49 protein-coding genes (1 of these 49 running past the window's edge) are annotated in these 56,701 nt (G+C 72.0%); 27 read left to right on the plus strand and 22 right to left on the minus strand.

The annotated features are described in order from the left end of the window. The first annotated feature begins 255 nt into the window (after positions 1 to 255). Positions 256 to 2,028, plus strand: coding sequence for an acetyl/propionyl/methylcrotonyl-CoA carboxylase subunit alpha (locus tag ACF1A1_RS15375; RefSeq protein ID WP_392000111.1), 1,773 nt, complete (start codon positions 256 to 258; stop codon positions 2,026 to 2,028). A 1,082-nt stretch (positions 2,029 to 3,110) separates the two neighbouring features. On the opposite strand, the gene ACF1A1_RS15380 is transcribed toward ACF1A1_RS15375, so the two are convergent. Then, complete coding sequence (locus tag ACF1A1_RS15380) at positions 3,111 to 4,076, minus strand: DeoR/GlpR family DNA-binding transcription regulator (RefSeq protein ID WP_392000112.1); 966 nt, start codon at positions 4,074 to 4,076, stop codon at positions 3,111 to 3,113. 167 nt (positions 4,077 to 4,243) lie between these two features. Then, positions 4,244 to 5,692: an NAD(P)H-quinone dehydrogenase gene (locus ACF1A1_RS15385; protein WP_392000113.1), complete on the minus strand. Its 1,449-nt coding sequence runs from the start codon at positions 5,690 to 5,692 to the stop codon at positions 4,244 to 4,246. 116 nt (positions 5,693 to 5,808) lie between these two features. Here ACF1A1_RS15385 and ACF1A1_RS15390 point away from each other — a divergent pair, with 116 nt between their 5' ends. From ACF1A1_RS15390 to ACF1A1_RS15405, 4 genes are all read left to right on the plus strand, one after another. Continuing rightward, a complete protein-coding gene (locus ACF1A1_RS15390; RefSeq protein ID WP_392000114.1) occupies positions 5,809 to 6,246 on the plus strand; it encodes a gamma-glutamylcyclotransferase in 438 nt (145 codons plus the stop codon). A 239-nt stretch (positions 6,247 to 6,485) separates the two neighbouring features. Next, a complete protein-coding gene (locus ACF1A1_RS15395) occupies positions 6,486 to 7,310 on the plus strand; it encodes a purine-nucleoside phosphorylase (RefSeq protein ID WP_392000115.1) in 825 nt (274 codons plus the stop codon). A gap of 259 nt (positions 7,311 to 7,569) precedes the next feature. Further along, positions 7,570 to 9,201: a phospho-sugar mutase gene (locus ACF1A1_RS15400; RefSeq protein ID WP_392000116.1), complete on the plus strand. Its 1,632-nt coding sequence runs from the start codon at positions 7,570 to 7,572 to the stop codon at positions 9,199 to 9,201. A 142-nt stretch (positions 9,202 to 9,343) separates the two neighbouring features. Continuing rightward, positions 9,344 to 10,522 (plus strand): hypothetical protein, encoded by a 1,179-nt coding sequence (locus ACF1A1_RS15405; RefSeq protein ID WP_392000118.1) that lies wholly within the window; start codon positions 9,344 to 9,346, stop codon positions 10,520 to 10,522. A 576-nt stretch (positions 10,523 to 11,098) separates the two neighbouring features. Here ACF1A1_RS15405 and ACF1A1_RS15410 read toward each other — a convergent pair. Continuing rightward, the gene (locus ACF1A1_RS15410; protein WP_392000120.1) at positions 11,099 to 11,839 is read right to left on the minus strand and encodes a PH domain-containing protein; all 741 of its coding nucleotides are present in this window, start codon (positions 11,837 to 11,839) and stop codon (positions 11,099 to 11,101) included. 203 nt (positions 11,840 to 12,042) lie between these two features. Between ACF1A1_RS15410 and deoC the strand changes: the two genes are divergently transcribed. The 4 genes from deoC to ACF1A1_RS15430 all read left to right on the plus strand — a co-directional run bounded on the left by deoC (position 12,043) and on the right by ACF1A1_RS15430 (position 16,159). Further along, on the plus strand, positions 12,043 to 13,005 hold the full coding sequence (gene deoC, locus ACF1A1_RS15415) for a deoxyribose-phosphate aldolase (RefSeq protein WP_392000122.1): 963 nt from the start codon (positions 12,043 to 12,045) through the stop codon (positions 13,003 to 13,005). A gap of 3 nt (positions 13,006 to 13,008) precedes the next feature. Then, positions 13,009 to 14,439, plus strand: coding sequence for an aldehyde dehydrogenase family protein (locus ACF1A1_RS15420; RefSeq protein WP_392000124.1), 1,431 nt, complete (start codon positions 13,009 to 13,011; stop codon positions 14,437 to 14,439). Next, positions 14,432 to 15,319, plus strand: a complete 888-nt coding sequence (locus ACF1A1_RS15425; protein ID WP_392000125.1) for an aldehyde dehydrogenase family protein — start codon at positions 14,432 to 14,434, stop codon at positions 15,317 to 15,319. Before ACF1A1_RS15420 ends, ACF1A1_RS15425 begins: the two co-directional genes overlap by 8 nt. A 126-nt stretch (positions 15,320 to 15,445) precedes the next feature. After that, positions 15,446 to 16,159, plus strand: a complete 714-nt coding sequence (locus ACF1A1_RS15430) for a uridine kinase (RefSeq protein WP_392000127.1) — start codon at positions 15,446 to 15,448, stop codon at positions 16,157 to 16,159. 269 nt (positions 16,160 to 16,428) lie between these two features. On the opposite strand, the gene ACF1A1_RS15435 is transcribed toward ACF1A1_RS15430, so the two are convergent. Then, the gene (locus ACF1A1_RS15435; RefSeq protein WP_392000128.1) at positions 16,429 to 17,202 is read right to left on the minus strand and encodes a SigE family RNA polymerase sigma factor; all 774 of its coding nucleotides are present in this window, start codon (positions 17,200 to 17,202) and stop codon (positions 16,429 to 16,431) included. A 325-nt stretch (positions 17,203 to 17,527) separates the two neighbouring features. Between ACF1A1_RS15435 and afsQ1 the strand changes: the two genes are divergently transcribed. The 5 genes from afsQ1 (at position 17,528) to ACF1A1_RS15460 (ending at position 21,479) form a co-directional block, all read left to right on the plus strand. Further along, positions 17,528 to 18,205, plus strand: coding sequence for a two-component system response regulator AfsQ1 (gene afsQ1 / locus ACF1A1_RS15440; RefSeq protein ID WP_390658337.1), 678 nt, complete (start codon positions 17,528 to 17,530; stop codon positions 18,203 to 18,205). Next, positions 18,202 to 19,749: an ATP-binding protein gene (locus tag ACF1A1_RS15445; RefSeq protein ID WP_392000130.1), complete on the plus strand. Its 1,548-nt coding sequence runs from the start codon at positions 18,202 to 18,204 to the stop codon at positions 19,747 to 19,749. The genes afsQ1 and ACF1A1_RS15445 overlap by 4 nt, the downstream gene beginning before the upstream one ends. Beyond that, positions 19,746 to 20,360 (plus strand): hypothetical protein, encoded by a 615-nt coding sequence (locus tag ACF1A1_RS15450; RefSeq protein ID WP_392000131.1) that lies wholly within the window; start codon positions 19,746 to 19,748, stop codon positions 20,358 to 20,360. Before ACF1A1_RS15445 ends, ACF1A1_RS15450 begins: the two co-directional genes overlap by 4 nt. A gap of 268 nt (positions 20,361 to 20,628) precedes the next feature. After that, the gene (locus tag ACF1A1_RS15455) at positions 20,629 to 21,180 is read left to right on the plus strand and encodes a VanZ family protein (RefSeq protein ID WP_392000132.1); all 552 of its coding nucleotides are present in this window, start codon (positions 20,629 to 20,631) and stop codon (positions 21,178 to 21,180) included. A 95-nt stretch (positions 21,181 to 21,275) separates the two neighbouring features. Further along, positions 21,276 to 21,479, plus strand: coding sequence for a PspC domain-containing protein (locus ACF1A1_RS15460; RefSeq protein WP_392000134.1), 204 nt, complete (start codon positions 21,276 to 21,278; stop codon positions 21,477 to 21,479). Positions 21,480 to 21,599: 120 nt separating this feature from the next. On the opposite strand, the gene ACF1A1_RS15465 is transcribed toward ACF1A1_RS15460, so the two are convergent. Then, on the minus strand, positions 21,600 to 21,983 hold the full coding sequence (locus tag ACF1A1_RS15465; RefSeq protein ID WP_392000136.1) for an ATP-binding protein: 384 nt from the start codon (positions 21,981 to 21,983) through the stop codon (positions 21,600 to 21,602). Positions 21,984 to 22,156: 173 nt separating this feature from the next. Continuing rightward, positions 22,157 to 23,281, minus strand: a complete 1,125-nt coding sequence (locus ACF1A1_RS15470) for an adenosine deaminase (protein ID WP_392000138.1) — start codon at positions 23,279 to 23,281, stop codon at positions 22,157 to 22,159. Between the two features lie 112 nt (positions 23,282 to 23,393). Between ACF1A1_RS15470 and ACF1A1_RS15475 the strand changes: the two genes are divergently transcribed. Then, positions 23,394 to 24,155, plus strand: a complete 762-nt coding sequence (locus ACF1A1_RS15475; protein ID WP_392000140.1) for an alpha/beta hydrolase — start codon at positions 23,394 to 23,396, stop codon at positions 24,153 to 24,155. 15 nt (positions 24,156 to 24,170) lie between these two features. Here ACF1A1_RS15475 and ACF1A1_RS15480 read toward each other — a convergent pair whose 3' ends face one another. After that, the gene (locus ACF1A1_RS15480) at positions 24,171 to 25,121 is read right to left on the minus strand and encodes a LysR family transcriptional regulator (RefSeq protein WP_392000142.1); all 951 of its coding nucleotides are present in this window, start codon (positions 25,119 to 25,121) and stop codon (positions 24,171 to 24,173) included. A 63-nt stretch (positions 25,122 to 25,184) separates the two neighbouring features. Between ACF1A1_RS15480 and ACF1A1_RS15485 the strand changes: the two genes are divergently transcribed. From ACF1A1_RS15485 to ACF1A1_RS15495, 3 genes are all read left to right on the plus strand, one after another. After that, positions 25,185 to 26,480, plus strand: coding sequence for an MFS transporter (locus ACF1A1_RS15485; protein WP_392000144.1), 1,296 nt, complete (start codon positions 25,185 to 25,187; stop codon positions 26,478 to 26,480). Positions 26,481 to 26,579: 99 nt separating this feature from the next. Beyond that, the gene (gene dnaN, locus ACF1A1_RS15490; protein ID WP_392000145.1) at positions 26,580 to 27,716 is read left to right on the plus strand and encodes a DNA polymerase III subunit beta; all 1,137 of its coding nucleotides are present in this window, start codon (positions 26,580 to 26,582) and stop codon (positions 27,714 to 27,716) included. A gap of 109 nt (positions 27,717 to 27,825) precedes the next feature. After that, positions 27,826 to 28,842, plus strand: a complete 1,017-nt coding sequence (locus ACF1A1_RS15495) for a sigma-70 family RNA polymerase sigma factor (protein WP_392000147.1) — start codon at positions 27,826 to 27,828, stop codon at positions 28,840 to 28,842. Here ACF1A1_RS15495 and ACF1A1_RS15500 read toward each other — a convergent pair. Next, on the minus strand, positions 28,726 to 29,112 hold the full coding sequence (locus ACF1A1_RS15500) for an STAS domain-containing protein (RefSeq protein WP_392000204.1): 387 nt from the start codon (positions 29,110 to 29,112) through the stop codon (positions 28,726 to 28,728). The two genes, ACF1A1_RS15495 and ACF1A1_RS15500, sit on opposite strands and share 117 nt — an antisense overlap. 98 nt (positions 29,113 to 29,210) lie before the next feature. On the opposite strand from ACF1A1_RS15500, the gene ACF1A1_RS15505 reads away from it, so the two are divergent. Further along, positions 29,211 to 29,792, plus strand: coding sequence for a TetR/AcrR family transcriptional regulator (locus ACF1A1_RS15505; RefSeq protein WP_392000149.1), 582 nt, complete (start codon positions 29,211 to 29,213; stop codon positions 29,790 to 29,792). Between the two features lie 44 nt (positions 29,793 to 29,836). Further along, positions 29,837 to 31,012 (plus strand): GDSL-type esterase/lipase family protein, encoded by a 1,176-nt coding sequence (locus ACF1A1_RS15510; RefSeq protein WP_392000151.1) that lies wholly within the window; start codon positions 29,837 to 29,839, stop codon positions 31,010 to 31,012. 203 nt (positions 31,013 to 31,215) lie between these two features. Here ACF1A1_RS15510 and ACF1A1_RS15515 read toward each other — a convergent pair whose 3' ends face one another. The 8 genes from ACF1A1_RS15515 to ACF1A1_RS15550 form a co-directional block, all read right to left on the minus strand. Then, positions 31,216 to 32,499 carry a thymidine phosphorylase gene (locus ACF1A1_RS15515; protein WP_392000152.1) on the minus strand — a complete coding sequence of 428 codons (1,284 nt, stop codon included), beginning with the start codon at positions 32,497 to 32,499 and terminating at the stop codon, positions 31,216 to 31,218. A gap of 85 nt (positions 32,500 to 32,584) precedes the next feature. Then, entirely contained in the window at positions 32,585 to 32,974 is a 390-nt protein-coding gene (locus tag ACF1A1_RS15520) for a cytidine deaminase (protein WP_392000154.1), read from the minus strand. Then, positions 32,971 to 34,233 (minus strand): ABC transporter permease, encoded by a 1,263-nt coding sequence (locus ACF1A1_RS15525; protein ID WP_392000156.1) that lies wholly within the window; start codon positions 34,231 to 34,233, stop codon positions 32,971 to 32,973. The genes ACF1A1_RS15520 and ACF1A1_RS15525 overlap by 4 nt, the downstream gene beginning before the upstream one ends. Further along, a complete protein-coding gene (locus ACF1A1_RS15530) occupies positions 34,233 to 35,357 on the minus strand; it encodes an ABC transporter permease (RefSeq protein WP_392000158.1) in 1,125 nt (374 codons plus the stop codon). Before ACF1A1_RS15530 ends, ACF1A1_RS15525 begins: the two co-directional genes overlap by 1 nt. Next, the gene (locus ACF1A1_RS15535) at positions 35,354 to 37,015 is read right to left on the minus strand and encodes an ABC transporter ATP-binding protein (RefSeq protein ID WP_392000206.1); all 1,662 of its coding nucleotides are present in this window, start codon (positions 37,013 to 37,015) and stop codon (positions 35,354 to 35,356) included. Before ACF1A1_RS15535 ends, ACF1A1_RS15530 begins: the two co-directional genes overlap by 4 nt. Before the next feature lie 223 nt (positions 37,016 to 37,238). Next, the gene (locus ACF1A1_RS15540; protein ID WP_392000159.1) at positions 37,239 to 38,285 is read right to left on the minus strand and encodes a BMP family protein; all 1,047 of its coding nucleotides are present in this window, start codon (positions 38,283 to 38,285) and stop codon (positions 37,239 to 37,241) included. Positions 38,286 to 38,526: 241 nt separating this feature from the next. After that, the gene (locus tag ACF1A1_RS15545; RefSeq protein WP_392000161.1) at positions 38,527 to 39,597 is read right to left on the minus strand and encodes a BMP family protein; all 1,071 of its coding nucleotides are present in this window, start codon (positions 39,595 to 39,597) and stop codon (positions 38,527 to 38,529) included. A 410-nt stretch (positions 39,598 to 40,007) separates the two neighbouring features. After that, on the minus strand, positions 40,008 to 41,237 hold the full coding sequence (locus ACF1A1_RS15550) for an amidohydrolase (protein WP_392000208.1): 1,230 nt from the start codon (positions 41,235 to 41,237) through the stop codon (positions 40,008 to 40,010). A 333-nt stretch (positions 41,238 to 41,570) separates the two neighbouring features. Here ACF1A1_RS15550 and ACF1A1_RS15555 point away from each other — a divergent pair, with 333 nt between their 5' ends. Both ACF1A1_RS15555 and ACF1A1_RS15560 read left to right on the plus strand, forming a co-directional pair. Next, positions 41,571 to 41,939, plus strand: coding sequence for a hypothetical protein (locus ACF1A1_RS15555; RefSeq protein WP_392000162.1), 369 nt, complete (start codon positions 41,571 to 41,573; stop codon positions 41,937 to 41,939). Between the two features lie 196 nt (positions 41,940 to 42,135). Next, a complete protein-coding gene (locus ACF1A1_RS15560; protein ID WP_392000209.1) occupies positions 42,136 to 42,753 on the plus strand; it encodes a class I SAM-dependent DNA methyltransferase in 618 nt (205 codons plus the stop codon). Between the two features lie 39 nt (positions 42,754 to 42,792). Here ACF1A1_RS15560 and ACF1A1_RS15565 read toward each other — a convergent pair whose 3' ends face one another. From ACF1A1_RS15565 to ACF1A1_RS15580, 4 genes are read right to left on the minus strand one after another with little or no spacing between them, the layout of a single operon-like run. Further along, positions 42,793 to 43,881 (minus strand): hypothetical protein, encoded by a 1,089-nt coding sequence (locus tag ACF1A1_RS15565; protein ID WP_392000163.1) that lies wholly within the window; start codon positions 43,879 to 43,881, stop codon positions 42,793 to 42,795. A 52-nt stretch (positions 43,882 to 43,933) separates the two neighbouring features. Further along, a complete protein-coding gene (locus tag ACF1A1_RS15570) occupies positions 43,934 to 44,872 on the minus strand; it encodes an N-acetylneuraminate synthase family protein (protein WP_392000165.1) in 939 nt (312 codons plus the stop codon). 13 nt (positions 44,873 to 44,885) lie between these two features. Beyond that, entirely contained in the window at positions 44,886 to 46,166 is a 1,281-nt protein-coding gene (locus ACF1A1_RS15575) for a cytidylyltransferase domain-containing protein (protein ID WP_392000167.1), read from the minus strand. Between the two features lie 32 nt (positions 46,167 to 46,198). After that, positions 46,199 to 47,563 (minus strand): DUF6716 putative glycosyltransferase, encoded by a 1,365-nt coding sequence (locus tag ACF1A1_RS15580; protein WP_392000169.1) that lies wholly within the window; start codon positions 47,561 to 47,563, stop codon positions 46,199 to 46,201. Positions 47,564 to 47,761: 198 nt separating this feature from the next. Here ACF1A1_RS15580 and ACF1A1_RS15585 point away from each other — a divergent pair, with 198 nt between their 5' ends. The 5 genes from ACF1A1_RS15585 (at position 47,762) to ACF1A1_RS15605 (ending at position 53,268) form a co-directional block, all read left to right on the plus strand. Then, positions 47,762 to 48,778 (plus strand): glycosyltransferase family 2 protein, encoded by a 1,017-nt coding sequence (locus tag ACF1A1_RS15585; protein WP_392000171.1) that lies wholly within the window; start codon positions 47,762 to 47,764, stop codon positions 48,776 to 48,778. Further along, positions 48,778 to 50,121, plus strand: a complete 1,344-nt coding sequence (locus tag ACF1A1_RS15590; protein WP_392000172.1) for an alpha-2,8-polysialyltransferase family protein — start codon at positions 48,778 to 48,780, stop codon at positions 50,119 to 50,121. The genes ACF1A1_RS15585 and ACF1A1_RS15590 overlap by 1 nt, the downstream gene beginning before the upstream one ends. A gap of 336 nt (positions 50,122 to 50,457) precedes the next feature. Then, positions 50,458 to 51,507, plus strand: coding sequence for a glycosyltransferase family 2 protein (locus tag ACF1A1_RS15595; RefSeq protein ID WP_392000174.1), 1,050 nt, complete (start codon positions 50,458 to 50,460; stop codon positions 51,505 to 51,507). Positions 51,508 to 51,652: 145 nt separating this feature from the next. Further along, on the plus strand, positions 51,653 to 52,006 hold the full coding sequence (locus ACF1A1_RS15600; RefSeq protein ID WP_392000176.1) for a GtrA family protein: 354 nt from the start codon (positions 51,653 to 51,655) through the stop codon (positions 52,004 to 52,006). Beyond that, the gene (locus ACF1A1_RS15605) at positions 52,003 to 53,268 is read left to right on the plus strand and encodes an NAD(P)/FAD-dependent oxidoreductase (protein ID WP_392000178.1); all 1,266 of its coding nucleotides are present in this window, start codon (positions 52,003 to 52,005) and stop codon (positions 53,266 to 53,268) included. Before ACF1A1_RS15600 ends, ACF1A1_RS15605 begins: the two co-directional genes overlap by 4 nt. Here the strand turns inward: ACF1A1_RS15605 and ACF1A1_RS15610 are convergent. Beyond that, on the minus strand, positions 53,217 to 55,106 hold the full coding sequence (locus ACF1A1_RS15610) for a hypothetical protein (protein ID WP_392000179.1): 1,890 nt from the start codon (positions 55,104 to 55,106) through the stop codon (positions 53,217 to 53,219). The genes ACF1A1_RS15605 and ACF1A1_RS15610 overlap by 52 nt on opposite strands. A gap of 3 nt (positions 55,107 to 55,109) precedes the next feature. Next, positions 55,110 to 56,701, minus strand: partial view of a glycosyltransferase gene (locus ACF1A1_RS15615; RefSeq protein ID WP_392000180.1) — the 3' portion only. It continues 739 nt past the right edge of the window; 1,592 of the gene's 2,331 nt are visible here — the last part of the coding sequence; its start codon lies beyond the right edge, outside the window — the gene reads right to left on this strand; the stop codon is at positions 55,110 to 55,112.

The raw sequence follows: 56,701 nt of genomic DNA on the forward strand, positions 1-56,701 counted from the left end.
AGAATCGTTGGGCCATTCGTAGGGACTCGACAAAGAAACGAAGTGGGCCGCAGCACGCCCTCACAGAGACCTTGGCCACAGTAGGGGGCTAGGGTTTCCGGGAGGAGTGCTGCGTACGGCGGTACTACAAGGGATTTCGCGGTCGAGTGAGCCTCGCATCACGCTCCGTGTGGGCAAGCTCACCTCTGGGGACGGGTCGAAGAGCCGTGTCGGCAGTCCCTAAACTCGGCTTGTTTCAAGGAGGGAGCCTCAATCGTGCGCAAGGTGCTCATCGCCAACCGTGGCGAAATCGCAGTCCGCGTGGCCCGGGCCTGCCGGGATGCCGGTATCGCGAGCGTTGCCGTCTACGCGGACCCGGACCGGGACGCTCTGCATGTCCGCGCCGCGGATGAGGCGTTCGCCCTGGGCGGTGACACTCCGGCGACCAGCTATCTGGACATCGAGAAGGTCCTGACCGCCGCGCGTGAGTCCGGCGCGGACGCCATCCACCCCGGGTACGGCTTCCTCTCGGAGAACGCCGAATTCGCCCAGGCGGTCCTGGACGCCGGCCTGATCTGGATCGGCCCGCCCCCGCAGGCCATCCGCGACCTCGGCGACAAGGTGGCGGCCCGTCACATCGCGCAGCGCGCCGGCGCGCCCCTGGTCGCCGGTACGCCCGACCCGGTGTCCGGCGCCGAGGAGGTCGTGGCCTTCGCGAAGGAGCACGGGCTCCCCATCGCGATCAAGGCCGCCTTCGGCGGTGGCGGGCGCGGCCTGAAGGTGGCCCGCACCCTCGAAGAGGTGCCCGAGCTGTACGACTCCGCCGTCCGTGAGGCCGTCGCCGCCTTCGGCCGGGGCGAGTGCTTCGTCGAGCGCTACCTCGACAAGCCGCGCCACGTCGAGACCCAGTGCCTCGCCGACCAGCACGGCAACGTGGTGGTCGTCTCCACCCGTGACTGTTCCCTCCAGCGCCGGCACCAGAAGCTGGTCGAGGAGGCCCCGGCGCCGTTCCTCTCCGAGGCACAGGTCGCCGAGCTGTACTCCGCCTCGAAGGCCATCCTGAAGGAGGCCGGCTACGTCGGCGCCGGCACGGTGGAGTTCCTGGTCGGCCTCGACGGCACGATCTCCTTCCTGGAGGTCAACACCCGTCTCCAGGTGGAGCACCCGGTCACCGAGGAGGTCGCCGGAATCGACCTCGTCCGCGAGATGTTCCGCATCGCCGACGGCGAGGAGCTCGGCTACGGCGACCCGGTGCTGCGCGGCCACTCCTTCGAGTTCCGCATCAACGGCGAGGACCCGGGCCGCAACTTCCTCCCGGCTCCCGGCACGGTCACCGCGTTCGACCCGCCGTCCGGTCCGGGCGTGCGCCTGGACGCGGGCGTGGAGTCCGGCGCGGTCATCGGCCCGGCCTGGGACTCCCTGCTGGCCAAGCTGATCGTCACCGGCCGCACCCGCAAGGAGGCCCTGGAGCGGGCGGCCCGCGCCCTGGAGGAGTTCCAGGTCGAGGGCATGGCCACGGCGATCCCGTTCCACCGCGCGGTGGTGAGGGACCCGGCGTTCGCGCCCGAGCTGACCGGTTCCACCGACCCGTTCACGGTCCACACCCGCTGGATCGAGACCGAGTTCGTCAACGAGATCAAGCCCTTCGCCTCCCCCACCGACGCCGAGGCGGACGAGGAGATCGGCCGTGAGACGGTCGTCGTGGAGGTCGGCGGCAAGCGCCTGGAGGTCTCCCTCCCGGCCTCGCTCGGCATGACCCTGGCCCGTACGGGTCTGGCGGCGGGCGCCAAGCCGAAGCGCCGGGCGGCGAAGAAGTCCGGCCCGGTGGCCTCCGGCGACACCCTCACCTCGCCGATGCAGGGCACGATCGTCAAGGTCGCCGTCGAGGAGGGCCAGGAGGTCAACGAGGGCGACCTGGTCGTCGTCCTGGAGGCGATGAAGATGGAGCAGCCGCTGAACGCGCACCGCTCCGGCACCATCAAGGGCCTCTCCGCGGAGGTCGGCGCGTCGATCACCTCCGGCGCCGCGATCTGCGAGATCAAGGACTGAGCCCGAACCCGCGTCGAGGCGCCCGGTGGACCTGAACGTCGGTCCACCGGGCGCCTCGTTCTTTCCCGTCCCCGGCACGGTGCGGGGCCGCCGGGCAGAGGGAGCGAGTCAGCACCGTTTCCGGCGCGCGTCGCGGCACATGCCGGCACGGTGGCCAGCCGCACGGTGACGGCGGTCCGGGACTCCGGACGCAGCCGGTGCCGTGCCGTGTGGTCACCGGCCCGCGCGGCGCCGGAGCCGACGCCCGTCAGGTGAAGGTGCCGCCGCCGGGGAGGTGGCACACGACGCGGTGTTCCCGCTCCGGGGTGGCGCCCGAGAGGCAGGCGGCAGCACGGGTGGTGCCTGGGCGGCCCCGATCGGCGGACGTACCGCGCCTCGGTGTCCCGCGCGGTGAACGACGCACGACCGCCGAGCCGGGGATCGTCCCGTACGGCGGTGAGGAAGCCGGCGGCGGTGGCGTCGGGGGGCTGTGCCCGGCCGTCACCGACGGGCCGGGCGACGGGTGACGCCCGTCCGGGGCCGCCGACCGGTTCCAGGGCGGCCGAGCGGTTCCACGGCGGCCGCGGCGGCGAGCATCCGCAGCCGCTCACGCTGATCCAGTTCGTGGCGCACGAGGGCGATGTGCCGCTGGTGAAGCCGCGGAGGTCTTGGTCGTGCCCGGTGAGGTGCTGCCCGTCGCGGACGAGGGCGTGCCCGGCGACCGTGGTCGGGTAGGTCCGACCCGGCCGACGCCTCCGGGTGCCGGCGCAGCGCCTGGTGCGCTTGGCGTCCCCGTCCTCCGGGAAGGGCTCGCTGTTCGCCGTGCGGGTCGGCAGACCCGGCGAGGAGACGGTGAAGCCGACCCCGTTCGACCAGTACCCGCGCCAGGGCCGCGCCCCGGGCGGCGTGCGCTGCCAGCGCTTCCGCAGGGGCGGAGGTCGAGGTTCCTCACCCGGCGGAGCCGCATGGCGGACGCGGCCCCGCGCCGCCGAGCGTCCGACGGGCGGCGCTCGGGCGGAGACGGCACCGCCTGCTCGACGGGCGTCGGACCGGGCGTGGCGCGGTGACCGGCGACCCTCACGTGCCCGGCAGGGTCTCCCGACTCACCGCCGGCGCAGGTCGGCCACGCGTGCGCGCTCCTGGCCCGGGGACTGTTCGCCCAGGACCGCGGCCGGGCGGAGGCCCGACGAGGTGCCGGGGACCTGACCCCGGCGGGGGGCCGGGAGAGGGACGTCCCGGCGCTGCTGCTGACGGCGTGCCGGGACCGTGTCACCCCCCGGGCTTCCCGACGCCCCGGCCACGGCGATCTGCACCCCCTGGTCCGCCAGGGCCTGCAACTCGGTCTGGGCGCGGTCCTCGTGGGCGGGCGGTTCGTCGGTGACCAGGCGGGTGATGACGTCGGTGGGGACCGTCTGGAACATCGTGTCGGTGCCCAGCTTGGTGTGGTCGGCGAGGACCACGACCTCGGCGGCGGCCTGGACGAGGGCCCGGTCGACCGACGCCGACAGCATGTTGGACGTGGAGAGCCCGCGCTCGGCGGTGAGGCCGCTCCCGGAGAGGAAGGCCCGGGAGACCCTGAGCCCCTGGAGGGACTGTTCGGCCCCGCTGCCGACGAGGGCGTAGTTGGACCCTCTGAGGGTGCCGCCGGTCATCACGACCTCCACCCGGTTGGCATGGGCCAACGCCTGGGCGACCAGCAGCGAGTTGGTGACGACGGTGAGTCCGGGCACCCGGGCGAGCCGGCGGGCCAGCTCCTGGGTGGTGGTTCCCGCCCCGACCACGATGGCCTCACCCTCTTCGACGAAGTTGGCGGCGAGGTCGGCGATGGCGGTCTTCTCGGCGGTCGCGAGATGGGACTTCTGCGGAAAGCCGGACTCCCGCGTGAAACCGCCCGGCAGTACCGCACCGCCGTGCCGGCGGTCGAGGAGTCCTTCTGCCTCCAGTGCGCGCACGTCCCGCCGTACGGTCACTTCGGAGGTCTGGACGACGCGGGCGAGCTCACGGAGCGACACGGCCCCGTTCGCTCGCACCATTTCGAGGATCAATTGGCGACGTTCTGCAGCGAACACGAAACTGACAGTAACGCGGGCGACCGTCTGCTTTCAGCTCTTTGCGCCGAATAATAGAAGTTGTTCGCACAGCAGGGTGCGGAGTGGTATAGGGGCCTAGTTCTGTTGCCTATGCCACCCGCACGGGCCGCAACTCCCCGTGACCAGCGGGGAGTCGATTCCGGCCGTCAGATCTCGCCGCCCGTCTTCCTCGTGTGCAACTGCCGTGCCACCTCGGCGATCGACCCCGAAAGGGACGGGTACACGGTGAACGCGTTCGCGATCTGTTCGACCGTCAGATTGTTGTCGACGGCGATCGAGATGGGGTGGATGAGTTCCGAGGCGCGCGGCGCCACGACGACACCGCCGACGACGATCCCCGTGCCCGGCCGGCAGAAGATCTTGACGAAGCCGTCGCGGATGCCCTGCATCTTGGCGCGCGGGTTGCGCAGGAGCGGCAGCTTGACGACCTTCGCGTCGATCTTGCCCGAGTCCACGTCGGCCTGGGTGTAGCCGACGGTGGCGATCTCGGGGTCGGTGAAGACGTTGGAGGAGACGGTCTTGAGGTTGAGCGGGGCCACCGCGTCGCCGAGGAAGTGATACATGGCGATACGGCCCTGCATGGCGGCGACGGAGGCGAGGGCGAAGACACCGGTCACGTCACCGGCGGCGTACACGCCCGGAGCCGTCGTCCTGGACACCCTGTCGGTCCAGATGTGCCCGGAGTCGCGGACCCTGACGCCCGCCTCCTCCAGGCCGAGGCCCTCGCTGTTGGGGATGGCGCCGACGGCCATCAGGCAGTGCGAGCCGGTGATGACCCGCCCGTCGGCGAGGGTCACCTCGACCCGGTCCCCGACCCGCTTGGCGGACTGGGCGCGGGAGCGGGCCATGACGTTCATGCCGCGGCGCCGGAAGACGTCCTCGAGCACGACGGCGGCGTCGGGGTCCTCACCGGGCAGCACGCGGTCCCGGGAGGAGACGAGGGTGACCTTGGAACCGAGGGCCTGGTAGGCGCCGGCGAACTCGGCACCCGTGACGCCCGAGCCGACCACGATGAGTTCCTCGGGCAGCTCCCGCAGGTCGTAGACCTGGGTCCAGTTGAGGATGCGCTCGCCGTCGGGCTGGGCGTCGGGCAGCTCGCGGGGGTGACCGCCGGTGGCGATGAGCACCGCGTCGGCGACGAGCGTCTCCTCGGTCCCGTCGACCGCCCGGACCACGACCTTCCGTGAACCGTCGAGGGCCTGCATGCCCTCCAGGCGGCCACGGCCGCGCAGGACGCGGGCGCCCGCGCGGGTGACGGAGGCGGTGATGTCGTGCGACTGCGCGAGCGCGAGGCGCTTGACACGCCGGTTGACCTTGTCGAGGTCCACCCCGACGACCCGGGCCGACTGCTCCAGCGGCGGGGTGTCGTCGGCGACGATGATCCCCAGCTCCTCGTAGGAGGAGTCGAAGGTGGTCATCACCTCGGCCGTGGCGATGAGGGTCTTCGACGGCACGCAGTCGGTCAGCACCGACGCCCCGCCCAGACCGTCGGCGTCGACGACGGTCACCTCCGCGCCGAGCTGAGCGGCCACCAGGGCCGCTTCGTATCCGCCGGGTCCGCCACCGATGATCACGATCCGAGTCACGTACCCCATTCTCCCGCACGGCACGAGGTGGCACGCCTCCGGGGGGCCGGGCGGTGCTACGGCTGTGACCCGAGGGGCGGTGGACGACGCAGTGACGTCCGTTCGAGCTGCCGTACTCTCGTCGCATGTCGCTCTACGCCGCGTACGCCGGCAACCTCGACGCGCGGCTGATGACCCGCCGCGCCCCGCACTCGCCGCTGCGCGCGACGGGCTGGCTGAACGGCTGGCGGCTGACCTTCGGCGGGGAGCAGCTGGGCTGGGAGGGTGCCCTGGCGACGATCGTGGAGGACCCGATCGCACAGGTCTTCGTCGCGCTGTACGACCTGGCCCCCATGGACGAGGACCCCCTGGACCGCTGGGAGGGCGTGGGCCTCGGCATCTACCGCCGGCTCCGGGTCCGCGTCCACACGCTGGACGGCGAGGAGCAGGGCTGGGCGTACGTCCTGAACGGCTACGAGGGCGGGCTGCCGTCGGCGCGCTACCTGGGCGAGATCGCCGACGCGGCGGAATCGGCGGGTGCGCCGCACGACTACGTGATGGAGCTGCGGAAGCGGCCCTGCTGAGGGAGCCACCCGGAGTACCGGACCGCCGGACACCTCCGGAGGATCAGGGATCCGGATCGCCCAGGTCCTCCGTGCCGACGACGCCCGGCCGGCGGCCCCGAGGCACCCGGCCGGCGGCCCCTGGACGCCCGCTCGGCGGCCCCGAGGCACCCTCTCGTTGGAAACGACAAGACAACGATCGCCATCACGTGGGCTCTGTCATCTACGCGCGTAGGCCGAGACCGGCTACCCTCATCCGCGTGAACGCATCTCTTCTCCCGGACGACATCCAGGGCGACCCCCACGCCGCCGCCGACGCCGCCGCCGCGCGCCTGCGCGAACTGACGGGCGCCGAGACCCACGACGTCGCCCTCGTGATGGGCTCCGGCTGGGCACCGGCCGTGGACGCCCTGGGCGTGCCCGACGCCGAGTTCCAGGTCACCGAGCTGCCCGGCTTCCCGCCGCCGGCAGTCGAGGGACACGGTGGCAAGATCCGCTCGTACAAGATCGGCGAGAAGCGCGCGCTGGTCTTCCTGGGCCGTACGCACTACTACGAGGGCCGTGGTGTGGCCGCCGTGGCGCACGGAGTCCGTACGGCGGTGGCGGCCGGCAGCAAGACGATCGTGCTGACCAACGGCTGCGGCGGTCTGCGCGAGGGCATGCGTCCCGGACAGCCGGTGCTGATCAGCGACCACATCAACCTCACCGCGACGTCACCGATCGTCGGCGCCAACTTCGTCGACCTCACCGACCTGTACTCGCCGCGGCTGCGGGCCCTGTGCAAGGAGATCGACGCCACGCTGGAGGAGGGCGTCTACGCCCAGTTCCCCGGTCCGCACTACGAGACGCCGGCCGAGATCCGCATGGCGCGCGTCATCGGCGCCGACCTGGTGGGCATGTCCACGGTGCTGGAGGCCATCGCGGCCCGTGAGGCCGGCGCCGAGGTGCTGGGCATCTCCCTGGTCACCAACCTCGCCGCCGGCATGACGGGGGAGCCCCTCAACCACGAGGAGGTCCTCCAGGCCGGCCGCGACTCGGCGACACGGATGGGCTCCCTGCTGGCGCAGGTGCTGGACCGGCTGTAAGGGGCTTCCGCCCCCGCGCCCCCGCCAGGGGGTTTCGCCCCCTGGTCCCCGGGCCCGTGCCCGCCCACCGGCCGGCTCGGCCGGATGAGAAGCCGCCCTCGTGTGCCGGCGCCGATCGGTACCGCTCCGCCCCTCCGGCGTCCGCGGACGGGGCCCGTCCAGGGCCGGAGCGGGGGTCCGGGGCACAGCCCCGGGGACGGGAAGGCCAGGGGCGGCGGGGGCGAGGAAACCCACGACCACACACGAGAGGCTGCCCCACGTGCACGACGATCTCATCGCCCGCGCCCGGACCTGGCTCGCCGAGGACCCCGACCCGGACACCCGCGAGGAACTCGCCGCGCTGCTCGACGCCGGCGACCACACCGCACTCGCCGCCCGCTTCAGCGGCACCCTCCAGTTCGGCACCGCCGGCCTGCGCGGCGAACTCGGCGCCGGCCCGATGCGCATGAACCGTGCCGTCGTCATCCGCGCCGCCGCCGGCCTCGCCGCGTACCTCAAGGCGCAGGGCAACGGCGACGGCCTCGTCGTCATCGGCTACGACGCCCGGCACAAGTCCGCCGACTTCGCCCGCGACACGGCCGCGGTCATGACCGGCGCCGGCCTCAGGGCCGCCGTCCTCCCCCGCCCCCTCCCCACCCCCGTCCTCGCCTACGCCGTCAGGCACCTGGGCGCGGTCGCCGGCGTCGAGGTCACCGCCAGCCACAACCCGCCCCGCGACAACGGCTACAAGGTCTACCTGGGCGACGGTTCGCAGATCGTCCCGCCCGCCGACGCGGAGATCGCCGCCGAGATCGCCGCCGTGCGGTCCCTGCGCGACGTATCCCGCCCGGAGGCCGGCTGGGAGACCCTGGACGACGCCGTCCTCGACGCCTACCTGGCCCGCACGGACGCCGTCCTCGCCCCGGACTCCCCCCGCACCGCCCGCACCGTCCACACGGCGATGCACGGCGTCGGCACCGACGTCCTGCTCGCCGCCTTCGCCCGCGCCGGGTTCCCGGCGCCCGCCCTCGTCGCCGAACAGGCCGAGCCCGACCCGGACTTCCCGACCGTCGCCTTCCCCAACCCGGAAGAGCCCGGCGCCATGGACCTCGCCTTCGCGAAGGCCCGCGAGACCGACCCCGACCTCGTCATCGCCAACGACCCCGACGCGGACCGCTGCGCCGTGGCCGTGAAGGACGACGGCGAGTGGCGCATGCTGCGCGGCGACGAGGTCGGCGCCCTCCTCGCCGCCCACCTGGTCCGCCGCGGCGCCCGGGGCACCTTCGCCGAGTCGATCGTCTCCTCCTCCCTCCTCGGCCGTATCGCCGACAAGGCGGGGCTGCCGTACGAGGAGACCCTCACCGGCTTCAAGTGGATCGCCCGCGTCGACGGCCTGCGCTACGGCTACGAGGAGGCCCTCGGCTACTGCGTCGACCCCGAGGGCGTGCGCGACAAGGACGGCATCACCGCGGCCCTGCTGATCACGGAGCTGGCCTCCGTCCTCAAGGCCGAGAACCGGACCCTCCTCGACCTCCTCGACGACCTCGCCGTCGAGCACGGTCTGCACGCCACCGACCAGCTCTCGGTCCGGGTGGAGGACGTGTCGGTCATCGCCGACGCGATGCGACGACTGCGCGAGCAGCCCCCGACCACCCTCGCGGGCCTGTCCATCACCCGCACCGAGGACCTCACCCGGGGCACCGACAAGCTCCCTCCCACGGACGGCCTGCGCTACACCCTCGACGGCGCCCGCGTCATCGTCCGCCCCAGCGGCACGGAACCGAAGCTCAAGTGCTACCTGGAGGTCGTCGTGCCCGTCGCCTCCCGCGAGGACCTCCCGGCGGCCCGCGCGACGGCGGACGAGCTGCTCGCGGCCGTCAAGCGGGACCTGTCGGCGGCCGCCGGCATCTGACGCGTACACGACGGGGTGCCTCCGGGTGGTGGCACCCCATCGGGTGATGGGGCCGGACAGCGGGCATCCGCTCCACGGCGCACCTCGCCGCCCCGGCGACGGTGGTCCGGTAGCGCACCACCGAAGCCCTGGAGCCGCCGCCGTGTCCTCCACCGCCACCCGCCTCCCGGATCCCCGGCGACACCCGGTCCCGGCGCCCGCCGCCGCGCCCACCCCGGTGGCCCGCCCGCACCCCCTGCGCCACGCGGCCCCGGCGCTCCTCGCCTTCCTCGCCGTACGCACCACCGGCCTGCTGCTCCTCTCCGTCTGGGCGCACCGGCAGCACCACGGCGTGTGGCCGATCCTGGCGACCCAGTGGGACGCCAACTGGTACCTCGGCATCGCCGACCACGGCTACGCCCCCGCCCTCGGCACCGCGTACAACTCCAACAACCTGGCGTTCTTCCCGCTCTATCCGCTGCTGACCAGGGCGGTGGCCGCCCTCACCCCCGGCTCCGCCGCCTCCGCCGGTCTCGCCATCGCCGTCGTCGCCTCCCTGGTCGCCGCCTGGGGCGTCTTCGCCGTCGGCGACCACCTCCACGGCCGCCGTACCGGCATCCTCCTCACCACGCTGTGGGCGGCGTTCCCGGTCGGCCTGGTGCAGTGGATGGGCTACACCGAGTCCCTGTTCACGGCGTGCGCGGCCTGGTCGTTGTACGCCGTGCTCACGGGCCGCTGGCTGTGGGCGGCCAGCCTGGCCGCGCTCGCGGGTCTGACCCGCCCGACCGGCATCGCGGTGGCGGCCGCGGTCACCGTCACCGCCCTGCTCACCCGCCCCTCCTCGCCGCGCGCCCTCGCCGCCGCCGTCCTCGCCCCGCTCGGCTGGTGCGGCTACGTCGGCTGGGTGGGCCTGCGCCTGGACCGCTGGGACGGCTACTTCGCCGTGCAGCGCCTGTGGCGCAACGAGTGGGACGGCGGCGTGGACACCCTGCGCCGGTTGCGGGGACTGCTGGTGTACGACTCGACGCCCGAGCTGTTCCTGATCGTGGTGACGGTGACGCTGCTGGTGTCCGTGCCGCTGTACGCCCTGTCGGTCGCGGACCGGCAGCCGCTGCCGCTGCTGGTGTTCGGCGCGGTCCTGCTGGTGATCGTCCTCGGCAGCGGCGGGGTCTACTTCCCCCGCGCCCGCTTCCTGCTGCCGGCGTTCCCGCTCCTGCTCCCGGTCGCCCTGCACCTGTCCCGCGTCTCGCGCCGCTGCCGCGTCCTGGTGCTGGCGGCGGCCATCGCCTCGTCGGCGTACTTCGGCGCCTACATGGTGCTGGTGTGGCCGAGCGCACCCTGAAGCACCCACGCCGCGCCGACCGTGACAGGAAACGCCGGGAGACCCCACGCCGGCAACGCACCCCGTCGCCCGCCCCGCCGCCTCACGCCACGGCCACCGGGCCCTTCCGGCGGGCCTCACCCCACGGCCACCAAGCCCCTGCGGTCCTCACCCCACAGCCGACGGACCCCCGGCCACTCAGCCCCACAGCCGACGGACCCTCGCCAGGTCACCCCATGGCCACCTCACCCCACGGCCACCTCACCCCACGGCCACCAGGCCCCTTCCGGCCGGCCTCACTTCACGGCCGACAGGGCCACCGCCTCACCCCACGGCCACCGGTCCCTCGCACGGAATGGTGCGGACGGAGGTGCGGTGTGCGCCTCGGCGGGCGTCAGCCGCAGCGAGATGCTGTTGGTGCAGTACCGCTGGTCCGTCCCTTCCGGACGGCCTCACCTCACGGCGCACAGGCCCCCCACCGCCTCACCCCACGGCCACCGTCCCGCGTGCCTCACCCCACAGCCGAGGGACCCTCGCCACCCAGCCACAGCCGGCAGGCCCGCCGCCGGGTCCTTCAGCCGGCAGACCCCCGCCACATCACCCCACGGCCAGCAGAATCCCCAGCACCACAGCCCCCGCCACCGCGGGCCCCACGATCTCCCAGGCCCAGCGCACGGTCACCTCCCCCTGCGCGCTCTCCTCCTTCTCCCGCGCCTCCCACAGCTCACGCAGCTCACGCATGATCTTGTCGCTCTCGGCCAGCACGGGCCCGTCCGGCGCCCCGGCACCGAGACCCGCGCCCGCAGCCGCACGCCCACCCGCGGACCCCCCGCCGCCGAAACCGCCGAGCCCACCGAAGCCGCCGGCCCCCCGGCCGCCCCGCCCCTGCCGTTCGGCCGTGCGCTCCGCCGTGGCCCGTGCCTGCCGCCGAGCCGCCTTCTTCCGCGCCCGCAGCGAGACGGGGATCGACCACAGCTGGTACTTGTTCCCCGACGCGGCGACGACCTCGTTGCTGTACCCGGCCCGCAGCGAGGCGACCTGCCCCCAGGGCAGCACGATCACGCGGAACGGATTGCGCACGCGCAGCCGGTCCTCGTTGGCGAACACGGCCGGCCGCAGCGTGAACGCGACGACCAGCGGCACCAGCAGGATCAGCGTCGCGAGCGCCAGCCACGGCGTCCGCCCCTCCCCCGCGACGATCGCGTCCATACCGAGCCAGCCGACGAGCGCGAGCAGCAGCACGCCGCCGGCGAGGCCCGCGGGCGACCGGTAGATACGGTCCTTGGTCTCGGGGGCCGAGGGCTGCGGCGCTGGTGACTGGTCTTCCGGGCTCGTCATGGCCCCGATTCTGCCGCACGCCCGCGGCGCCGGTCCGACCCGCCCAGGGCGGCGGAGGGGACCCGTCCGTGCGCGGCGGCGGGTTCGACGCGGCGGCAGACCGCCGACGATGCCCGGGAGCCGTCCGGCGCGGTGTTCCGCCGCGTTCCCGTTGTTCCGGGGTGTACAGCCGCTACGCGCGTAGATATGCTCGTCTGGTGACCATGCCCACCAATGCACCCACCGCAGCACACGCCCTCGCGGACGTCACCACGTCCGCCAGCACGCTGCGACGCTTCCTCCACGGGCTGCCCGGCGTCGACGCGGTCGGCCTGGAGGCGCGCGCCGCATCCCTCGGCACCCGATCCATCAAGACGACCGCGAAGGCGTACGCCATCGACCTCGCCATCTCGATGGTCGACCTGACGACGCTGGAAGGCGCGGACACCCCGGGCAAGGTCCGGGCGCTCGGCGCGAAGGCGGTCCACCCCGACCCGACCGACCGCACGACGCCCCCGGCCGCGGCCGTCTGCGTGTACCCCGACATGGTGGCCACCGCCAAGGCCGCCGTGGCCGGCTCCGGCGTGAAGGTCGCCTCCGTCGCCACCGCCTTCCCGGCCGGCCGCGCCGCCCTCGAGGTGAAGCTCGCCGACGTCCGCGAGGCCGTCGCCGCGGGCGCCGACGAGATCGACATGGTCATCGACCGAGGCGCGTTCCTCGCGGGCGACTACCTGAAGGTGTACGACGAGATCGTCGCCGTGAAGGAGACCTGCGGCACCTCCGCCCGGCTGAAGGTCATCTTCGAGACGGGCGAGCTGTCGACGTACGACAACATCCGCCGCGCCAGCTGGCTCGGCATGCTCGCCGGGGCGGACTTCATCAAGACGTCCACCGGCAAGGTCGCCGTCAACGCGACCCCCGCGAACACGCTGCTCATGCTGGAGGCCGTACGCGACTTCCGGGCGCAGACCGGGGTACAGGTCGGCGTGAAGCCGGCCGGCGGCATCCGCACCACCAAGGACGCCGTCAAGTTCCTGGTCCTGGTCAACGAGACCGTGGGCGAGGACTGGCTGGACAACCACTGGTTCCGCTTCGGCGCCTCCTCGCTCCTGAACGACCTGCTGATGCAGCGTCAGAAGCTGGCCACCGGCCGCTACTCCGGCCCCGACTACGTAACGGTGGACTGACTCATGGCATTCGAGTACGCTCCCGCGCCCGAGTCGCGCGCGATCGTCGACATCGCCCCGTCGTACGGCCTCTTCATCGACGGGGAGTTCACCGAGAGCTCGGGCGGGGATCTGAGCAAGACGGTCTCTCCGGCCTCCGAGGAAGTGCTCGCCGAGTACACCCAGGCCAACGCGGAGGACGTCGACCGCGCGGTCAAGGCCGCCCGGAAGGCCTTCGAGAAGTGGTCGGCACTCCCCGGCTCGGAGCGCGCGAAGTACCTCTTCCGCATCGCCCGCATCATCCAGGAGCGCAGCCGCGAACTGGCCGTCCTGGAGACCCTGGACAACGGCAAGCCGATCAGGGAGACCCGCGACGCCGACCTCCCCCTGGTCGCCGCGCACTTCTTCTACTACGCGGGCTGGGCCGACAAGCTCGACCACGCCGGCTTCGGCGCCAACCCCCGGCCTCTGGGCGTCGCGGGCCAGGTCATCCCCTGGAACTTCCCCCTGCTGATGCTGGCGTGGAAGATCGCCCCGGCGCTCGCCACCGGCAACACGGTCGTCCTGAAGCCGGCCGAGACCACCCCGCTCTCCGCGCTCTTCTTCGCGGACATCTGCCGCCAGGCGGGTTTGCCCAGGGGCGTCGTCAACATCGTGACCGGCGACGGCAGGACCGGCGCCGCGCTGATCGCCCACCCGGACGTGAACAAGGTCGCCTTCACCGGCTCCACGGCCGTCGGCAAGGAGATCGCCCGCACGGTCGCCGGCACCCGCAAGAAGCTCACCCTCGAGCTGGGCGGCAAGGGCGCCAACATCGTCTTCGACGACGCCCCGATCGACCAGGCCGTCGAGGGCATCGTCAACGGCATCTTCTTCAACCAGGGCCAGGTCTGCTGCGCGGGCTCCCGCCTGCTGGTCCAGGAGTCGATCCACGACGAGCTGCTGGAGTCGCTGAAGCGCCGCCTGTCCACCCTCCGCCTGGGCGACCCGCTGGACAAGAACACGGACATCGGCGCGATCAACTCCGCCGAGCAGCTCGCGCGCATCACCGCGCTCGCCGACCAGGGCGAGGCGGAGGGCGCCGAACGCTGGTCCCCGGCCTGCGAGCTCCCCACCTCCGGCTACTGGTTCGCCCCGACGCTCTTCACGAACGTCACCCAGGCGCACACCGTCGCCCGCGACGAGATCTTCGGCCCGGTGCTGTCCGTCCTCACCTTCCGCACCCCGGACGAGGCCGTCGCCAAGGCCAACAACACCCCGTACGGCCTGTCGGCCGGCATCTGGACGGAGAAGGGCTCCCGCATCCTCGCGGTGGCGAACAAGCTCCGGGCCGGGGTCGTCTGGTCCAACACGTTCAACAAGTTCGACCCGACCTCGCCGTTCGGCGGTTACAAGGAGTCGGGCTTCGGCCGCGAGGGCGGCCGCCACGGCCTGGAGGCGTACCTCGATGTCTGAGCGACTCAGCGTGTTCAAGACCTACAAGCTGTACGTCGGCGGGAAGTTCCCGCGTTCCGAGAGCGGCCGGGTGTACGAGGTGACCGACTCGAAGGGCAAGTGGCTGGCGAACGCGCCCCTCTCCTCCCGCAAGGACGCCCGTGACGCGGTCGTCGCCGCCCGCAAGGCGTTCGGCGCCTGGTCCGGCGCGACGGCGTACAACCGGGGCCAGATCCTGTACCGCGTCGCGGAGATGCTGGAGGGCCGCAAGGGCCAGTTCGTCCACGAGGTCGCCGAGGCCGAGGGCCTGTCGAAGTCCAAGGCCGCCGACCAGGTGGAGGCGACCATCGACCGCTGGGTCTGGTACGCGGGCTGGACCGACAAGATCGCCCAGGTGGTGGGCGGCGGCAACCCGGTGGCGGGCCCGTTCTTCAACCTGTCCTCGCCCGAGCCGACGGGCGTCGTGGCCGTCGTGGCCCCCCGGACGTCGTCCTTCCTGGGCCTGGTCTCGGTCGTCGCCCCGGTGATCGCCACGGGCAACACGGCGGTGGTGGTGGCGTCCGAGAGGTCCCCGCTCCCGGCCCTGTCCCTGGGCGAGGTCCTGGCCACCTCCGACCTCCCCGGCGGCGTGGTCAACGTCCTCTCCGGCCGTACGGCGGAGATCGCCGCGCCCCTGGCCGCCCACCAGGACGTCAACGCGATCGACCTCGCGGGCGCCGACGACGCGCTGGCGAAGGAACTGGAGATCGCGGCGGCGGACAACCTCAAGCGGGTTCTCCGTCCACAGCCTGTGGACGACTGGTCGGCGACGCCGGGCATCGACCGCATGACGGCGTTCCTGGAGACCAAGACCGTCTGGCACCCGACGGGTTCGCTGGGCGCCTCGGGTTCGTCGTACTGACGGCCCTCCACAGCGAGCAGGCCGCGCCCCTCTCCGTCCGGAGGGGCGCGGTCTGCTTCACGTGACGTCACCCACCCACGTTCCACTACACCTCGCGATCAGCTGAACGCGGGCGGTGATGGACGTGTGACACGCGCATCACAGCCGGTCCGCGGGGTCGTCCGCGGCCCGCGCGATGCCTCACACTGGTGTCCCGTGAGTTCCCATCCGCCCATACCCGCGCGAGTCGTGCTGCTCTGCGGCCCCTCCGGCTCCGGCAAGTCCCTCCTCGCCGCCCGCTCCGGTCTGCCGGTGCTGCGGCTCGACGACTTCTACAAGGAGGGCGACGACCCGACGCTGCCGCAGGTGGCGGGGAGCTCCGACATCGACTGGGACCACCCCGACTCCTGGGACGCGGACGCCGCGATCGCCGCCATCACCGACCTGTGCCGCACGGGCCGGACGAGCGTTCCCGTCTACGACATCGCGCTCAGCGCCCGCACCGGCGAGGAGGCGGTCGAGATCGGGCGGACGCCGCTGTTCATCGCGGAGGGCATCTTCGCCGCGGAGATCGTCGGCCGCTGCCGGGACCTGGGCGTACTGGCCGACGCGCTGTGCCTGAGCCGCGGCCCGGTGACGACCTTCCGCCGCCGTTTCCTGCGGGACCTGAAGGAGGGCCGCAAGTCGGTCCCCTTCCTCCTGCGCCGCGGCTGGCGCCTGATGCGCGCCGAACGTTCCATCGTGTCCCGGCAGACCGCGCTCGGCGCGTACGCCTGCGACCGCGACGAGGCGATGGGCCGCCTGGCGAACGCGGCGGCCGGCCGGCTCGCCGCGGCGAAGAACACCGCGGCCATCAACTGAGGAACGCCGACGGCGAGCAACCGGGTCCGTAAGAGCGGCGCCCACTGGGGCTCGAACAGGGGAAAAGCGGGACTGGACGGACCCCCCGGCCCTCCAGCCCCGCTCAGTGGCGCTCCCCCACGTCCCCCGTTCCCCCCGGGTGGCGCTTCCCCCGTGGTGTGCGCGGTACCGCTCCCCCGACGTCCCCCGTTGGGTCCCCCCGGTACCGCTCCCCCGTGTTTCCCCCGTTCACCGGCCTCTCTCACGAGAAGCCGGCTCCCCCGCGACCCTCAGGCGACCAGCTCCCCGAAGGCGTCCTCCTCGTCACGGCCGAAGCTGAGGACCTCGTCCTCGCGCAGCCGGCGGAGCGACCGCCAGATGCTGGACTTCACCGTGCCGACACTGATGTCGAGGATCTCCGCGATCTCCGGGTCGGTGCGGCCCTCGTAGTAGCGCAGGACCAGCATCGTCCGCTGGAGTTCGGGCAGCCGGGCCAGCGCCTGCCACAGGACCGCACGCAGCTCGGTGCCGCGCATCGCGTCCGTGTCGCCGGGCGTCTCCGGCAGTTCCTCGGTCGGGTACTCGTTCAGCTTGCGGCGGCGCCACGCGCTGATGTGCAGGTTGGTCATGGTCCGCCGCAGGTATCCCCCGACGGCCGCCTTGTCACTGATGCGGTCCCAGGCCCGGTAGGTCGAGAACAGCGCGCTCTGCAACAGGTCCTCGGCCTCGAAGCGGTCACCGGTCAGGTGGTAGGCGGTGGCGTACAGGGAGGCGCGGCGCTCCTGGACGTAGGCGGTGAACTCCGCCTCCGACAGCGAGCGACGCTCCCCCGTGTCCTCCCCGTACGCGGCTCCCCCGTGCGTTTCCCCCGTGTTGGCGTCAACCACCGTCATGAACGCGGTGTGCTGACGCCCGGCGCCGCGAGCGCACCCCCGCCCTCCCCCGCGCTCGAACACGCTCGCGTGGGAGGGACCCCCATCGGCACCGGACTTCTCGGAACCCCGGTGCACGTCGTGCAGGCGCGTGACCACTGCGCTGGTGCTCAGGCCGTGCAGCGTATTCATCTCGCGCCCCCCGTCGTGGACTTCCGGTGTTTCGGCTTGATCCATTCGGCTCGGCGTGCTGCCTTGCCTGTGCCGAAAAGCTTGCCCACGCCACTTCATCGCCGTGTCCGTCGACTGTCACAGAGCTGTCACAGGGGCCGGTCATGGCGACACCACAGCCCGCTCACAGGGCTCGGCGGTACGGCCGTCGCACGGGGCTTCAACGGCGCTCCCGAGGCGCCCGGGACCCCCCGCACGCCGTGCGCGCCGCGGAAACAGCGGCCCTCTGCGTCCGAGCCCGACCCACAGGTCGAAGGACAGCACCTCCATGGGCCAGAATGAGCCCGTGCCTTCCCTGTTGCTGATCGAGGACGACGACGCCATCCGTACGGCCCTGGAGCTCTCACTGACGCGCCAGGGACACCGTGTGGCGACCGCTGCGAGCGGTGAGGACGGTCTGAAGCTGCTGCGCGAGCAGCGGCCGGATCTGATCGTGCTGGACGTGATGCTGCCCGGCATCGACGGCTTCGAGGTGTGCCGGCGCATCCGGCGCACCGACCAGCTGCCGATCATCCTGCTCACGGCGCGCAGCGACGACATCGACGTGGTCGTGGGGCTGGAGTCCGGCGCCGACGACTACGTCGTCAAACCGGTGCAGGGGCGGGTGCTGGACGCCCGGATCCGGGCCGTGCTGCGGCGCGGGGAGCGCGAGTCGAACGACGCGGCGACCTTCGGCAGCCTCGTCATCGACCGCGCGGCGATGACGGTGACGAAGAACGGCGAGGACCTCCAGCTCACCCCGACCGAGCTGCGGCTGCTGCTCGAACTGAGCCGGCGCCCCGGTCAGGCGCTGTCCCGGCAGCAGCTGCTGCGCCTGGTCTGGGAGCACGACTACCTGGGCGACTCACGCCTCGTGGACGCCTGCGTCCAGCGACTGCGCGCCAAGGTCGAGGACGTCCCCTCCTCCCCCACCCTGATCCGCACCGTGCGCGGAGTCGGCTACCGCCTGGACGCGCCTCAGTGACACCAGGGCAAGGGGGGTTCCGCGGCTGGTCCGCGGCGCGCAAGGGACATCTTTCACGGCTGCGCCTCACCAGCCTGCGACTGCGCCTCGTCGTGGTCTTCGGGCTGGTGGCGCTGACCGCCGCCGTGTCCGCGTCCGGCATCGCGTACTGGCTCAACCGCGAGGCCGTGCTGACACGTACCCAGGGTGCGGTGCTGCGGGACTTCGAGCAGGAGATGCAGAACCGGGCGGGTTCGCTGCCCGAGCACCCGTCCCAGGACGAGTTGCAGCACACGGCCGGGCAGATGGCCAACAACAGCCAGCGCTTCAGCGTGCTGCTGCTCGCCGAGGACTCCACCGGCAGGACCGTGTACGGCAACTCCGGCGGACTGAACGGCTTCTCCCTGGACGACGTGCCCGAGTCGCTGCGTACGGCGGTGAACAAGGAACAGGACACCACCGCCGGCAACAAGTCGCCGTACCACCTGTACTGGCAGCGGGTGGTCGACAACGGCACGCCGTACCTGGTGGCCGGGACGAAGGTGATCGGGGGCGGCCCGACCGGCTACATGCGCAAGTCGCTGGAGGCGGAGGCCAAGGACCTCAACTCGCTGGCCTGGTCCCTGGGCATCGCCACCGGCCTGGCGCTGATAGGCGCCGCACTCCTCGCCCAGGCCGCGGCCACGACCGTGCTGAAGCCGGTCCACCGGCTCGGTGTCGCCGCCCGCCGCCTCGGCGAGGGCAAACTGGACACCCGCCTGCGCGTCTCCGGAACGGACGAACTGGCCGACCTGTCCCGCACCTTCAACCGAACGGCCGAAGCCCTCGAGAAACGCGTCGCGGACATGGCCGCCCGCGACGAGGCCTCACGCCGTTTCGTCGCGGACATGAGCCACGAACTGCGCACCCCCCTCACCGCCATCACCGCCGTCACGGAGGTGCTGGAGGAGGAACTGGACGCGGAGTCGGGCGGTATCGACCCGATGATCGAGCCCGCCGTACGCCTGGTGGTCTCCGAGACCCGGCGGCTCAACGACCTCGTCGAGAACCTGATGGAGGTCACCCGCTTCGACGCGGGAACGGCACGCCTGGTGCTGGACGACGTCGATGTCGCCGACCAGATCACGGCCTGCATCGACGCGCGCGCCTGGCTCGACGCGGTCGATCTCGACGCCGAGCGCGGCATCCACGCCCGCCTCGACCCGCGCCGTCTGGACGTGATCCTCGCCAACCTCATCGGCAACGCCCTCAAGCACGGCGGCTCGCCGGTACGGGTGTCCGTGCGGGAGTCCGCCGACGAGGTGGTCATCGCCGTCCGCGACCACGGTCCCGGCATCCCCGAGGACGTCCTGCCCCACGTCTTCGACCGCTTCTACAAGGCGAGCGCCTCCCGGCCCCGCTCCGAGGGCAGCGGCCTGGGCCTGTCCATCGCCCTGGAGAACGCCCACATCCACGGCGGCGAGATCACCGCCGCCAACTCCCCCGAGTCAGGCGCGGTCTTCACCCTCCGCCTGCCCAGGGACGCCTCGGAACTGGCGGAACAGGGCGAGAAGAAGGACACATGACCGCACCCACCAAGTCCGCACGCCTCCTCTCCCTCCCCCTCCTCGCGGCCCTGCTCACCGGCTGCGGAATCCGGGCGACGGAGGTACCGACCGACTTCGGCCCCGCACCCTCCCGGGTCCGCTGCTCCCTCACCGAACCGGACGTGACGACCCAGACCTCGCGGGGCGTACCGGTGCGGGTGTTCCTGCTGTGCGGTTCCTCCCTGGTCGCCGTGGACCGCACCGTCCCGGTCCCGGACGGCACGGCCGACTCCCAACGACGCGTCCTGGTCGCCCAGGGCCTGCTCGACGAACTGACGGAGTCCCCGTCGGCCCCCGAGAAGGAGGCCGGCTACACCACGGACGTACGCGGCGCCATGACGGTGCACGGCCCGGCCCCCAAGGACCCCGACGACGCCCTGCGCCTGAGCACCTCCCCCGGCGACCTGACCTCGTACGCCCTGGCCCAGCTCGTCTGCACCTTCTCCGACTCGGCGGCAGCGGAGGGCGACGGCTCGGTGGTCCTGGGCGGCCCGGACACCGACCCCCCTCGCCGCTACGAGTGCACGGACGAGGTCCGCTCCCGCCCCGGAACGACGGAACCCCCGTCGACGGAGGTCACCGAGGAATGACAGCCGGACCCCCGCCGTAGTCACCCCGGACCGCGGCGCCCGCACGACGGCGGGAGTGGGTCGTGGCGGTGCGGCGCGGCCCGTCGCTCGGCGCCGCGCCGCCACGGCCCCCCACTGCCGGCAGACAGCCGTACGCCCGACCGGCGACGGCTCGCCGCACCGCGACGACCCACCCACCACCCACAGGCGCCCCCGTCCACGAGGGTGTGGCGCACGCCTCCCCCCGGCACCCGGAACCGATCGCGCCGCACCCCGCGTCTAGGGGGACGTGCAGCGTCAAGGCTCCATCGGCGGCAGCGCCGCGATCCGCATCCGGACGACCGGGAGTGTCCTCCTGGTCGCACACCTGGTGTTCGTCGCCTGGTTCACGCTGCGCCCCCTGAACGTCCCCTGGGTGATGCCCGCCAACCTGCACCCCTTCGCCGGCATCCGGGCCGACCTGGAGCTGGGCTGGCCGCAGGCGGCACGCCGCATCGGCGAGGGCCTCGCGCTCCTGGCCCCCCTGGGCGTCCTCCTCCCGCTGGCGCACGGCAGGCTCCACGTCTCACCGCTCGCCTCCCTCCTGCGTACGGTCACGGCGGGTGCGCTGCTGTCCCTGGCCATCGAACTGCTCCAGACCGGAGTACCCGGCCAGGTGGTCGACGTCGACTCACTGCTGCTGAACACCGTGGGCGTGGCCCTGGCCCACACCGCGGTGGTCCCGGCGGCCCGCGCCCACCTGCGCCACCGCAGCGAGCGCCGCAGGGCCCGCGCGGCCCGCCAGGAGGAACCGGCTCAGGGGAGAACCCCGACGATTCCCAGGGTCGGGATCGCCCCGTAGAGGGACGTTTCGTCCCCTTCGTCTCCGTAGCGTGGAAGACAGACGGGGCAGCCATCGGAGGCCGCCTCGGACCGACGTCCACGAAGGAGCCGCAGATGTCCAGCAGCCTCGTCCGCCCCACCCACGGCCGCATGATCGGCGGAGTGTGCGCCGCACTGGCCCGCCGCTTCGGCACCTCCGCGACGACGATGCGCGTGATCTTCCTGCTGTCCTGCCTGCTGCCGGGCCCGCAGTTCCTGCTCTACATAGCGCTGTGGATCTTCCTGCCGTCCGAGGACAAGGCACGCACGGCTTGGTAGCGGCACCACCGCACCCGTAACCGCACCCACCCACCGAGCCGCACCCACCACACACGCGAAAAGCCGTCAGGCGCACCCGGAACAACCGAATGCGCCCGACGGCGTGCAGCGAGGCGGACGTCAGCCGAGCGGCCCGTCCAGCGGCAGCCCGTTCGTCGGCAGCCCCTGCGTGGGCAGCTCCTGCGTCGGCAGCTCCTGGCCGACCGGCAGCCCACCGAGCAGGCCGGCGACCGGCTTGGCCGACCCCTCGGCGAGCGCCCGCTCGGCGGCGGCCTGCTCGGCGGCCAGGCCCCCGTTGAGCGCCGGCTGGGCCTGCTCCAGCACCTGATCGGCGCCCGGCAGCGACTCGGACACCTTCTCCGTGGGCAACGTCTGGTTGAAGCCGCCCAGCGCCTGGGTGGCGTCGGGGAGGGACGGGGCGGCGTGGGCGGCGCCCGCACCGGTGGCGGCGAAGGCGGCACCGAGCGCGGCGACACCGAGGGTCTTGGCAGCAGACTGCTTCATGTTAAATGCATCCTCTAATACGGGGAACCGAGCGGTCCCCGACCGTAAACACGGAAAGGCACCCCCCGCAAATATGGAAATGCGGACAGACGGTGAAGGCCCATCGCCATTGAGCGCCCAGAACTACCGGTCGCTCACCCTTCCACGCGCACGGAACCCCTGGTGGAAGCGGTCTACTGGAACAGCCATTCGGATTTCAGCTCGGCATAACCGGGCTTGATCACGTCATTGATCATGGCCAGTCGTTCATCGAAAGGAATGAATGCCGACTTCATGGCATTGACCGAGAACCACTGGAGATCATCGAGCGTATAACCGAACGCGTCGACAAGGTGCTCGAATTCCTGGCTCATGCTCGTACCGGACATCAACCGATTGTCGGTGTTGACGGTGGCCCGGAAGTGCAGTCGGCGCAGCAGCCCGATCGGGTGCTCGGCGTAGGAGGCGGCCGCCCCGGTCTGGAGGTTGGAGCTGGGGCACAGCTCCAGCGGGATGCGCTTGTCCCGGACGTACGAGGCGAGCCGCCCGAGCTTCACCGAGCCGTCCTGGGCGACCTCGATGTCGTCGATGATGCGGACCCCGTGTCCCAGCCGGTCGGCGCCGCACCACTGGAGGGCCTGCCAGATGGACGGCAGCCCGAAGGCCTCGCCGGCGTGGATGGTGAAGTGGTTGTTCTCGCGCTTGAGGTACTCGAAGGCGTCGAGGTGCCGGGTGGGCGGGTATCCGGCCTCGGCGCCCGCGATGTCGAAGCCGACCACGCCCAGGTCGCGGTAGCGGTTGGCCAGTTCGGCGATCTCCAGGGCGCGGGCGGCGTGCCGCATGGCGGTGAGCAGGGCGCCCACCCGGATGCGGTGACCGTTCGCGCGGGCGAGCCGCTCGCCCTGCCGGAAGCCCTCGTTGACGGCCTCGACGACCTCCTCGAGGCTCAGCCCGCCCTCCAGGTGCTGCTCGGGCGCGTAGCGGACCTCGGCGTAGACGACGCCGTCCTCGGCGAGGTCCTCGGCGCACTCGCGGGCGACCCGCACCAGGGCCTCCCGGGTCTGCATGACGCCGACGGTGTGCGAGAAGGTCTCCAAGTAGCGTTCCAGGGACCCGGAGTCGGCGGCCTCCCGGAACCAGACGCCGAGTTTGTCGGGGTCGGTCTCGGGGAGGCGGGAGTACCCGGCGTCCCGGGCGAGGTCGACGATCGTGCCGGGGCGCAGCCCGCCGTCGAGATGGTCGTGCAGCAGAACCTTGGGCGCCCGGCGAATCTGGTCCGACTGCGGGGTGACGCCCTGCTGGATGCTCTGGCTCGTCATTTTCGCACTCTAACTCCTACGCGCGTAGATCGCGCCTGTACAACTCCGTCGATATGTAACGGTGACCGCACGGACGGGTGGAGTACACCGCCCCTTCTGACACTGTTCTGTCATGGGACAGCAAGCGACGCCGGTGCGGGCGGCCAGGCTGGGGAAGGCGATCGGCCCGGAGCCGAAGACGGTGAGCGGGGTGGTGCTGCTCCTGCCGGGCGGCGACGAGGTCTCCGACCGCAGACCCGCGACCCTGTGGGCGAGCGGCCCGGTCCGCGCGCTGGGGCGCAGACTCGCGCGCGCGGGACGGCAGGACGGCCTGGCCGTCCACGTGGTGCACTACCGCTACCGCGGCTGGAACGGCGGTGAGGCCCATCTCGCCGCCGACGCCTCCTGGGCCGCCGACGAGGCCGTACGGCGCTACGGGGACGTCCCCGTGTGCCTGGCCGGTGTCGACATGGGCGGACGGGCAGCGCTGCACGCGGGCGGCCACGAGGCCGTCGACTCGGTGCTGGCCATCGCCCCCTGGCTGCCCGAGGAGGACGTGGCGGTGCCACCCGAACCGGTGAAGCAGTTGGTCGGGCGGCGGGTGCTGATCGTGCACGGCACGAACGACGAACGTACCGACCCCGAGCTGTCGTTCCGGCTGGCGGCGCGGGCGAAGAAGGTGAACCGGGAGGTGTGCCGGTTCGAAGTGCACTCCGACGGCCACGGGTTGCACCAGCACCGGCAGGAAGTCCTGTCCCTGGCGGAGGACTTCGTGATGGGGGTGTTGTTCGGGAGGGCGTTGTCGCGGCCGGTGGAGGACGCGCTTGCGGCTCCGCCGCCGCTGGGGTTGAGGATGCCGTTGGCCGCGGGGTTCGGCAGGTCGTTGCGGCGGTAGCGGAGGGGCGCTTCTTCAGGCCAGCAGGTTCCCGCGCCGGGACAGCAGGAACTTCTTGAACGCGGCCACCGGTGGTGTGTCCGGGTGGCCGTCCAGCCAGGCCACGCCGATCTCGCGCACCGCGCGCGGAGCCGTGACCGTCAGTTCCACCACGCCGGGGCGGGGGAAGGCGGGCGGGGGCAGGAGGGCGACGCCGAGGCCGGCCGCCACCAGGCCCCGCAGGGTTTCCGCCTCCTCGCCCTCGAAGGCGACCCGGGGGCGGAAGCCGGCCTCCTGGCAGAGGTCGTCGGTGATGCGGCGCAGGCCGTAGCCGGGTTCCAGGGTGACGAAGGCCTCGTCGGCGGCCTCGGCGAGGCGGACACGCCTGCGGGCGGCGAGGCGGTGGTCGGCGGGGACGACCAGGCGGAGTTTCTGCTCGTCGAGGCGGCGGGCGACGAGGTCGGGGGCGTCCGGGACCGGTGAGGTCAGGCACAGGTCGAGGTCGCCCGCCCGGAGCCGCTCCAGCATGGCCTCGCCGTAGTTCTGGACGAGGCTGAAGCGGACGCGGGGGTGGTCGGCGCGGAAGGCGTGGATCAGGCCGGGGACGGTCTCCGCGCCCATGGTGTGCAGGAATCCGAAGGCGACCTTGCCGGTGGCCGCGTCGGCGTCGGCGCGCACCGCGTCGGCGGCCTTCTCGATCTCGGCGAGGGCGCGTTCGACGGAAGTGAGGAAGGTGCGTCCGGCGGGGGTGAGGGAGACGGTCCGGCCGCGGCGGGCGAACAGGTCGACGCCGAGGTCCTGCTCGAGGCGGACCATGGCCCGGGAGAGGGTCGACTGCGGGACCTGCATCTCCTGCGCGGCCCGCGTGACGTGTTCGGTGCGGGCGACGCCCGCGAAGTACGCGAGCCGCGGGGCGAGCAGTGTGACGATGTCTTCTGTGTCACTGGACTGTGACAGGTGGGGCTGTGACCTCTGCTGATGCGCCATGGGAACGATTATGACGATTCCGTGCATTGGACGGATGAGCGAGGTCGTCCGTAGGTTCGAGGCATGTCTCCCGCCAGTACCGGGGCGTCCACCACCGTGGGCGCCGTCACGACCACTCCCTCCTTCCCCTCCTCTTCGTCCTCCGACTCCCGTATGGCCCCGGGCGGTCCCGGCTACCGCCGGATGAGCTTCGCCCTCTTCCTGGCCGGCGTGGCGACCTTCGCCCTCCTGTACTCCACGCAGGCGCTGCTGCCGCTGATCTCCGGCGAGTTCGGGGTCGCGGCGAGCGAGGCGAGCTGGACGGTGGCGGCGGCGACCGGCGGGCTGGCGCTGTTCGTCCTGCCGATGAGCGCCCTGTCGGAGCGCTACGGCCGCCGTGCGGTGATGACGGTCTCGCTGGCGGTCGCGGTGGGCGTGGGTCTGCTGGTCCCCTTCGCCCCGTCGCTGGGCACGCTGGTCGTGCTGCGCGGGGTGCAGGGCGCGGCCCTGGCCGGGCTGCCCGCCTCCGCCACCGCCTACCTGGCCGAGGAGGTCCGCCCGAAGGCCCTGATCACGGCGATCGGTCTGTTCGTGGCGGGCAACAGCGTCGGCGGGATGAGCGGCCGGGTCATCACCGGCTGGGTCGCGCAGGAGTGGGGCTGGCGGGTCGCCGTCGGGGTGATCGGCGCGGTCGCGGTGGCCTGCGCGGTGGCCTTCCGTCTGCTGCTGCCGGCGCCGCGGCACTTCACCCCGGGCTCGCTGCGTCCGCGCGTCCTGGTCCGCACGGTCCGCGACCACCTCGCCAACCCGCTGCTGTGCCGTCTGTACGCGATCGGCGCGCTGTTCATGACGGTCTTCGGCGGCGTGTACACGGTGATCGGTTACCGCCTGACGGAGGAGCCGTTCTCGCTCCCCCAGGGCATCGTCGGCTCGATCTTCCTGGTGTACCTGGTGGGTACGGTGTCGGCGTCGACGGCGGGCCGGCTGGTCGGCCGCCTGGGCCGGCGCGGGGCGCTCTACCTGGCCGGCGGCACCACGGCGACGGGTCTGCTGCTCTCCCTGGCGGACTCCCTCGCCCTGGTCCTGCTGGGCCTGGTCCTGATCACGTCGGGCTTCTTCGCGGGCCACGCGGTGGCGTCCTCGGCCGTCAGCAAGACGGCGACCACCGGCCGCGCGCAGGCCTCCGCCCTCTACCAGTCCGCGTACTACATCGGCTCCAGCGCGGGCAGCACGGTCGGCGCGCTCGCCTTCCACGCGGGCGGCTGGGCCGGCACGGTCGGCGTGGGTGTCCTGGCGGTGCTCGGGGTCGTGACGATCACCGTGTTCGGGACCCGGGCGGCGCGCCTGCAGTCCCGGCGGGGGCCGGTGGCCGCGCACTGAGGCCTCGCGCTTCCCCCGCCTTCCCCCTGCTCGGAACCGGTTGTCAGTGGCCGCCGCTAGCTTCGGCGGCGACAACCGGTCCGAGCAGGGGGTTCGTTCATGGAGTTCAGGGTCGACCGCGGTGACCTCGTCGAGGCGGTGGCGTGGGCGGCCCGCGCCCTGCCGGCCCGGACGCCGGTCCCGGTGCTGGGCGGGCTGCTGCTGGAGGTGTCGGCGGGACGGCTGAGCGTGTCGGGGTTCGACTTCGAGACGGCGGCGCGGATCGAGACGGACGTCGAGGGGACGGCGGACGGGCGGGTGCTCGTCCTCGGGCGCCGGCTGCTGGACATCTGCAAGGTGCTGCCGGACGGCCCGGTGAGCTGCGCCCTGGACGGATCCCGTTTCACGGTCGAGGCGGGCGGCACGAGCTTCGGCCTGTCGACCCTGCCGCGCGAGGAGTACCCCACCCCGCCCGCGCCGCCGGAGGCGTACGGCACCGTGGACGCGGCCGCGTTCGCCACGGCTGTCGCCCAGGTCGCGGTGGCGGCGGGCCGCGACGACACGCTCCCGGTACTGACGGGCGTGCAATTCCGCCTGGAAGGCGACGAGATGACGCTGTCGGCGTCCGACCGGTACCGGTTCGCGGTGCGGCGGCTGGAGTGGAAGCCGGAGACCACGACGCAGACCGGCGCGGACGGGGAGGCGGCAGTGGAAGCCCTGCTGCCCGCGCGTCGTCTGCTCGACGTGGCGCGCTCGCTGGCGCGGTGCGCAAGCGTGCGGATCGGGCTGGAGCGCGGGCCCGGCGCCGGCGGCCCCCTGGGCTTCGAGGGCGGACGGATGCGGTCGGTCGTACGGCGGCTGGACGGGCGGCTGCCGGGGTACGGCCGGCTGTTCGACATGGCGGGGGCCTCGGTCGCCGAGGTGGAGCGCGAGGCGCTGACGGAGGCCGTGCGGCGGGTCGCGGTGGTGGCGGAGGCGAACAGTCCGGTACGGCTGGACTTCTCGGCGGGGTCCGTCCTGCTGCGGGCCGGGTTCGGCGACGACGTGGCGACGCAGCGACTGCCGGCCGTGCTGAGCGGCGCCGAGGAGGTCACGGTGGCCTTCAACCCGGCGTACCTGCTGGACGCGCTGGCCTCCTTCGAGGCGCCGGGTCTGCGGCTGGAGCTGCTGGGGACGGGCCAGCGGGCGCTGCTGGGCGCGGCGGCGGGACCGGAGGCCCACCGGCATCTGCTGATGTCCGTGAAGCAACTGGTCTGACCTGGGCCTTCGAAGGCTCGGCGGGCCATTGTCAGTGGGCTGCGGTAGCTTCCGGAGTACTGGGCGCACAGGCGCGTGACAGCACGGCCACAGGGGTGGGTGGACGACGATGACCAACGGTACGGCGACGAGGGACGACCTCGACGCGATGCTGGAGAAGCACCGGGTCGAGCTGACCGGCTACTGCTACCGGATGCTCGGTTCCTCCTTCGAGGCCGAGGACGCGGTGCAGGACACGCTGGTGCGCGCCTGGCGGAGCTACGACAGGTTTGAGGGCCGCTCCAGCCTGCGCTCGTGGCTGTACCGCATCGCGACGAACGTGTGCCTGGACATGCTGTCGGCGGGCAACAAGCGCGCCCGCCCGATGGACCTGTCGGAGTCCACTCCGCTCGCCCGGGCGGCGCTCTCGCCCCGCCCGGACAACACCTGGCTGGAGCCGATGCCGGACGCGCGCGTGCTGCCCACGGTCGAGGACCCGGCGGAGGCGGCCGTCGCCAAGGAGTCGGTGCGGCTCGCCTTCATGGCCGCGCTCCAGCAGCTCCCGCCCAAGCAGCGGGCGGTGCTGATCCTGCGCGAGGTGCTGGCGTGGCGGGCGAGCGAGGTCGCCGAGTTGCTCGGCACCACGGTCGCCTCGGTCAACAGCGCGCTCCAGCGGGCCCGCGCGACCCTCGCCGAGCAGCAGGACAGGAGCGCCGACGCGGCCGTGTCGGACCCCCTGGACGAGGAGCAGCAGAAGCTCCTGGAGCGCTATGTGGCCGCCTTCGAGGGCTACGACATGACGGCGCTGACGGCCCTCCTCCACGAGGACGCGGTCATGACGATGCCGCCGTTCGACCTGTGGCTGACGGGCCACGACGACATCGCGGGCTTCATGACCACGATCGGATCCGCCTGCGAGGGCTCCCGTCTGCTGCCGGTCCAGGTCAACGGCCTGCCGGGGTTCGCCCAGTACAAGCCGGACCCGGAGGCGAGCGGCTTCGTGCCGTGGGCGATACAGGTCCTGGAGATCTCAGACGGCCGCCTCACCGGATTCCACTTCTTCCTCGACACCCAGCGCTGGTTCCCCCTCTTCGGCCTCCCCCTCCACCTGGAAGCGGAGCCCGACGAGGTCGAGCAGGGCGCATAGCGCGGGGTCGGGATCCCGCAGCCGGATATCTCCCCCGGCCCGCCGGGCAGCCAGCCGAAGCCGGGCCAGCAGGTCGACGGCCGTGAGCCCAGGCGGCCCGAGCCCGGCGACATCGCACACCACCACCCCGGCCCGAGTGCTCTCCAGCAGCGTCCGTACGTCGTCACAGAGTCCCGTCAGCCGGTTCCGGGTGACGGGTCCGGCCACCACGAGTACGGGCGGTGTCATCGCATCCACGACGGGTAGACCGCCGCCGCCCGCACAACTCATCGCGTCGGCACCGCCTAACACACGCACCCCTTGCCTAAAGGTTTTAGGCAGATTCACACTGCATTCCACCATCTGCCGAAAGCACATAGGAGACAGCCATGGCGCGTGTGGGTCTGACGCCTCAGCGCCTCACCCAAGCCGGTGCCGAACTGGCCGACGAGGTCGGCTTCGACCACGTGACCGTCTCGGCGCTCGCCCGCCGCTTCGACGTCAAGGTCGCGAGCCTCTACTCGCACCTCGCCAACTCCCACGACCTCAAGACGAGGATCGCCCTGCTCGCCCTCGAGGAGCTGGCCGACCGAGGATCCGCCGCACTGGCCGGCCGCGCGGGCAAGGACGCCCTGGCCGCCCTGGCGAACGTGTACCGCGACTACGCCCGCGAACACCCCGGCCGCTATGACGCGGCCCGGTTCAGACTCGACCCGACGGCAGCCGCGGCCGGCGCGGGCGTCCGCCACTCCCAGATGACCCGGGCGATCCTGCGCGGCTACGACCTCGGCGAACCGGACCAGACCCACGCGGTCCGCCTCCTGGGCAGCGTCTTCCACGGCTACGTCAGCCTGGAACTGGCCGGCGGCTTCAGCCACAGCGCCCCCGACTCCCAGGAGTCCTGGGCACACATCCTGAACGCCCTCGACAGCCTGCTGCGCAACTGGCCCACGGCGACCCCGACGCCATGACGGCACCGAACGCCCCCCACCGTTCGATCGAACAGGACGTGTCCATGCCCCCCGAAGCCACCTGGATCACCACCCCGCTCACCGCCGACCTGCTGCGCGGCGCCCTGGAGATCGAGCGCACCGAGCACGGCATCCTGCCGCACCGCCTGCCCGCCGCCGCCCGCGCCCAGTGCGCCGACGGACAACTCGCGATGGCCGAGGCCCAGCCCTCCGGCGTCCGCCTGGCCTTCCGCACCCGCGCCACCGCCGTGGAACTGGACACGCTCCCCACCAAGCGGGACTACGTGGGCGCCCCACCCCGCCCCGACGGCGTCTACGACCTGCTCGTCGACGGGCGCCTGACCGCCCAGGGCAGTGTGACCGGCGGCCACACCCTGACCATCGACATGACCACCGGCACCTTCGAGCACCGGCCGGGCTCCCCCGGCACGGTCCGCTTCACCGACCTGCCCGAGGGCAGCAAGGACATCGAGATCTGGCTGCCGCACAACGAGAGGACCGAACTCGTCGCCCTGCGCACCGACGCCCCCGTCGACCCCGCACCGGCCGACCCGGACCGCAGGGTCTGGCTGCACCACGGCAGCTCGATAAGCCACGGCTCCGACGCCGCGAGCCCCACCGCCATCTGGCCCGCGCTGGCCGCCCGTCTCGGCGGCGTGGAGCTGGTCAACCTGGGGCTGGCCGGCAGCGCCCTGCTCGACCCGTTCACCGCGCGCGTCCTCCGGGACACCCCCGCCGACCTGATCAGCGTGAAGATTGGCATCAACCTGGTCAACGCCGACCTGATGAGGCTGCGCGCCTTCACCCCGGCCGTCCACGGCTTCCTGGACACCATCCGGGAGGGCCACCCCGCCACACCGCTGCTGGTCGTCTCGCCGGTCCTGTGCCCCATGCACGAGGAGACACCCGGACCCAGCGTCCCCGACCTCGGCGACCTCGGCAGCGGACGGCTGCGGTTCGTCCCCATGGGCGACCGGGCGGAGGTCGCGGGCGGGAAGCTGACCCTGCGCGTCATCCGCGACGAGCTGGCCCGGATCGTGGCGCAGCGGGCGGCCGACGACCCGAACCTGCACCACCTCGACGGGCGGGAGCTGTACGGCGAGGGCGACGCGACGGAGCTGCCGCTGCCGGATCAGCTGCATCCCGATGCCGCGACGCATCGCCGCATGGGCGAGCGCTTCGCCGCGCTCGCCTTCGCGGAGGGGGGTGCCTTCGGGTGACGACCGGGGGCGTGCGGCGTTCGTTTCCCCGCCCCCGCCGCCCCTACCCGTCCGTCCCGTCCCCGTCCCCCGGGGGCTGCCGCCCCCGACCCCCGCGTCGGCCCTGAACGGGCCCCGTCCTCACACGCCGGACGGGCTGGACTCACCGGCCCCCGCCGAGAGAACCCCGGAAGGGCTGGATTCACCGGCCCCGCAGGAGAACCTCAGGCGATCCGCTCCAGCACCACCGGCGACGCCGAGTACGCCGTGCCGGGGGCGGCGATGTCGTAGGAGCCGTCCACCGCCTCGAGCGCGTACGCGAACCGCTCCGGGGTGTCGGTGTGCAGCGTCAGCAGGGGCTGGCCCTCGGTCACCGAGTCACCCGGCTTGGCGTGGAGCTCGACGCCCGCCGCCGCCTGCACCGAGTCCTCCTTGCGGGCGCGGCCGGCACCCAGGCGCCAGGCGGCGATGCCGATGTCGTAGGCGTCGAGGCGGGTCAGGACGCCGGAGGACGGGGCCTTGACGACATGCTGTTCGCGGGAGGTGGGCAGGGGGGCGTCGGGGTCGCCGCCCTGGGCCGCGATCATGCGGCGCCAGACGTCCATCGCGGAGCCGTCGGCGAGTGCCTTCACCGGGTCGGCGTCCCACACGCCGGCCGCGTCGAGCATCTCGCGGGCCAGGGCGATCGTCAGCTCCACCACGTCCGACGGGCCGCCGCCGGCCAGGACCTCCACCGACTCGCGCACCTCGAGGGCGTTGCCCGCCGTCAGGCCCAGCGGGGTCGACATGTCCGTCAGCAGGGCGACGGTCCTGACGCCGTGGTCCGTGCCCAGGCCGACCATCGTCGACGCCAGCTCGCGCGCGTCCTCGATGGTCTTCATGAAGGCGCCGGTGCCGACCTTCACGTCCAGGACCAAAGAGCCGGTGCCTTCGGCGATCTTCTTCGACATGATCGAGGAGGCGATCAGGGGGATCGCCTCGACCGTGCCGGTGACGTCGCGCAGCGCGTACAGCTTCTTGTCCGCGGGGGCAAGGCCGTCGCCCGCCGCACAGATCACCGCGCCCGTCCCGCCGAGTACGGACAGCATCTCCTCGTTCGACAGCAGCGCGCGCCAGCCCGGGATCGACTCCAGCTTGTCCAGGGTGCCGCCGGTGTGGCCGAGGCCGCGGCCGGACAGCTGCGGGACGGCCGCGCCGCAGGCGGCGACCAGCGGGGCCAGCGGGAGGGTGATCTTGTCGCCGACACCGCCCGTGGAGTGCTTGTCGGCGGTCGGGCGGGACAGGGACGAGAAGTCCATGCGCTCGCCGGAGGCGATCATCGCGGCCGTCCAGCGCGCGATCTCGCGGCGGTTCATGCCGTTGATCAGGATCGCCATGGCGAGCGCGGACATCTGCTCGTCGGCGACCTCGCCGCGGGTGTACGCGTCGATGACCCAGTCGATCTGCTCGTCGCTGAGCTCGCCGCGGTCCCGCTTGGTGCGGATGACGGAGATGGCGTCCATGGCCATGGCTTTCCTTCCGAGGTACAGAAGATTTCTGGACGGTGCCCGGCCCCTCCGACCGGATGCACCGGGCGGAGGGGCCGCACAGGAGTTACCTGAGGTGGTCGGGGCCGAAGGCCTGCGGGAGCATCTCCGCCAGCGGCAGGATCCCCTCCGGCGTCTCCAGCAGCAGGTCCGGGCCGCCGAACTCGTACAGCAGCTGACGGCAGCGGCCGCACGGGACGAGGATCTCCCCCCGGCCGTCCACGCACGTGAAGTGGGTGAGCCGGCCGCCGCCGGTGTTCTGCAGCTCCGAGACCAGCCCGCACTCGGCGCACAGGCCGAGCCCGTACGAGGCGTTCTCGACGTTGCAGCCCGACACGATCCGCCCGTCGTCGACGAGGGCCGCCACGCCGACCGGGTAGCCGGAGTACGGGGCGTACGCCCGGGACATGGCGTCCTGGGCCACCGCACGCAGCTTCTCCCAGTCGACGGCGGTCACTTGCCCTGCCCCTTCCGGTAGGGCAGGCCGTCCGCCTTGGGCATGCGCAGGCGTTGGGCGGACAGCGAGAGCACCAGCAGGGTGACGAGGTACGGGGCCGCGGAGACCACCTGGCGCGGGACCTCGTCCACGCTGGTGTACCAGACGAACATCAGGGCCGAGATCACCAGCGTGACGACGGCGGAGACGTACTTCTTCTTCCAGGCCAGGTAGGCCGCGCCGAACACCAGCAGGATCGCCAGCAGCAGGATCAGCGCGTGGACGTTGGTGGTGCCGCCGCGCAGGTTGAGGCTGTCGGTGTAGCCGAACAGGCCGGCGCCGAGGGCGAGGCCGCCCGGCATCCAGTTGCCGAAGATCATCGCGGCGAGGCCGATGTAGCCGCGGCCGGCGGTCTGGCCGTCCAGGTACACGTTGGACGCGACGATCGACAGGAAGGCGCCGCCGAGGCCGGCGAAACCGCCCGAGATGATCACGGCGATGTACTTGTACTTGTAGACGTTCACACCGAGGGACTCGGCGGCGACCGGGTTCTCGCCGCAGGAGCGCAGGCGCAGACCGAACGCGGTGCGCCACAGCACGTACCAGGTGGCCGGGACGAGGGCGATCGCGACCACGGTGAGCGGCGAGAGGTTGGTGACCAGGCCGCCGACCAGGCCGGCGATGTCGGAGACCAGGAACCAGTGCTTGCCGTTCAGGGTCTCCAGCCAACTGGACAGGCCGGGGATGTCGAAGGTGCCCAGCGACTCGATCGGCGGGGACTGCTTGGAGGAGCCCTGCGGGGCCTCCTCGAAGGTGAACTTCGACAGGTAGCGGGTGGTGCCGAGGGCCAGGATGTTCAGCGCCACACCGGAGACGATGTGGTTGACGTTGAAGGTCACGGTGGCGATGGCGTGCAGGACGGCACCGAGCGCGCCGCCGATGATGCCGAAGACGACACCGGTCCACGGACCCCACTGGTAGCCGGCCCAGGCGCCGAACCAGGTGCCGAGGATCATCATGCCCTCGAGGCCGATGTTGACGACGCCCGCGCGCTCGGCCCACAGACCGCCGAGACCGGCGAGGCCGATCGGGACGGCCAGGCGCAGGGCGGTGGACATCTGGCCGGTCGAGGTGATGCCGTCCGCGCCGCTGATCAGGCGGACGACCGAGGTGAGGACCAGCACGCCCGCGATGATCAGCAGGAGTACCGGGAGAGACATGCGGCGGCCGCCCTTGCCGGGCTGCTTCGCCTGCGGCTTGGCGATGGTCGCGGTGGACATCAGGCCGCCACCTCCTTGTTGGCGTTGTTTTTGGCGGCCTCCGCGGCGAGCTCGGCGCCGACCCGCTTCTGCTGGCGGCGCAGGCCCCACTGGCGGACGGCCTCGTAGGAGATGACGACCGCGAAGACGATCAGGCCCTGCATGATCGTGGCGATCTCCTTCTCGTACGCCACCGGGGTGGCGTAGTCGAGGGCCGGGGAGGTCTTCTCCAGGAAGGCCCACAGCAGGGCGGCGAGGGCGATGCCGCCGGGGTTGTTGCGGCCGAGCAGGGCGATGCCGATGGCGGTGAAGCCGAGACCGGCCGGGAAGCTGAGGCTGTAGGTGTGGGCGTCGCCGAGCAGCAGCGGCAGTCCGGACAGACCGGCGACGCCACCGGAGATCAGCATCGCGGTGAGGACCATGCGCTTGGCGTTGACGCCGGAGGCGGCGGCGGCCGTCTCGGACTCACCGGTGGCCCGCAGGTCGAAGCCGAAGCGGGTGCGGTTGAGGACGACCCAGTAGCCGATGCCGAGGGCCACGGCGAGGAAGACCAGGCCGTAGATCTCGCCGACGTCCTCGCCCAGGTCGATGCCGGGCACCCAGCCCGACTCCTTCATCTCGCCGGTCGTGACGTTGTCGCCGACCAGCACGCCGAAGTTCTCGCGGAGGGTGAGGTAGCCGATGAGGCTGGTGGCGATCGCGTTGAGCATGATCGTCGCGACGACCTCGCTGACGCCGCGGGTGACCTTCAGGATGCCCGCGATGCCCGCCCAGAACGCGCCGGTGAGCGCGCCGACGAGCAGCAGCAGCGGGACCTGGAGGAAGGACGGCAGCGCCACGTGCGCGCCGACCACCGCGGTCATCATGGCGGCGAGGCGGTACTGGCCGTCGACGCCGATGTTGAACAGGTTCATGCGGAAGCCGAGGGCGACCGCGAGGGCGGCGATGTAGTACAGCGAGGCCTGGTTGATGATCAGGACCTGGACGTCGGAGTAGGGGATCTGCTCCAGCATCAGGCCGTACGGCTCGAACGGGTTCTTGCCGGAGGCGATCAGCACGACCGAGGTCAGCAGGATCGCCGAGACAAGCGCGATGACCGGGCCGGCCACCGCGAGGAGCAGGCGCTCCTTGTCGAACTTCTTCATCGGGCCTCGTCCTCCGGGGCGGCTTCTTCTTCGACGTGCTCGAGGTGCCCGGACGCGGCACCGGTCATGGCCGAGCCCAGCTCCTCCGGGGTGATGGCCGCGGGGTCGGCGTCGGCGACCAGCCTGCCGTCGTAGATCACCCGGAGGGTGTCCGACAGACCGATGAGCTCGTCCAGGTCGGCGGAGATCAGCAGCACGGCGAGACCCTCGCGGCGGGCCTCGCGGATGCGGTCCCAGATCTGCGCCTGCGCGCCGACGTCCACACCGCGGGTGGGGTGGGCGGCGATCAGGAACTTCGGGTTGTGGCTCATCTCACGGCCGACGATCAGCTTCTGCTGGTTGCCGCCGGAGAGGGAGGCGGCGGTGACGTCGATACCGGGGGTGCGGACGTCGAACTCCTCGACGATCCGGCGGGTGTCGGCCTGGGCGCCCTTGGGGTTGAGCCAGAAGCCCTTGGCGTTGGGGGCCTCGGTGACGTGGCCGAGGATGCGGTTCTCCCAGAGGGGGGCCTCCAGGAGCAGGCCCTGGCGGTGGCGGTCCTCGGGGATGTAGCCGACGCCGGACTCGCGCCGCCGGCGGGTGGGCCAGGGGGTGATGTCCTCGCCGAGGAAGGCGATGGTGCCCGAGTCGGCGTGCTTGGTGCCGATCAGCGCGTCGATCAGCTCGGTCTGGCCGTTGCCCTCGACACCGGCGATGCCCATGACCTCACCGGCGTGGATGGTGAAGGTGACGTCGTCGAGGACCTTCTTGACCTCGCCGCCGGCCTCGGAGAGACCGCCGGTGACCCCGCCGACCGCGGGCTCGGCCTCGATGCCGAGGGAGGCGCCGCCGCTGGCGTAGACGGTGAGGTTGCGCACCTCGATGACGGGCTGGTCGGTGACCGTGGACTCGGCGGTCTCCGGGGTGGGCAGCTCGCTGCCGACCATCATCTCGGCGAGCTGGCGCGGGGTGGTCTCGGAGGGCACGGCCGTGCCGACGGTGGTGCCGCGCCGGATGACGGTGATCTCGTCGGCGACGGAGAGCACCTCGCCCAGCTTGTGGGAGATGAAGATGACGGAGAGGCCCTCGGACTTCAGCTCGCGCAGGTTGGCGAAGAGCGCGTCGACCTCCTGCGGGACCAGGACGGCGGTCGGCTCGTCGAGGATGAGGGTCTTGGCGCCGCGGAAGAGGACCTTGAGGATCTCCACGCGCTGGCGGTCGGCGACACCGAGGTCCTCGACCAGGGCGTCGGGGCGTACGCCCAGGCCGTAGCGGTCGGAGATCTCCTTGATCTTCCTGCGGGCGCCGCCGCCGATGCCGTACAGCTTCTCGCTGCCGAGCACCACGTTCTCCAGGACGGTCAGGTTGTCCGCGAGCATGAAGTGCTGGTGGACCATGCCGATGCCGCGCGTGATGGCGTCGGCGGGGCTGGAGAAGCTCACCTGCTCGCCGTCGACCGCGATGGTGCCCTCGTCCGGCTTCTGCATGCCGTAGAGGATCTTCATCAGGGTCGACTTGCCGGCGCCGTTCTCGCCGACGAGGGCGTGCACGGTGCCCTTGCGGACGGTCAGGTGGATGTCGTGGTTGGCGACGACACCGGGGAATCGCTTGGTGATGCCCGCGAGCTCTACCGCGACTGTCGACTGGGCGGTGAGCGGAGGGCTGCTGGACGCGTCGATGGCGCACTCTCCTCGGGAAAGGGGCCGCTCTACGCGCGTAGCGCCCCTGCTTTAAATAGTGCCCGGACCTGATCGGCTCTTACCAGTACCCGATCCGTTCCGAGCATTCTGCCGCGCGAACGGGGCGCGGGGAGTCATGCTTCCCGTGCCCCGTTCCGAGGTCGTAACGCTGCCATTACAGCGCTTCTTTGGCCATGCCTTCGACAGGCCTACGACACTCCGGTCAGGAGGTCTTCACCTTGATGGTGCCGTTCTTGATGCCTTCCTCGGCCTTCTTGACGGCGTCCTGGATGTCCTTGTTGTTGGCGAAGACCGGGTTGGAGTTCGACAGGCTCACGCCGCCGTTCTCCAGGCTGCCGCGGATCACGCCGGTCGCGGGCTTGCCGTCCTCGACGGACTTGGCCAGCTCGTAGACCGCGCCCTCGACGTTCTTCATGGCCGAGGTCAGGATCGCGTCCTTGTACGCCTTCAGCGCGTCCTGCTTGTACTGGTCGGAGTCGACACCGATCGCCCAGATCTTGTTGGCGCTGGCGGCCTTGATGACGCCCTGGCCGGACAGGCCGGCGGCGGCGTAGACGACGTCCGCACCGGCGTCGATCTGGCCCTCGGCGGCGCTCTCACCCTTGTCGGGGCTGGAGAAGCCGCCCTCCTGGGCCGTCTCGGTCAGGTACTGCTCCTTGACCGTGACGCCCTTCTTGGTGTCCTGGACGCCCTGCTTGAAGCCGGCCCCGAACTTGTGGATCAGCGGGATGTCCACACCGCCGATGAAGCCGACCACGTTGGACTTGGTGACCTTGGCGGCGGCGACGCCGGCCAGGTAGGAGGCCTGCTCCTCGTGGAAGACCAGGTTGGCGACGTTGGCGCCCGTCTTGCTCTCGTCGTCGACGATGCCGAAGGTGGTCTTCGGGTACTTGGCCGAGACCTCCGCGACGGCCGACGCGTAGGCGAAGCCGACGCCGATCACCGGGTTGTAGCCCTGCTTGGCCAGGCTCTCCAGGCGCTGCACCTTGTCCGCGTCGGACTCGCCGTCCTGCGGCTCGACCGCGGTCGACTTGTAGCCGAACTCCTTGTCGGCCTTGTCCATGCCCGCGGTGGCGGCGTCGTTGAAGGACTGGTCGCCCTTGCCGCCGATGTCGTAGGCGAGGGCGAGGCCCAGGTTCTTGTCGTCGCCGCTGGAGGCCGACTTGGACGAGGTTCCGCAGGCGGAAACGGTGACGGCGAGGGCTGCGGTAGCAACACCCGCAACGGCGATACGGGACACCCGGCGCATGGAACGAGACTCCTTTGTGCAAGCGCCCATACCAGGCGCTGGTTCCGCCGCAGCGTAACGCGCGTAGACCTGACGGAAAAACCCTTCTGTCCGGTCCGTTATCGAGCTGTGGCCACAGTTGCTGTCCAGACTACGGACAGCGCAGCGCCCCTTGCGCGAGGCAAGGGGCGCTGGTCTGCAAGGACGCCCGGAAGGGCGTAGAGAAGCCGGATCGGGGCCGGATCGGGGCCGGGCGAAAGTGTTACTTGGTGTTGACCGTGACCTTGCCGTCGATGATGTCCTGCTTGGCCGCGTTCACGGCGGCGACGACGTCGGTCATGGCCTTGAACTTGGGGTTGGAGTCGGCGAAGCCGACCCCGTTGTTGGAGAGGCTGCCGCGGACCACGCCGGACAGGGGCTTGCCCTCGTGGACGGACTTCGCCAGGTCGTAGACCGCGCCGTCGACGTTCTTCAGCGCGGAGCCGAGGATGTAGTCCTTGTACGCGGCCAGCGAGCTCTGGTTGTACTGGTCGGAGTCGACGCCGATGGCCCACACCTTCTTGGAGGCGGCCTCGGAGATCACACCCTGACCGGAGAGGCCGGCCGCGTGGTAGATGACGTCGGCGCCGGCGTCGATCTGACCGCCGGCCCCCGCCTTGCCCTTGTCGGGGCTGGAGAAGCCGCCCTCCTGGGGGGTCTCCGTCAGGTACTGCGACTCGATCTTGATGTTCGGGTTGACCGACTTGGCGCCCTGGACGTAGCCGGCCTCGAACTTGTGGATCAGCGGGATGTCCACGCCGCCGATGAAGCCGATGTGGCCCTTCTTGGAGGCCTTGGCGGCGGCGACGCCCGCCAGGTAGGAGGCCTGCTCCTCGTGGAAGACCATGTCGGCGACGTTCTTGGCCTGGACCGTCTCGTCGTCGATGATCCCGAAGGTGGTGTCCGGGAACTTCGCGGCGACCTCCTTGACGGCGCCCGCGTAGATGTAGCCGACGCCGATCACCGGGTTGTAGCCGGCCTGGGCGAGCTGGGTCAGGCGCTGCACCTTGTCCGCGTCCGACTCGCCGTCCTGCGGCTCGACGTCCCGGCCGCCGATGCCGAACTCCTTGTCGGCCTTCTGGAAACCGGCGTAGGCGGCGTCGTTGAACGACTGGTCGCCCCGGCCGCCGATGTCGTACGCAAGGCCGATGCCCTTGCCGGAGTACGTGCCGGACTCCTGGTCACCGGCCTTCGAGCCGGTGCTGGACTCGCCGCAGCCGGCGGCCGCGAGCGCGACGACCGCGACGGTCGCCGCCGCCCGGGAAATTGTGGCTTTCCGAGATATCCGACGCACAGCAAGCACCCCTTCATCCCCACGGCGCCGTCGACCGGCCCGCAAGTCCCCATTCGGCGCCTCCGGTGCGGCTTCCCCAACAGGCCGTTCCGGGTGGCTGATTTCGCGCACAGTAACGCGCGTAGAAGGGGAGGGGAACGGGGTTTCTCCCGGCCGTTATCGATTCGTGCCGCCCCCGCGTCGCAACCGGGTCCCCCCGGTTACGCCCGGATGACACAGCCGGGCGAAGGGGCGCCTTTCCGGCATCCCTTCGCCCGGCTGTCGAGTGGCCCTCAGGCCACTCCGGCGCCTTTGGCCACCCGGGTCGCGTTCAGACCGCTCCGGGCGCGCTCAGGCCACACTCGGTCGCGTTCGGACTGCTCCGGGCGTACTCGGGCCACTCGGTCGCGTTCAGACCACCCTGAGTGCGCTCAGGCCACTCGGGTCGCCGCGTCGAGCAGTGCGGCGGCGGTGAACAGTTCCACGCCGACCTTGATCGCGGACTCGTCGGCGTCGAAGTCGCCCTGGTGCAGATCACGGACGGTGCGCTCGCCCGGGTGGCGGACGCCGAGGCGGGCCATGGCGCCGGGCACGCGCTCCAGGTACCAGGAGAAGTCCTCGCCGCCGAGGCTCTGCTCGGTGCCCTCGACGGACTCCTCGCCGTGCCGGGCGACCATGGCCTCACGCAGCAGACCGGTGACGTCGGCGTCGTTGACGACCGGGGGGACGCCGCGGACGTAGTTGATCTCGGACTTGGCGCGGTGCAGGTTGGCGATCTCGTCGATCGCGGCGACCACGAGGTCGGGCGCCTGCCGCCAGGCCTCGATGTCCAGGCAGCGCACGGTGCCCGACAGCTCGGCGTGCTGCGGGATGACGTTCGGGGCGTGGCCGCAGTCGATCCGGCCCCAGGTCACCGCGAGTCCGGCGCGCGTGTCGACGCGGCGGCCGACGAGCGCGGGGACGTCGGTGACGACCCGGGCGGCGGCGGTGACCAGGTCGGTGGTCAGGTGCGGGCGGGCGGTGTGGCCGCCGGGCCCGTCGAGGGCGATCTCCAGGCGGTCGCAGGCCGAGGTGATGGCGCCCGCCCGCAGTCCGATCAGGCCGGCGTCGACCCGGGGGTCGCAGTGCACGGCGATGATCCGGCCGACGCCGTCCAGCGCGCCGTCCTCGATGGCGTCCGCCGCACCGCCCGGCAGCACCTCCTCGGCGGGCTGGAAGATCAGCCGCACCGGCCGCGGGAGCAGGCCCTGGCGGTTCAGGTCGGCGAGGACCAGGCCGGCGCCGAGGACGACGGTGGTGTGCACGTCGTGGCCGCAGGCGTGCGCGCGGTCGGGCACGGTCGAGCGGTACGCGCACTCGGTCTTCGTGTCCGGGATGGGCAGCGCGTCGATGTCGGCGCGCATGGCGAGGACGGGGATGCCGTCCGCCCAGTCGCCGATGTCACAGATGAGCCCGGTCCCGCTGGAGAGCACGCGCGGCTTCAGGCCCGCCTTCTCCAGGCGCTCCTTGATCGCGGCGGTCGTGCGGAACTCCTGGTTGCCCAGCTCGGGGTGCATGTGCAGGTCGCGGCGGAAGGCGACGAGCTCGGCGCGCAGGGACTCCGGAAGGGTGCCGGGGAGCATGGCTTCCCCGGCGGTATCGGCCTCGGACTCTCGGGACATCAGTTGCTTCACCCTCTGAAGGGTAGGACGCCGGGGCGGTCAACTGACCCGATCAACAAAACTTCAACCCATTCGGGGAAGAAAAGTTGGCCGCGCGGCGCATGGCTGTCGTTCGGGATGGGTAAACTCGGTCGGCTTCGCCCGAGTGGATCATGAAATTCTGACCCATCCCACTTTTTTCCTCTCTCCACGGATACCACGGCCCACGGCAAGCACGCCGGGAATGTCCACGGAGCGGGACCGGCGCGGGGCCCGGTCCCGGAAGCATCACCTCCGTGCACCGTTTCCGCCACGCTGCGCGACGGCAGGGGGTGGGGCGGGCACGTTGCCCCCATGACGACGACACTGACGCGGGCCTCGGCGGCGGAGCCCCTGTGGGCGTGCGGCTGCCACGGCTGGGATCCGGGGCTCCTGGCGCGCTACGGCCTGCTCGGCACGGCGTTCCTGGTCCTGGGCGGGCTGACGGCGATGATCCTGGCGGGGTGGCTGCTGGCGGGCCTGGTGTGGGCGGTCGCACGGTGGTGGCCGTGGTGGCAGGGCGACGGGGCGGTGGCGGGGGGCGAGGTGCGGCGGGGCGGGGCGTGGGAGGGCGGTGACCTGCGGCAGGGCGAGGCGTCGGAAGGCGGCGACCTGCGGGAGGGCGAGGCGCCGGAAAGCTTCTTCGGGGGATTCGGCCGTTGGGAGGAGGACCGGCCGGCGTGAGGGGAGGGTGGCGGGTACCGAGGGTCGTGCGACGGGCGGGGGCGGGGGCGGGCGGCCCGAGCGCCACCCGGAGACACCGGAAAACCTCGGAGTCCCGCCCGTCGTGCACGCGTGCCCACTAGAGTCCGCCCCCGTGAGCGAATCGAACGCCCTGCCGAGTCCCGACTCGCTCCTCGGCCACGTACGGGATGCCCGGATGTCGTACGACGCGATCGCCGAGGAGTACGCCCGGCACTTCCCCGACGGCCTCGACCACCACCCGCTGGCCCGGGCCCTGCTCTCCGGGTTCGCCGAGCTGGTGAAGGCCAGGGGGAACGAGCCGGTGGCGGACGTCGGCAGCGGGCCCGGGCATGTGACGGCGCGCCTGCACGACCTCGGCGTACCGGTGTTCGGCGTCGACGTCTCGCCCCGCATGGTGGCCCTCGCCCGCCGGACCCACCCCCACCTGCGCTTCCACGTCGGCTCGATGGAGTCCCTGGACCTGCCCGACGGCACGCTGGGCGGCCTGCTGGCCCTGTACTCGGTCATCCACGTACCCGACGACCGACTACCCGCCGTCCTGGGGGAGTTCCGGCGGGTCCTCGTCCCGGGCGGCTGCCTCCTCCTCGCCTTCCAGACGGGCAACGGCGAACAGCAGCGCCTGACGGAGCGGTTCGGGCAGGAGATCCGGCTCGACTACTTCTGGCGGGATCCGGAGACGGTCGCCGACCTTCTCCTCGACACCGGGTTCGACATGAGGGCGCGCGTCGTCCTGGAGCCCGACAAGGGGGCGAAGCGGCCAGGGGCGTTCCTGCTGGCGCGCAGGCCGGAGTAAGGGTCCGCCGCGGCCCCGCTTCCGCCCCGGCCCTCGGGCTCAGACCGTGCTCACCGCCGCCAGCCGGTCCACCCCCCGGGCCGTGCCCGTCACGCCGGCCAGGAAGCCGTGGGCGCGGGGGGAGGCGTGTTCGGTGAGCCAGGAGGGGTCGATGTCGCAGACGGCGACGCGTACGTCGGTGCCGGCCAGGGCCAGGGGGAGGGTGTGGACGACGGTGGAGGGAAAGCTGAGGACGGTGCGGCCGATCGGGCCTCTGCGGGCGATCAGTTCGAGGGGGAGGTCGGGGCGGACGACCTCCAGGCCGGTCTCCACGGCGAGCCGGTGGAGCTTGTCGGCGCTCTCGCGGCGGTGGGCGAAGTAGCGGGAGGCGCCGTGGGTGCCGGCGAGGACGCCGACGGCGTGCAGATAGCGGTCGCCGTCCACGACGCCCGTTTCGACCAGGGACGTACCGACCAGGTCGGCGCCCTTGGTCACGCGCGGCGGGCCGAAGCGGTGGCGGGTCCAGGCGAAGGGGTTGGCGGTGACCCTGACGTCGGCGGGGACCTCCCGCATCGGCATGGAGGAGAAGACCTGCACCCGCCGGTCCGCGCCGGGGGTCAGGCGGCGGCGGGCGGAGGAGGAGACGGGGGCGAAGAGCAGGTCGCGGGCGCCGGGGCGGCCGCCCTTGCGGTGCCAGCGCACCAGCCGTTCGCCGCGGGCGAGCTGGCCGACGAACTCCATGGTGGCCGTGCCGTCGTCGACGACGATCAGGTCGGTGGCCCGGGTGATCGTCAGCAGGAGTTGGACGTAGCGGGAGAAGGGGTCTCCCATGACGACCCGTTGTGCCGCGCGCAGCAGGGGGGCGAGGCCGCCGATGGTGCGGAAGGGGGCCGTGGCGCCACCGCGGGCTTCCTCCCAGCGGACCTCGTGGCCCTCGTCGCGGGCCAGTTCCGCCATGCGGCGCAGCTGGCCGCGGGTCATGGGGTCGGTCGGGGACAGGACGACGAGGGTGAGCCCCGCGCCGGACTCCTCCCTGGGGCGGAGTTCCTGGGCGTACGCCCACTCCAGGACGTTCAGGAGCTGCACGGGGCTCTCGACGAACGCGAGGGTGTGGGGGGTGGTGCCGGTGTTCCCGGCGCGAGGGCTCATCGTCGTACGACCGTCCCGTGAGGCACTCGTGGCGGTGGAGAGGGGTGGGGGGTCAGACCGCGACGGGCTCGCCGGCGGCCGCGGCGATCTCCGCCTCGGCGACGACGCCGGCCACGCGGCGCAGCTTCTTCATGGGGCCGAGCTCGGAGTCGTAGACCTTCTTGACGCCGTCGCCGAGGGAGGCCTCGATGGTGCGGATGTCGCGGACCAGGCGGGTGAGGCCCTGCGGCTCGACGGAGGCGGCCTGGTCCGAGCCCCACATCGCGCGGTCGAGGGTGATGTGGCGTTCGACGAAGGTGGCGCCGAGGGCGACGGCGGCGAGGGTGGTCTGCAGGCCGGTCTCGTGGCCGGAGTAGCCGATGGGGACGTTCGGGTACTCCTTCTCCAGCGTGTTGATCACCCGCAGGTTGAGCTCCTCGGCCTTCGCCGGGTAGGTCGAGGTGGCGTGGCAGAGCAGGATGTTGTCGCTGCCGAGGACCTCGACGGCGTGGCGGATCTGCTTCGGGGTGGACATGCCGGTGGAGAGGATGATCGTGCGGCCCGTGCCGCGCAGGGCGCGCAGCAGCTCGTCGTCCGTGAGGGAGGCGGAGGCGACCTTGTGCGCCGGCACGTCGAACTTCTCCAGGAAGGCGACGGCCTCGGTGTCCCACGGGGAGGCGAACCAGGCGATCCCCTTCTCCTTGCAGTACTCGTCGATCCGGCGGTACTCGTCCTCGCCGAACTCGACCCGGTGCCGGTAGTCGATGTACGTCATCCGGCCCCAGGGGGTGTCGCGCTCGATGTCCCACTGGTCGCGCGGGGTGCAGATCTCCGGGGTGCGCTTCTGGAACTTGACGGCGTCGCAGCCGGCGTCGGCGGCCACGTCGATGAGCTTGAAGGCGTTCTCCAGCTCGCCGTTGTGGTTGATGCCGATCTCACCGCAGATGTAGACGGGCCGGCCGGGACCGGCGATGCGCGAACCGAACGGGCGCAGGCGGGAGTTGGTGCTCATGTCTGGGGGTTCCTTACCTGGTGACGGGGGCGGGAGAGTCGAGAGAGGGTCCGAGGATCCAGCCGGCGATCTCCCGGATCGCGCCGTCGCCACCGGGGACGGTGGTGACCGCGCGTGCGGCGCCGCGTACGACGTCGTGGGCGCTGGCGACCGCCACGGGCCAGCCCACGAGGGCGAAGCACGGGAGGTCGTTGACGTCGTTGCCGACGTAGAGCACGCGCTCCGGCGCGATGCCCTGCTCCTCGCACCACTGCTTGAGTGCGAGGTCCTTGCGGTCGATGCCGTGCAGGACCGGGAGCTTGAGCTTCCGGGCGCGGGCGGCGACGACCGGGTTCTGTTCCGTGGACAGGACGAGCAGCTTGAGCCCGCTTCTGCGCAGGGCCGCGATGCCGAGTCCGTCCCCGCGGTGCACGGAGACGAACTCCCGTCCCGCGGAGTCGATCAGCACCCGGTCGTCGGTCTGGGTGCCGTCGAAGTCGAGGACGACCGCGTCGATGTCGTCGGTGGTCGGGAGGGCGCCGGGCCGGTCGGCGTCGAACAGCGGCGCCAGGGCGCGCGCCCGCGCCAGGTCGTGCGGGTCGTCGATCTCCAGCACGCGGGCGGGGTCGGTGCGGACCAGGTCGGTGCGGCCGAAGAAGCGGTGGCCGTGCGCGCGGAAGCCGGCCGCGTCCATGGCGTAGGCGGCGCCGGTCTCCAGGAGGTCCTGGGGGCGGTCCTGGCGGCGGGGGCGGTGGGACTTGTCGTGGTTGACGCCGTAGCCGCCGGTGCCGCCGGTGCCGCCGGTGCCCTCCCTGCCGTTCGTGCCGTCCGTGCCGGACGTGGTGTCCTCGGCAGCGTCCCGCCACACGAACCCGTGGAACGGGGCCACGGTGACCGCCGTGTCCGCGCCGTTCTCCGCGACGGCCGCGGCGACGCCGTCGATGTCCTCGCGGACGAGGAACGGGCTGGTGCACTGCACGAGCAGCACCACGTCGACGGCCGTGCCGTGCCGGGCCTCGTGGGTGTCCATGGCGTGCAGGACCGCGGCCTCCGAGGTGGCGGTGTCCCCGGCGATGGCGGCCGGCCGCAGCACGACCTCGGCTCCGGCCTCCCGGGCCGCCGCCGCGATGGCCTGGTCGTCGGTGGAGACCACGACGTCCGTGACCAGCCGGGTGGCCCGGCACTCACGCACGGCCCGCGCCACCAACGGAACGCCGCCCACGGGCGCGAGGTTCTTCGCGGGGACGCCCTTGGAACCACCGCGCGCGGGAATCACGGCGAGCACGCGCCGCACCCCCGGCTGGGAGTTGGACATGGCTTGGACTCCTTGAGGTGAACGACTCCGGCTCACAGCTCCCCCATGCGGCGGATGACGGGGGCCACGCGCTGGACACCGTGGCGGTAGGCGCCGCGGGCGGCTCGGCGGACGATCCGGCGGACCGGGCCCGGGTCCTTGTCGGTGGCCGGGGCGCCGGGCAGGGGGGTGCCGTCGGGGGCGAGGTGGTGGCGGGCGAGGATGCCGGGGAGGTAGCCGGGGGCGGTGGCGGGGCTGTAGTAGGGGGTGAGGGGCGGAAGGCCGGCGGGCCGGGCGAGGAGTTCGGTGATGCGCTCGCGGGCCGTGTCGAAGGCGGTGGCGTACGAGCCGTCCGCCGCCACGCCCTGGCGGGCCACCCACGCCTCGTCGGGCACCGGCCGGTGCCCGGCGTCGAGCCGGTCCCAGGAGGCGAGGCAGCCGGAGCCGACGAAATGGTGGTTGCCGAGCGCCTCGCGCACCCCGAGGTCGGTGAGGACCACCGTGGGGATGCGGCGGTGGAGGGACTCCAGGGCGGCCGTCGAGCTGACCGTGACCATGAGGTCGGTGCGGTCGAGGACCTCGCCCATGTTGCCGTACACCAGGCTGACGTTGGGCGGCAGGTCGAGCCTCTGCGCCAGCTTCTGGTAGGGCAGCTCCTCGATGTGCGTGGTGTGTTCACCCGGCCTGGAGCGCAGCTTGAGCAGTACCTCGCGGTCGGGGTGCAGGCGGGCGTGCCGGACCAGCCGGTTCAGCAGGTAGGTGCGCTCCTCGCGGGACGCCGGGACCGAGGGCTGCGCGGCGAAGACCACGGTGTACGGGTCGTGCTCGCCGGTGTAGGGGGCCCCGCCCAGGAACGGCAGGGCCACCTCGGTCACCGAGGAGGCGTCGGCGCCGACCCCTTCGTACACCGCGCGGAAACGGTCCGCGTCCTGGCGGGAGTTGGCGAGGACCAGGTCCGCGCCGTGCCGCAGCAGCAGACCGTCGGCGAGCTTCTCGTAGACGACACCGACGTAGCCGGTGACGACGACGGGCCGCTCGCGGGTGTCCTCCCAGATCCGCTTCAGCCCGTGCAGGATCGCCTGGACGCCGCCGCCGACCAGCGCGAGGACGAGGACGTCGTACGACTCCCGTGCCATGACGCGCAGGAACTCGACGGCCGTGACCTCGCGCAGGGAGTCGGCGCGCACCCCCACCTCGGCCAGTTGGCGGGGGGTGGGGGTGGCGCGGCCGCGCAGCAGGAATCCGTCCAGGAGGGGCACGGGGGCGACGTGCGCGTCGCCGCGCGGCCCGGCTTCCGTGGACGGGCCGGCGCGTCCGCCCGGCGCGATCCGGTCCGCGGTCGACGCACCCCATTTCCAGCGGGTGTCGGAGTCCGCGAGCACGGCGATCCGCGGGGGTTTCGAAGTACGTGGTGGCACGGCGACGACGCTAGAAAGCGAAACCCTGGCTTGGCCCAACCTCGACTCAACGGAAAGTTAACAGCGCGCCACCGAAGCACGAACCGGGTCGCCGACTCCTCGGGAATACGCGGGATGCACTGTTCCGACACATCGAGTTCATCCCTCGTACCCACACCGGAAATTTCCGCTGCCGGACGCCCTCCTAGGATTTCGCGGGTGCCAAAGCTTTCCGTGATCGTGCCGTTCTACAACGTCCAGCAATACGCCCCGGACACCCTCAGAAGTCTTCGTCTGAACGCCCGCCCGGACTTCGAGTTCGTGTTGGTGGACGACTGCTCGAAGGACGAAACTCCCGCCATTGCCGAACGGGCGGTCGAGGATCTTTCGAAGGTCGCTCAGGTGCGCTTCGTCCGCCACGAGGAGAACGGAGGACTCGCCACCGCACGCAATTCCGGCCTTGACACGGCACAGGGGGAGTATCTGACGTTCCTGGACGGCGACGACTGGCTCGCGCGCGGCTACCTGAGCGAGCTGGTCACCGCGATCGAGGAGCTGGGCTGCGACTTCGTCCGCACCGACCACGTGCAGGCCACCGGGCGCGCCCGCACGGTGGTCCGGCACCCGCACGGCCGGCGTGGCGAGGTGATGAACCCGCGGGACGCGATCCTGCCCGCCGACCGCTCGACCTCCGTGGACTACGCCTACGCCTGGGCCGGTGCCTACCACCGGCGCCTGCTGGACCAGGGCCTGTTGCACTTCACCGACGGTCTGCGCACGGCCGAGGACCGGCCGTGGATCTGGCGGCTGCACCGGGAGGCGCGCTCGTTCGCCGTGCTGAACCTGCACGGCGTCTTCTACCGCCGCGGGGTCGCCTCCTCGCTGACCCAGATCGGCGACGCCCGCCAGCTGGACTTCATCCGCGCCTTCGACGAGGTCGTCGAGGAGACCGCCGGAGACCGCGAGGCCGACCGGCTGCTGCCCAAGGCGGTGCGCACGTACTGCGCGATCATCGCCCACCACCTCGGCGAGATCGAGAAGTTCGAGGCCCCGGTGGCCAGGCAGCTGCGCACGATGAGCGCGGCGGCCATCCAGCGCATGCCGCAGGAACTGCTCACCGATGTCCTCGACACCATGGACCTGCGCCGCTCCGCCAAGCTGCGGCGGCTGCGCCGCAAGATCACCTCGGCGAAGGTCACCCCCACGAAGGACACCCCCTCGAAGGCGGCCGCCTGATGTCCCGGACGACCCCCGGCTCGCGTACGACCCGGATCTTCTGCGCCTCCACGCTCTACGGTGCCGCCACCCTGGCCGCCGCGCTCGACTCCGGGTCCTTCCCCGCGGCGGACCGCCGGCTGCTGCTGGTGTGCAACAACGCGACGAACCCGGAGACCACCCCGGCCGTCGACGAGATGCCGGGCTTCGAGCCGCTGCGGGACCGCTTCGACGCGGTGCTGTCCTGGAACGCGGCGATCAGCCCCTTCCACCCGGGCGACTGGTCGCCGCGCCCCGACGACGTCCCCCTGTTCGAGCGCTATCTGCGGCTGCTGTGGGGGCTCGGCACGGACCGGGTGGAGATCGTCCTGGAGTCGATCCAGGTCAACCCCGCGCAGGCCATCGCCCAGATCTTCACCGGAGCGCCCCTCGACGTCTACGCCGACGGGCTGATGAGTTACGGACCGACGCGCAACAGGATCGACCCGCTGATCGGCACCCGCGTACGGCGGCTGCTCCACCTGGACCTGGTGCCGGGCCTGGTGCCGCTGCTGCTCACCGAGTTCGGGGTGCCCGCGCGGACCGTGCCGGCGAGCGCCTTCCTGAAGGTGCTCGGCCAGGTCGGCGAGGCCTCGGGGCGGTTGCCGCGGCTGCCGGAGAACTCCGCGCTGCTGCTGGGCCAGTACCTGTCCGCGCTCGGCATCCTCTCCGTCGCGCAGGAGGAGGAGCTGCATGTGCGGATGATGCGCGGTGCGGTCGCCCGCGGTCACCGCACCGTCGTCTTCAAGCCGCACCCGACGGCCCCGGCCCGCTACAGCCGGGTCCTGGAGGCCGAGGCCGGGAAGCTGGGCGTCGACCTCACCGTGCTGGACACCCCGGTCCTCGCCGAGGTGCTGTTCGACACGGCGCGGCCGGCGCTCGTGGTGGGCTGCTTCTCCACCGCGCTGTTCACCGCGTCGGCGCTCTACGAGCTGCCGGTCGCCCGCATCGGCACCGCGCCGCTCCTGGACCGGCTCACGCCGTACCAGAACAGCAACCGGGTGCCGGCCGTGCTGGCCGACGCGCTGCTGCCGGATCTGGAGGAGAAGGACGAGCCGCTCCCGGCCGACACCCTGGCCGCGCTGGTGACCGCGGTCGGCTTCGTCATGCAGCCGCAGATTCACCCCGCCCTGCGCCCCGCGGCGGAGAACTACCTGCGCACCCACCTCGGTCCACGCACCCAGCGCTACTTCAAGCGCAAGCGACTCACCTCACTGGGCCTGCCCGGCGGCATCCCGGAACGGCTGTCGTTCCTGCCGCACAATTCCACCGCCCGCCGGGTGGTACGCCGCGCGAAGGCATTGCGGAAGGCCGTACGGCGCTGAGAGGAGAAGGGGGATGCGCGCGGGCGCGTCCCCCTCCCCCGGCCCGCTCCGACGGCGAAGTCGAAGTGAACATCGGGAAAAGCCGCCGTTCCGGCCCGCCCTGAAGTCGGCCGGGGTTTGTCCGCGCCGGCCACTTCCGGTTGCGCCGGCTCGTGCGCGAAGCGATACGCCGCCGACACTTTTCCCGCGCCATGAATCCGAGAAGACGAAGAGCAATGGGGAGGACCGCTTACGGATGCGATGTGTTGGGGCGGGGTTAACCCGTCCTCCATAGCTTCCCCGAATGCTGCAAAAAGCTTCCTCAGCAAGCCTCTTCGCATCCGAGGGCGGGCCGAGATGACCCAGCAGGACATACGCCCGCCCGCCCCGGCCCCGGCGCCCGTCGCCCTCGCGGCGGTGGCGCCGGAGCCGGCCCCGCGGCCGCTGATCTCGTACGTGCTGCCGGTCTACAACGAGCAGGACGGCATCACCGCCTTCCACACCGAACTGACCGCCGCCCTCGACGGCCGCCCGGACCTCGACGTCGAGCTGGTGTACGTCAACGACGGCTCGGCCGACGGCTCGCTCCCCCTCCTGAAGAGGATCGCGGCGCAGGACGACCGGGTCCGGGTGGTCGACTTCGCCCGCAACTTCGGCCACCAGATCGCCATCACGGCCGGCCTCGACGTCGCCAGGGGTGACGCGGTGATCGTCATGGACACCGACCTCCAGGACCCGCCGCGGGTCAGCCTGGAGCTGGTGGACGCCTGGCGCGAGGGCGCCGAGATCGTGCACGCGCGCCGCCGCAGCCGGCAGGACACCGCGTTCAAGCGGGCCACCGCGCACCTCTACTACCGGATCCTGCGCTCCTCCACCGAGGTGGACATCCCGCTGGACACCGGGGACTTCCGGCTGCTGGACCGGCGGGTCGCCGACGAACTGCGCAAGTACCGCGAGCGCAGCCGCTTCGTGCGCGGCATCGTCGCCTCGATGGGCTACCGCCAGACGGAGGTGGCCTTCGACCGCGACGAGCGGTTCGCCGGCGAGACGAAGTACCCGCTGCGCAAGATGGCCCGCCTCGCCGTCGACGGCATGACCAGCTTCTCCACCGCCCCCCTGAAGATGATCACGAAGCTGGGCTTCGTGGTGCTGACGCTGTCGCTGCTCGGCATCGTGTACGCGCTGGCGATGAAGTTCTTCCGGCCCGACATCACCGTCTCCGGCTGGACGATGCTGATGGTCGTCGTGCTGTTCCTGGGCGGCACGCAGATGCTGTCCCTGGGCGTGATCGGCACGTACGTCGGACGCATCTACAGCGAGGCGCAGGGACGTCCGCTGTACCTGGTGCGCGAGGTGATCGGCGCGGACGGCCACGGCGACGAGCGGGACGGTCGTGGTGGCGTCTGAAACCGCGTCCGGAACGGCGGCCACGACGACGGCTGCTTCGACATCTGGGGCGACGGCTGGGGCGAGGGCCGCAACGGCGGCCGACGGTGTCCGCGCTCCCGGCGGGTCACCCCGCGAGGGCCGCGCGCGGACCCTCCGCCAGTTCGTGCGCTACACCCTCATCGGCGGCAGCGGCGTCACCCTCGACCTGGTCGTGTTCCTGCTGCTGCACAACACGGCCGGGATGGACGAGCAGTTCGCCAACGCCCTCGGCACCACCCTCGGCATCACCAACAACTTCGTCCTGAACGCGCTGTTCACCTTCGAGCGCCGGGACCGGATCGTCGTGCGCTTCCTGCGCTTCTACGCCGTCGGCCTGACCGGGATCGTCCTGACGAACCTGCTCTTCCTGCTCTTCACCGACGCGCTGGGGACCGACGCGAACCTCGTCAAGGCGGCCTCGCTCCCGCTGGTCCTCGCGCTCCAGTTCGCGCTCAACAGAAAGTGGAGCTTCGCATGAACCTCGGCATCATCGGCGCGGGTGCCACCGGCCTGACCGCCGCCTGGGACGCCGTACGCGCCGGCCACCAGGTGACCATCCTGGAGGCGGCCGGCGAACTCGGCGGTCTCGCCGCGTCGTTGGAGGTGGGGGGCGTCCCGTTGGAGCGCTACTACCACCACATCTTCCGCAGCGACAAGGCGATGATCGCCCTCATCGAGGAGCTGGGGCTCGGGGACGCCCTGCGCTTCCACAGGCCGACCACCGGCATCTACCGCGGCGGGAAGCTGATCGACTTCACCACGCCGTTCGACATGCTGCGCTTCCCGGAGTTCTCCCCCGTCGACGCCGTCCGCTTCGCCGCATCCTCGGCGGTGCTGAAGGCGGTCCGGGACGGCGAGCGGTACAACGACCTCACGGCGCTGGCCTGGCTGCGCAGGCGGGCCGGGAAGAAGGCGACCGCGGCGATCTGGGAGCCGCTGCTGCGCGGCAAGTTCGGCGACCGCGCCGAGCAGGTGTCGATGGCGTGGCTGTGGGCCCGTATCCACTGCCGGACCTTCGAACTCGGCTACGTGGACGGCGGGTTCGAGCGGGTGTACGCGGCGCTGCGCGACGGCGTCGAGGAGCGCGGCGGCAAGGTCGAGTTCGGCAAGGCGGTGGAGACGATCCGGCAGGACGGGGCCGGTCCCGCCGTGGTGACCTGCGCGGACGGCTCGTCGTACGGCTTCGACCGGCTGATCGTCACCACGCCGCAGCCGGCCTTCGCCAAGGCGGCCGGGCTGCCGTCCGAGGACGCGGTGTGGAAGAACCAGTACCTGGGCGCGACCTGCTTCGTGCTGGAACTGGACCGCAGCGTGATCCCGTACTACTGGCTCAACATCAACGAGCCGGACTTCCCGTTCCTCGCCGTGGTGGAGCACACCCGGATGATCGACCCGGCGGTCTACGGCGGCCGGCACGTCCTCTACGTCGGCAACTACGTCGAGCGCGAGGACTGGCGGTTCACCACCGAGCCGGGCGAGCTGCTGAAGGCGTTCGTGCCGTACCTGAGGCGGATCAACCCGGAGTTCGACGAGTCCTGGATCACGAACTGGCACTTCTCGAAGGCCGGTTTCGCCCAGCCGGTCGTCACGCCCGGGTACCGGGCGCTGATCCCCGGCCACGAGACGCCGATGAGCCGGGTCACGCTGGCGACGATGGCGCAGATCTACCCGCAGGACCGGGGGCAGAGCTACTCGGTGGGGATGGCGCGCAAGGTGACGGCGTCGCTCGGACTGCGCTGAAGCGCACGGGAGACGGGCCCCGCCGCCGTGCCGGCCGGGGCCCGTTCGCCCGCGGTGTACGCCGGTTGGGGCGTACGTCGGTCGACGCCGGGCCTGCGCACGCACACCACGGTCTTCGACGCCCCGCTGTCCGACGCCGGCGGGCACGCGTAGGTGGCGACGATGCGCCGCATGAGCCCCGGGTCGACCTTGCCGGGCTTGAACCAGGCCCGGTCCAGGACGGCGTAGGGCGCCGGGTCGTGGTCGACGCAGTCGGCGTTCTCCTCGAACGACCTCAGGCCGGCGACGTCCTCGAGGAACCGGGTGCGCTGGAGGAAGGTGGAGATCGGGTACCGGCACTGGGCCGGGTGGTCGATGAAGTACACGTCGTCGCCGAAGGCGAGGTAGAGCACCCGCGCGCCGTCGGGGATCCGCGCCCGCACCGCGTCGGCGTTCCTCTGTTTGCGCTCCACGCCGTCGAGGAACGACGCGTTGGTCGCGCCCGCTTTGCCGTGCGCCACCAGGTGCGGGGAGCCGGGCCACATCCCGCCGGACAGGCACACCACACCGGCCAGGGCGACCAGTGCGGCGGGCGGCACACCGGCGGCTGCGCTCACGCTCACGCCACCCGCCTCGCACTTCCCGCCCTCCGCCTGGCGGCTCCCGCCCCGCGCTTCGCGCCAGGCGTCGTAGGCGGCCGCCAGCAGCGCGAGCAGGCCCAACGCCCAGACGGTGGCCGGCCGTTGCAGCCCCCTGGGCGCCTGGGCGTACAGCACGGGCAGCAGCCCGAACAGCAGCGACACGGCGCCGAAGCACCACGGGGGCGAACGGCGCGAGCCGCCGACGGCGAGGCCCCACATCGCGGCCGCGACCGCGGTCAGCTGGAAGGCGTGGTACATGAACCAGTTGCCCTGCACGACGACGACGGCCAGCGAGCCGCAGCCGATGGCCAGGGCGATCACGAGCAGTTCGACGCGCCGCCCGCGCCCGCGCACCCGGGCCAGGAGGAGCAGCAGGGCGCCCGGCAGGAGCAGCAGCACCGGGCTGAGCACGGCCCGGTCGGCGAGGAAGTCCACCGAGCGCTCCAGAAGGTGCCCGGGGTGGATGCCGGTGCGGCCGAGCGCCGACTGGTTGATCCGCGGCATGTCCTCGGTCCACTGCCACTCGTGCGACCCGGCGAGCACACTCAGCGCGAACAGGGCCACCGCGCCGGGCACGGCGAGGAGCGCGACCCGGATCGCACGGCCGCGGTCGACGACGTACACGAGGAGGATGCCGAAGGCGGCGGTGGAGGCGGTGGAGTACTTCATCATCACCGCGAGCCCGAGCGGTGCGGCGGCCAGCAGCGCGCCCGGCCAGGGGCGGGCCGTGCCGAGCGACGCCGCCACGCCGAACACGGTGAGGACGACGGCCGCCCACTCCGGCTGGAGGAAGTCGGTCCGCGGGGTGAGGACCAGCAGCAGGCCGGTGGCGCCCGCGGTGAGGGCGGCCTCGCGTCCGGTCAGCCGGCGCAGCAGCGCCAGGTACAGGGCGTGGGCCGCCGCGGCGGCGAGCAGGGCGCCCGCCGCGTACGTCACGGTCTCCCGTACGACGATCCCGCCGAAGGCGAGGTCGTCCAGGAGGGCGATGAACCACCGGTAGAAGAACGGCCGGTGGGTGAAGACCTCCGACGGCGAGTAGCCCGCCTCGCCGCCGGTGCGCAGGGCGGCGAGGACGTACCGGATGTCACCGGTGGGGCGCCGGGTGAGCACGGTGTACACCACGGCCGCCGCCGCGGGCAGCGCGACCACCGGCCACCACAGGGGTGACCGGCGGGCGCGGGGCCGGGCGGCGGGCGCGTCGGCCAGGACGGTCGCCATGGGTCAGCCGCCCAGGATCGCGCGCAGGTCGGCGGCGTTCGCCTCGGTGACCTTCCACAGCTCCTGCTGCCGGCCGTGTACGTCGGCGACCGTCTTGACGTGGTCGGCGAGCAGGTCGCGGGAGCGCTCCACGAGCAGGTCGGCGAGGTCGCGGTCGTGCACCGAGACACCCCACTCGGGCCGGTCGATGTCGCGCAGGAAGTACGCCATCTTGGGGTGCGAGACGAGGCTGATGATGGGTGTGCCGCAGCCGAACGGGATCATGCCGGCGTGCCCGCGCATGCCGATGACGAGCTTGGTGCGGGCGTACAGGCCGCGGATCTCGTCGTTGTCGAAGTCGTACATCGGGATGACGGGCAGCGACACGCCGTGCTCGCGGCGCAGGTCGAAGGCGAGCTTCTCGTCGTCCAGGGAGTGGGCGACGCACTGGACCTCGGCCAGTTCGCCCAGTTCCTCGACGGCCCGGGCCATCTGGGCGAGGAAGTAGCCGTAGTCGTGGCCGAAGCGCAGGCCGGCGCGGTCGTAGGCGCCGTTGAGGAGGATGGTGTCCTCGCGCCGGGCCGGGTCCTGCCAGTCGGCGACGAGCTGGCGGGTGACCGTGGTCGGGCAGGGCTGGAAGCGCACCTTGTCGTGCAGGTGGGCCGGCAGCATGGCGCGGACCTTCTCGATCGAGCCGTGGTTGCGCAGCCCGAAGAAGGCGGCGCGCTCGACGAGCTTGCGCAGTGAGGTGCGGAAGCGTTCGGCCCGGTAGGACTGGCCGTCGAAGGCGTTGAAGCCGACGGCGTACACCGCGATGGGGACGTCGATGCGCTCCAGCAGCTCGTCGGGGACGTTCCACTGCCAGGCGCTGTTGCCGTTGGGCATGGTGTCCGGGATGAACAGGCCGCCGCCGCCGATGACCAGGCCCTTGCGGGCGTTGACGCGTTCCAGGGCCGCCTCGTCGAAGAGGCGGTGGGCGTGCACGGAGTGCCAGCGCCGGGAGGTGGTGTCGGGGTCGAAGGCGAGGCGGACGCTCTCCGGGAGCAGCTTGTCGCCGGCGTTGCCCTGGCGGTCCATGTAGAAGGCGACGTGGGCGAGCTGGTCGCCGGGGCTGCCCTGCGCCTGCGGGGGGACGCCGAGGGTGCGCTGGTGCCAGATGCGGCTTGCCCGGTGCGTGGGGTCGACGGTGAGGCCGGCCAGCGCGTACGTCCGCGCCTGCGTGTCGTCGCCGTGCACCCAGGCGATCTGGGCGAGCCGCGAGAAGGCGGTCGCGGCCCGGTTGGGGGCGGCGGTGGCCAGCAGCAGCTGGGCGCGGGCCTCCTCGTAGCGGGAGACGCTCATCAGGGCGTGCCCGTACACCTCGTGCGGCCAGGCCTCGTCGACCGGGAGGTGCACGCGCTCCAGGATGTCGACGGCGGCCTGGTAGTCGCCGGCGCCGATGTGGGCGAGGGCGACCCGGCGGGCGGTGGTGACGTCGCCGGTGCGCTCGACGTGCGGCGTGCCGTAGTGGACGAGCAGGTCACGGTGGAGCGGGTCGGGGTTCTCCAGGTAGGCGGCGTGCAGTTCGGCGTCGGTGAGGTCGAACCCGGTCCAGCGTTCCTGCGCCTGCCCGTAGC

Source organism: Streptomyces sp. NPDC014995, assembly GCF_043080745.1.
Taxonomy (GTDB): Bacteria; Actinomycetota; Actinomycetes; order Streptomycetales; family Streptomycetaceae; genus Streptomyces.

What these genes read in the sequence shown, in the direction of transcription:
- ACF1A1_RS15385 (WP_392000113.1), bottom strand. Translation starts at nt 5,692, where the DNA reads ATGGGGTACGTGACTCGGATCGTGATCATCGGTGGCGGACCCGGCGGA.
- ACF1A1_RS15390 (WP_392000114.1), top strand. Translation starts at nt 5,809, where the DNA reads ATGTCGCTCTACGCCGCGTACGCCGGCAACCTCGACGCGCGGCTGATG.
- ACF1A1_RS15410 (WP_392000120.1), bottom strand. Translation starts at nt 11,839, where the DNA reads ATGACGAGCCCGGAAGACCAGTCACCAGCGCCGCAGCCCTCGGCCCCC.
- deoC (WP_392000122.1), top strand. Translation starts at nt 12,043, where the DNA reads ATGCCCACCAATGCACCCACCGCAGCACACGCCCTCGCGGACGTCACC.
- ACF1A1_RS15420 (WP_392000124.1), top strand. Translation starts at nt 13,009, where the DNA reads ATGGCATTCGAGTACGCTCCCGCGCCCGAGTCGCGCGCGATCGTCGAC.
- ACF1A1_RS15425 (WP_392000125.1), top strand. Translation starts at nt 14,432, where the DNA reads ATGTCTGAGCGACTCAGCGTGTTCAAGACCTACAAGCTGTACGTCGGC.
- ACF1A1_RS15435 (WP_392000128.1), bottom strand. Translation starts at nt 17,202, where the DNA reads ATGAATACGCTGCACGGCCTGAGCACCAGCGCAGTGGTCACGCGCCTG.
- ACF1A1_RS15450 (WP_392000131.1), top strand. Translation starts at nt 19,746, where the DNA reads ATGACCGCACCCACCAAGTCCGCACGCCTCCTCTCCCTCCCCCTCCTC.
- ACF1A1_RS15460 (WP_392000134.1), top strand. Translation starts at nt 21,276, where the DNA reads ATGTCCAGCAGCCTCGTCCGCCCCACCCACGGCCGCATGATCGGCGGA.
- ACF1A1_RS15465 (WP_392000136.1), bottom strand. Translation starts at nt 21,983, where the DNA reads ATGAAGCAGTCTGCTGCCAAGACCCTCGGTGTCGCCGCGCTCGGTGCC.
- ACF1A1_RS15470 (WP_392000138.1), bottom strand. Translation starts at nt 23,281, where the DNA reads ATGACGAGCCAGAGCATCCAGCAGGGCGTCACCCCGCAGTCGGACCAG.
- ACF1A1_RS15475 (WP_392000140.1), top strand. Translation starts at nt 23,394, where the DNA reads ATGGGACAGCAAGCGACGCCGGTGCGGGCGGCCAGGCTGGGGAAGGCG.
- ACF1A1_RS15480 (WP_392000142.1), bottom strand. Translation starts at nt 25,121, where the DNA reads ATGGCGCATCAGCAGAGGTCACAGCCCCACCTGTCACAGTCCAGTGAC.
- ACF1A1_RS15485 (WP_392000144.1), top strand. Translation starts at nt 25,185, where the DNA reads ATGTCTCCCGCCAGTACCGGGGCGTCCACCACCGTGGGCGCCGTCACG.
- dnaN (WP_392000145.1), top strand. Translation starts at nt 26,580, where the DNA reads ATGGAGTTCAGGGTCGACCGCGGTGACCTCGTCGAGGCGGTGGCGTGG.
- ACF1A1_RS15495 (WP_392000147.1), top strand. Translation starts at nt 27,826, where the DNA reads ATGACCAACGGTACGGCGACGAGGGACGACCTCGACGCGATGCTGGAG.
- ACF1A1_RS15500 (WP_392000204.1), bottom strand. Translation starts at nt 29,112, where the DNA reads ATGAGTTGTGCGGGCGGCGGCGGTCTACCCGTCGTGGATGCGATGACA.
- ACF1A1_RS15505 (WP_392000149.1), top strand. Translation starts at nt 29,211, where the DNA reads ATGGCGCGTGTGGGTCTGACGCCTCAGCGCCTCACCCAAGCCGGTGCC.
- ACF1A1_RS15510 (WP_392000151.1), top strand. Translation starts at nt 29,837, where the DNA reads ATGCCCCCCGAAGCCACCTGGATCACCACCCCGCTCACCGCCGACCTG.
- ACF1A1_RS15515 (WP_392000152.1), bottom strand. Translation starts at nt 32,499, where the DNA reads ATGGCCATGGACGCCATCTCCGTCATCCGCACCAAGCGGGACCGCGGC.
- ACF1A1_RS15525 (WP_392000156.1), bottom strand. Translation starts at nt 34,233, where the DNA reads ATGTCCACCGCGACCATCGCCAAGCCGCAGGCGAAGCAGCCCGGCAAG.
- ACF1A1_RS15530 (WP_392000158.1), bottom strand. Translation starts at nt 35,357, where the DNA reads ATGAAGAAGTTCGACAAGGAGCGCCTGCTCCTCGCGGTGGCCGGCCCG.
- ACF1A1_RS15540 (WP_392000159.1), bottom strand. Translation starts at nt 38,285, where the DNA reads ATGCGCCGGGTGTCCCGTATCGCCGTTGCGGGTGTTGCTACCGCAGCC.
- ACF1A1_RS15550 (WP_392000208.1), bottom strand. Translation starts at nt 41,237, where the DNA reads ATGTCCCGAGAGTCCGAGGCCGATACCGCCGGGGAAGCCATGCTCCCC.
- ACF1A1_RS15555 (WP_392000162.1), top strand. Translation starts at nt 41,571, where the DNA reads ATGACGACGACACTGACGCGGGCCTCGGCGGCGGAGCCCCTGTGGGCG.
- ACF1A1_RS15560 (WP_392000209.1), top strand. Translation starts at nt 42,136, where the DNA reads ATGTCGTACGACGCGATCGCCGAGGAGTACGCCCGGCACTTCCCCGAC.
- ACF1A1_RS15565 (WP_392000163.1), bottom strand. Translation starts at nt 43,881, where the DNA reads ATGAGCCCTCGCGCCGGGAACACCGGCACCACCCCCCACACCCTCGCG.
- ACF1A1_RS15570 (WP_392000165.1), bottom strand. Translation starts at nt 44,872, where the DNA reads ATGAGCACCAACTCCCGCCTGCGCCCGTTCGGTTCGCGCATCGCCGGT.
- ACF1A1_RS15575 (WP_392000167.1), bottom strand. Translation starts at nt 46,166, where the DNA reads ATGTCCAACTCCCAGCCGGGGGTGCGGCGCGTGCTCGCCGTGATTCCC.
- ACF1A1_RS15590 (WP_392000172.1), top strand. Translation starts at nt 48,778, where the DNA reads ATGTCCCGGACGACCCCCGGCTCGCGTACGACCCGGATCTTCTGCGCC.
- ACF1A1_RS15595 (WP_392000174.1), top strand. Translation starts at nt 50,458, where the DNA reads ATGACCCAGCAGGACATACGCCCGCCCGCCCCGGCCCCGGCGCCCGTC.
- ACF1A1_RS15605 (WP_392000178.1), top strand. Translation starts at nt 52,003, where the DNA reads ATGAACCTCGGCATCATCGGCGCGGGTGCCACCGGCCTGACCGCCGCC.
- ACF1A1_RS15610 (WP_392000179.1), bottom strand. Translation starts at nt 55,106, where the DNA reads ATGGCGACCGTCCTGGCCGACGCGCCCGCCGCCCGGCCCCGCGCCCGC.